At 35.6% G+C, this 57,671-nt stretch carries 63 protein-coding genes and 1 riboswitch; of the genes, 16 read left to right on the top strand and 47 right to left on the bottom strand.

Features of this window, described 5'->3' with window-relative positions; all coding sequences use genetic code 11:
• Positions 1-124: 124 nt before the first annotated feature.
• Entirely contained in the window at positions 125-688 is a 564-nt protein-coding gene (locus AO843_RS17600) for a hypothetical protein (RefSeq protein ID WP_054612397.1), read from the bottom strand.
• A 414-nt stretch (positions 689-1,102) separates the two neighbouring features.
• Here AO843_RS17600 and AO843_RS17605 point away from each other — a divergent pair, with 414 nt between their 5' ends.
• From AO843_RS17605 to AO843_RS17615, 3 genes are all read left to right on the top strand, one after another.
• Complete coding sequence (locus AO843_RS17605) at positions 1,103-1,492, top strand: hypothetical protein (protein WP_054612398.1); 390 nt, start codon at positions 1,103-1,105, stop codon at positions 1,490-1,492.
• 606 nt (positions 1,493-2,098) lie between these two features.
• Positions 2,099-2,410, top strand: a complete 312-nt coding sequence (locus AO843_RS17610) for an ArsR/SmtB family transcription factor (protein WP_054612455.1) — start codon at positions 2,099-2,101, stop codon at positions 2,408-2,410.
• Between the two features lie 174 nt (positions 2,411-2,584).
• A complete protein-coding gene (locus AO843_RS17615) occupies positions 2,585-3,760 on the top strand; it encodes an MFS transporter (RefSeq protein ID WP_054612399.1) in 1,176 nt (391 codons plus the stop codon).
• A gap of 377 nt (positions 3,761-4,137) precedes the next feature.
• Here AO843_RS17615 and AO843_RS17620 read toward each other — a convergent pair whose 3' ends face one another.
• The 7 genes from AO843_RS17620 to AO843_RS17650 all read right to left on the bottom strand — a co-directional run bounded on the left by AO843_RS17620 (position 4,138) and on the right by AO843_RS17650 (position 10,273).
• Positions 4,138-4,551, bottom strand: a complete 414-nt coding sequence (locus AO843_RS17620) for a DUF3888 domain-containing protein (RefSeq protein WP_054612400.1) — start codon at positions 4,549-4,551, stop codon at positions 4,138-4,140.
• A gap of 600 nt (positions 4,552-5,151) precedes the next feature.
• On the bottom strand, positions 5,152-5,370 hold the full coding sequence (locus tag AO843_RS17625; RefSeq protein WP_197278951.1) for a serine hydrolase: 219 nt from the start codon (positions 5,368-5,370) through the stop codon (positions 5,152-5,154).
• Positions 5,371-5,424: 54 nt separating this feature from the next.
• Positions 5,425-6,417 (bottom strand): DUF1835 domain-containing protein, encoded by a 993-nt coding sequence (locus tag AO843_RS17630; protein WP_054612402.1) that lies wholly within the window; start codon positions 6,415-6,417, stop codon positions 5,425-5,427.
• Between the two features lie 36 nt (positions 6,418-6,453).
• Positions 6,454-7,209: an SDR family oxidoreductase gene (locus AO843_RS17635; protein ID WP_054612403.1), complete on the bottom strand. Its 756-nt coding sequence runs from the start codon at positions 7,207-7,209 to the stop codon at positions 6,454-6,456.
• A 93-nt stretch (positions 7,210-7,302) separates the two neighbouring features.
• Positions 7,303-7,959, bottom strand: coding sequence for a hypothetical protein (locus AO843_RS17640; protein WP_054612404.1), 657 nt, complete (start codon positions 7,957-7,959; stop codon positions 7,303-7,305).
• A gap of 46 nt (positions 7,960-8,005) precedes the next feature.
• On the bottom strand, positions 8,006-8,479 hold the full coding sequence (locus tag AO843_RS17645; protein WP_054612405.1) for a GNAT family N-acetyltransferase: 474 nt from the start codon (positions 8,477-8,479) through the stop codon (positions 8,006-8,008).
• A gap of 318 nt (positions 8,480-8,797) precedes the next feature.
• The gene (locus tag AO843_RS17650; protein ID WP_054612406.1) at positions 8,798-10,273 is read right to left on the bottom strand and encodes a methyl-accepting chemotaxis protein; all 1,476 of its coding nucleotides are present in this window, start codon (positions 10,271-10,273) and stop codon (positions 8,798-8,800) included.
• A gap of 136 nt (positions 10,274-10,409) precedes the next feature.
• Between AO843_RS17650 and AO843_RS17655 the strand changes: the two genes are divergently transcribed.
• Positions 10,410-11,372: an MBL fold metallo-hydrolase gene (locus tag AO843_RS17655; RefSeq protein ID WP_054612407.1), complete on the top strand. Its 963-nt coding sequence runs from the start codon at positions 10,410-10,412 to the stop codon at positions 11,370-11,372.
• Positions 11,373-11,484: 112 nt separating this feature from the next.
• On the opposite strand, the gene AO843_RS17660 is transcribed toward AO843_RS17655, so the two are convergent.
• Positions 11,485-13,302 (bottom strand): DNA ligase D, encoded by a 1,818-nt coding sequence (locus AO843_RS17660; RefSeq protein ID WP_054612408.1) that lies wholly within the window; start codon positions 13,300-13,302, stop codon positions 11,485-11,487.
• Positions 13,303-13,410: 108 nt separating this feature from the next.
• Here AO843_RS17660 and AO843_RS17665 point away from each other — a divergent pair, with 108 nt between their 5' ends.
• Positions 13,411-14,232, top strand: a complete 822-nt coding sequence (locus tag AO843_RS17665) for a non-homologous end joining protein Ku (RefSeq protein ID WP_054612409.1) — start codon at positions 13,411-13,413, stop codon at positions 14,230-14,232.
• A 16-nt stretch (positions 14,233-14,248) separates the two neighbouring features.
• On the opposite strand, the gene AO843_RS17670 is transcribed toward AO843_RS17665, so the two are convergent.
• Positions 14,249-14,794: an AAA family ATPase gene (locus AO843_RS17670; protein WP_054612410.1), complete on the bottom strand. Its 546-nt coding sequence runs from the start codon at positions 14,792-14,794 to the stop codon at positions 14,249-14,251.
• Positions 14,795-14,881: 87 nt separating this feature from the next.
• On the opposite strand from AO843_RS17670, the gene AO843_RS17675 reads away from it, so the two are divergent.
• Both AO843_RS17675 and AO843_RS17680 read left to right on the top strand, forming a co-directional pair.
• Entirely contained in the window at positions 14,882-15,634 is a 753-nt protein-coding gene (locus AO843_RS17675) for a class I SAM-dependent methyltransferase (RefSeq protein ID WP_054612411.1), read from the top strand.
• A 58-nt stretch (positions 15,635-15,692) separates the two neighbouring features.
• Positions 15,693-16,709, top strand: a complete 1,017-nt coding sequence (locus AO843_RS17680; protein WP_197278952.1) for a serine hydrolase domain-containing protein — start codon at positions 15,693-15,695, stop codon at positions 16,707-16,709.
• 16 nt (positions 16,710-16,725) lie between these two features.
• Here the strand turns inward: AO843_RS17680 and AO843_RS17685 are convergent, their stop codons facing one another.
• Positions 16,726-17,256: a dihydrofolate reductase family protein gene (locus AO843_RS17685; RefSeq protein WP_054612457.1), complete on the bottom strand. Its 531-nt coding sequence runs from the start codon at positions 17,254-17,256 to the stop codon at positions 16,726-16,728.
• Between the two features lie 101 nt (positions 17,257-17,357).
• Here AO843_RS17685 and AO843_RS17690 point away from each other — a divergent pair, with 101 nt between their 5' ends.
• The 3 genes from AO843_RS17690 (at position 17,358) to AO843_RS17700 (ending at position 19,911) form a co-directional block, all read left to right on the top strand.
• Positions 17,358-18,302, top strand: coding sequence for a helix-turn-helix transcriptional regulator (locus AO843_RS17690; protein ID WP_054612412.1), 945 nt, complete (start codon positions 17,358-17,360; stop codon positions 18,300-18,302).
• An 89-nt stretch (positions 18,303-18,391) separates the two neighbouring features.
• Positions 18,392-19,435 carry a DUF418 domain-containing protein gene (locus tag AO843_RS17695; protein WP_054612413.1) on the top strand — a complete coding sequence of 348 codons (1,044 nt, stop codon included), beginning with the start codon at positions 18,392-18,394 and terminating at the stop codon, positions 19,433-19,435.
• 230 nt (positions 19,436-19,665) lie between these two features.
• Positions 19,666-19,911 (top strand): hypothetical protein, encoded by a 246-nt coding sequence (locus AO843_RS17700; RefSeq protein ID WP_054612414.1) that lies wholly within the window; start codon positions 19,666-19,668, stop codon positions 19,909-19,911.
• Positions 19,912-19,969: 58 nt separating this feature from the next.
• On the opposite strand, the gene AO843_RS17705 is transcribed toward AO843_RS17700, so the two are convergent.
• The 20 genes from AO843_RS17705 to AO843_RS17800 all read right to left on the bottom strand — a co-directional run bounded on the left by AO843_RS17705 (position 19,970) and on the right by AO843_RS17800 (position 37,669).
• Positions 19,970-20,362, bottom strand: a complete 393-nt coding sequence (locus AO843_RS17705) for a RidA family protein (RefSeq protein ID WP_054612415.1) — start codon at positions 20,360-20,362, stop codon at positions 19,970-19,972.
• 724 nt (positions 20,363-21,086) lie between these two features.
• Positions 21,087-22,481 (bottom strand): dihydrolipoyl dehydrogenase, encoded by a 1,395-nt coding sequence (gene lpdA, locus AO843_RS17710; RefSeq protein WP_054612416.1) that lies wholly within the window; start codon positions 22,479-22,481, stop codon positions 21,087-21,089.
• Positions 22,478-23,341, bottom strand: coding sequence for an alpha/beta hydrolase (locus AO843_RS17715; protein WP_082389517.1), 864 nt, complete (start codon positions 23,339-23,341; stop codon positions 22,478-22,480). The genes lpdA and AO843_RS17715 overlap by 4 nt, the downstream gene beginning before the upstream one ends.
• Before the next feature lie 60 nt (positions 23,342-23,401).
• Positions 23,402-24,004 carry a TetR/AcrR family transcriptional regulator gene (locus AO843_RS17720; RefSeq protein ID WP_054612418.1) on the bottom strand — a complete coding sequence of 201 codons (603 nt, stop codon included), beginning with the start codon at positions 24,002-24,004 and terminating at the stop codon, positions 23,402-23,404.
• Between the two features lie 445 nt (positions 24,005-24,449).
• On the bottom strand, positions 24,450-24,920 hold the full coding sequence (locus tag AO843_RS17725; protein ID WP_054612419.1) for a DinB family protein: 471 nt from the start codon (positions 24,918-24,920) through the stop codon (positions 24,450-24,452).
• 284 nt (positions 24,921-25,204) lie between these two features.
• A complete protein-coding gene (locus AO843_RS17730; RefSeq protein WP_054612420.1) occupies positions 25,205-25,462 on the bottom strand; it encodes a DUF1871 family protein in 258 nt (85 codons plus the stop codon).
• 124 nt (positions 25,463-25,586) lie between these two features.
• Positions 25,587-26,462, bottom strand: coding sequence for a phosphotransferase family protein (locus AO843_RS17735; protein ID WP_054612421.1), 876 nt, complete (start codon positions 26,460-26,462; stop codon positions 25,587-25,589).
• Positions 26,463-26,783: 321 nt separating this feature from the next.
• Positions 26,784-26,954 carry a hypothetical protein gene (locus tag AO843_RS17740; RefSeq protein ID WP_231630194.1) on the bottom strand — a complete coding sequence of 57 codons (171 nt, stop codon included), beginning with the start codon at positions 26,952-26,954 and terminating at the stop codon, positions 26,784-26,786.
• A gap of 390 nt (positions 26,955-27,344) precedes the next feature.
• Positions 27,345-27,884 carry a VUT family protein gene (locus tag AO843_RS17745; RefSeq protein WP_054612423.1) on the bottom strand — a complete coding sequence of 180 codons (540 nt, stop codon included), beginning with the start codon at positions 27,882-27,884 and terminating at the stop codon, positions 27,345-27,347.
• A gap of 47 nt (positions 27,885-27,931) precedes the next feature.
• Entirely contained in the window at positions 27,932-28,660 is a 729-nt protein-coding gene (gene queE / locus AO843_RS17750) for a 7-carboxy-7-deazaguanine synthase QueE (RefSeq protein ID WP_054612424.1), read from the bottom strand.
• The gene (queD, locus tag AO843_RS17755; protein ID WP_054612425.1) at positions 28,653-29,126 is read right to left on the bottom strand and encodes a 6-carboxytetrahydropterin synthase QueD; all 474 of its coding nucleotides are present in this window, start codon (positions 29,124-29,126) and stop codon (positions 28,653-28,655) included. The genes queE and queD overlap by 8 nt, the downstream gene beginning before the upstream one ends.
• Positions 29,127-29,129: 3 nt before the next feature.
• Complete coding sequence (gene queC, locus AO843_RS17760; protein ID WP_054612426.1) at positions 29,130-29,789, bottom strand: 7-cyano-7-deazaguanine synthase QueC; 660 nt, start codon at positions 29,787-29,789, stop codon at positions 29,130-29,132.
• Between the two features lie 121 nt (positions 29,790-29,910).
• A complete protein-coding gene (gene queF / locus AO843_RS17765) occupies positions 29,911-30,411 on the bottom strand; it encodes a preQ(1) synthase (protein ID WP_054612427.1) in 501 nt (166 codons plus the stop codon).
• Positions 30,412-30,536: 125 nt separating this feature from the next.
• A riboswitch (PreQ1 riboswitch) is annotated at positions 30,537-30,583 on the bottom strand.
• 136 nt (positions 30,584-30,719) lie between these two features.
• Positions 30,720-32,108 carry an MFS transporter gene (locus AO843_RS17770; protein WP_054612428.1) on the bottom strand — a complete coding sequence of 463 codons (1,389 nt, stop codon included), beginning with the start codon at positions 32,106-32,108 and terminating at the stop codon, positions 30,720-30,722.
• A gap of 207 nt (positions 32,109-32,315) precedes the next feature.
• Positions 32,316-32,741, bottom strand: a complete 426-nt coding sequence (locus AO843_RS17775) for a MarR family winged helix-turn-helix transcriptional regulator (protein ID WP_054612429.1) — start codon at positions 32,739-32,741, stop codon at positions 32,316-32,318.
• A 404-nt stretch (positions 32,742-33,145) separates the two neighbouring features.
• Positions 33,146-35,119 carry a S9 family peptidase gene (locus tag AO843_RS17780; RefSeq protein ID WP_054612430.1) on the bottom strand — a complete coding sequence of 658 codons (1,974 nt, stop codon included), beginning with the start codon at positions 35,117-35,119 and terminating at the stop codon, positions 33,146-33,148.
• On the bottom strand, positions 35,106-35,597 hold the full coding sequence (locus AO843_RS17785; RefSeq protein WP_054612431.1) for a DinB family protein: 492 nt from the start codon (positions 35,595-35,597) through the stop codon (positions 35,106-35,108). The genes AO843_RS17780 and AO843_RS17785 overlap by 14 nt, the downstream gene beginning before the upstream one ends.
• Before the next feature lie 159 nt (positions 35,598-35,756).
• Positions 35,757-36,047 (bottom strand): hypothetical protein, encoded by a 291-nt coding sequence (locus AO843_RS17790; protein WP_054612432.1) that lies wholly within the window; start codon positions 36,045-36,047, stop codon positions 35,757-35,759.
• Positions 36,048-36,213: 166 nt separating this feature from the next.
• Complete coding sequence (locus AO843_RS17795; RefSeq protein WP_054612433.1) at positions 36,214-36,891, bottom strand: serine/threonine protein kinase; 678 nt, start codon at positions 36,889-36,891, stop codon at positions 36,214-36,216.
• A gap of 445 nt (positions 36,892-37,336) precedes the next feature.
• On the bottom strand, positions 37,337-37,669 hold the full coding sequence (locus tag AO843_RS17800; protein WP_054612434.1) for a hypothetical protein: 333 nt from the start codon (positions 37,667-37,669) through the stop codon (positions 37,337-37,339).
• Between the two features lie 408 nt (positions 37,670-38,077).
• Between AO843_RS17800 and AO843_RS24900 the strand changes: the two genes are divergently transcribed.
• The gene (locus AO843_RS24900; RefSeq protein WP_197278953.1) at positions 38,078-38,227 is read left to right on the top strand and encodes a hypothetical protein; all 150 of its coding nucleotides are present in this window, start codon (positions 38,078-38,080) and stop codon (positions 38,225-38,227) included.
• 405 nt (positions 38,228-38,632) lie between these two features.
• Here the strand turns inward: AO843_RS24900 and AO843_RS17805 are convergent, their stop codons facing one another.
• From AO843_RS17805 to AO843_RS24610, 6 genes are all read right to left on the bottom strand, one after another.
• Positions 38,633-39,388 (bottom strand): class I SAM-dependent methyltransferase, encoded by a 756-nt coding sequence (locus AO843_RS17805; protein WP_054612435.1) that lies wholly within the window; start codon positions 39,386-39,388, stop codon positions 38,633-38,635.
• Between the two features lie 202 nt (positions 39,389-39,590).
• Positions 39,591-39,980, bottom strand: coding sequence for a VOC family protein (locus AO843_RS17810; protein WP_054612436.1), 390 nt, complete (start codon positions 39,978-39,980; stop codon positions 39,591-39,593).
• 244 nt (positions 39,981-40,224) lie between these two features.
• Positions 40,225-40,986 (bottom strand): glycosyltransferase, encoded by a 762-nt coding sequence (locus tag AO843_RS17815; protein ID WP_054612437.1) that lies wholly within the window; start codon positions 40,984-40,986, stop codon positions 40,225-40,227.
• Between the two features lie 341 nt (positions 40,987-41,327).
• Positions 41,328-41,567 carry a hypothetical protein gene (locus AO843_RS17820; RefSeq protein ID WP_054612438.1) on the bottom strand — a complete coding sequence of 80 codons (240 nt, stop codon included), beginning with the start codon at positions 41,565-41,567 and terminating at the stop codon, positions 41,328-41,330.
• Positions 41,568-42,948: 1,381 nt separating this feature from the next.
• The gene (locus tag AO843_RS17825) at positions 42,949-43,182 is read right to left on the bottom strand and encodes a hypothetical protein (protein ID WP_054612439.1); all 234 of its coding nucleotides are present in this window, start codon (positions 43,180-43,182) and stop codon (positions 42,949-42,951) included.
• Between the two features lie 230 nt (positions 43,183-43,412).
• Positions 43,413-43,550, bottom strand: a complete 138-nt coding sequence (locus AO843_RS24610; RefSeq protein WP_156313984.1) for a hypothetical protein — start codon at positions 43,548-43,550, stop codon at positions 43,413-43,415.
• 416 nt (positions 43,551-43,966) lie between these two features.
• Between AO843_RS24610 and AO843_RS17830 the strand changes: the two genes are divergently transcribed.
• Positions 43,967-44,476, top strand: a complete 510-nt coding sequence (locus AO843_RS17830; RefSeq protein WP_054612440.1) for a DUF3231 family protein — start codon at positions 43,967-43,969, stop codon at positions 44,474-44,476.
• 29 nt (positions 44,477-44,505) lie between these two features.
• A complete protein-coding gene (locus AO843_RS17835; protein ID WP_054612441.1) occupies positions 44,506-45,363 on the top strand; it encodes a manganese catalase family protein in 858 nt (285 codons plus the stop codon).
• Positions 45,364-45,435: 72 nt separating this feature from the next.
• Here the strand turns inward: AO843_RS17835 and AO843_RS17840 are convergent, their stop codons facing one another.
• From AO843_RS17840 to AO843_RS24615, 3 genes are all read right to left on the bottom strand, one after another.
• Positions 45,436-46,227, bottom strand: a complete 792-nt coding sequence (locus tag AO843_RS17840) for a cytochrome c oxidase assembly protein (RefSeq protein WP_054612442.1) — start codon at positions 46,225-46,227, stop codon at positions 45,436-45,438.
• Between the two features lie 21 nt (positions 46,228-46,248).
• A complete protein-coding gene (locus AO843_RS17845; protein ID WP_054612458.1) occupies positions 46,249-46,713 on the bottom strand; it encodes a DUF2243 domain-containing protein in 465 nt (154 codons plus the stop codon).
• 97 nt (positions 46,714-46,810) lie between these two features.
• On the bottom strand, positions 46,811-46,978 hold the full coding sequence (locus AO843_RS24615; RefSeq protein WP_156313985.1) for a hypothetical protein: 168 nt from the start codon (positions 46,976-46,978) through the stop codon (positions 46,811-46,813).
• Between the two features lie 273 nt (positions 46,979-47,251).
• On the opposite strand from AO843_RS24615, the gene AO843_RS25415 reads away from it, so the two are divergent.
• Entirely contained in the window at positions 47,252-47,566 is a 315-nt protein-coding gene (locus AO843_RS25415) for a tyrosine-type recombinase/integrase (protein ID WP_255350388.1), read from the top strand.
• Complete coding sequence (locus tag AO843_RS25420; RefSeq protein WP_197278954.1) at positions 47,533-47,751, top strand: tyrosine-type recombinase/integrase; 219 nt, start codon at positions 47,533-47,535, stop codon at positions 47,749-47,751. Before AO843_RS25415 ends, AO843_RS25420 begins: the two co-directional genes overlap by 34 nt.
• A gap of 471 nt (positions 47,752-48,222) precedes the next feature.
• On the opposite strand, the gene AO843_RS24155 is transcribed toward AO843_RS25420, so the two are convergent.
• The 7 genes from AO843_RS24155 to AO843_RS17880 form a co-directional block, all read right to left on the bottom strand.
• Entirely contained in the window at positions 48,223-48,357 is a 135-nt protein-coding gene (locus tag AO843_RS24155; RefSeq protein WP_082389523.1) for an S-layer homology domain-containing protein, read from the bottom strand.
• 4 nt (positions 48,358-48,361) lie between these two features.
• Positions 48,362-50,443 (bottom strand): serine hydrolase domain-containing protein, encoded by a 2,082-nt coding sequence (locus AO843_RS17855; protein WP_054612444.1) that lies wholly within the window; start codon positions 50,441-50,443, stop codon positions 48,362-48,364.
• A gap of 851 nt (positions 50,444-51,294) precedes the next feature.
• Positions 51,295-52,500: an EAL domain-containing protein gene (locus AO843_RS17860; protein WP_054612445.1), complete on the bottom strand. Its 1,206-nt coding sequence runs from the start codon at positions 52,498-52,500 to the stop codon at positions 51,295-51,297.
• 479 nt (positions 52,501-52,979) lie between these two features.
• Positions 52,980-54,083, bottom strand: coding sequence for a TFIIB-type zinc ribbon-containing protein (locus AO843_RS17865; RefSeq protein WP_054612446.1), 1,104 nt, complete (start codon positions 54,081-54,083; stop codon positions 52,980-52,982).
• 14 nt (positions 54,084-54,097) lie between these two features.
• Positions 54,098-55,429 (bottom strand): SPFH domain-containing protein, encoded by a 1,332-nt coding sequence (locus AO843_RS17870; RefSeq protein WP_054612447.1) that lies wholly within the window; start codon positions 55,427-55,429, stop codon positions 54,098-54,100.
• A 159-nt stretch (positions 55,430-55,588) separates the two neighbouring features.
• The gene (locus AO843_RS17875; protein WP_054612448.1) at positions 55,589-55,963 is read right to left on the bottom strand and encodes a DUF423 domain-containing protein; all 375 of its coding nucleotides are present in this window, start codon (positions 55,961-55,963) and stop codon (positions 55,589-55,591) included.
• A gap of 11 nt (positions 55,964-55,974) precedes the next feature.
• Positions 55,975-56,400: an acyl-CoA thioesterase gene (locus tag AO843_RS17880; protein WP_054612449.1), complete on the bottom strand. Its 426-nt coding sequence runs from the start codon at positions 56,398-56,400 to the stop codon at positions 55,975-55,977.
• Between the two features lie 488 nt (positions 56,401-56,888).
• Here AO843_RS17880 and AO843_RS17885 point away from each other — a divergent pair, with 488 nt between their 5' ends.
• Positions 56,889-57,671, top strand: coding sequence for a DUF2935 domain-containing protein (locus AO843_RS17885; RefSeq protein WP_054612450.1), 783 nt, complete (start codon positions 56,889-56,891; stop codon positions 57,669-57,671).

Here is a 57,671-nt window from a genome sequence, read left to right on the forward strand (position 1 = left end):
CCCGTAGTGGAAATCAACGGCTTTACTTTATTTCATTGTAAAAGAAAAAAGACTGTAGGCAAACTCTCAAATTTTTTGAGTTTGTCTACAGTCTGAAAGAACACCCATGTAGGTGTTCTTTAAATTACTTATTTTCATTTAAATCATCAGGATAAACAATTGTATTAATTACTTCTCCATTTGATTCATCTTTAAAAATTACTGTAACTTTATAATTATCAACACCTACACCATTAAATAATTGATAGTACATGCCTGTTAGTGCAAGCCCTAATGATGCCATTGTATCGAAACTATTTTCAAACTCTTTTTTGTCTACAGTTAGTGTGAATTCTGAAAAGGATTTGTTATAAGTAACATCTTTTACAGATTTGAATTCTTCACTAGCTTTAATATCATCTACACTCGCTAAAATTCCTTCTTTTAAACCTTTCATCATTTCTTGGTGCTCTGGTTTAGACATTTTATAAGTTAAAGAACCATCATCATTCTTAATGACTTCCTTAATCCCACTATTTTTTGCCTTAGAAATAACAGAGTCGATGTCCTGTCCTTCGAAAAATATAGCTGGAATCGTTACTTTAACATCTCCACCCTTGTTGCTATCTTTTTCCTGATCCTGACTACACGCTGACATCAAAACACCTAGTATTACTAAAAATAATGGTAAAATCAATTTTCTTGCCATTAAATCTCCTCCTCATACACAAATATACAGAATGTGAAGGGATTTCACTATAACTATTGCATAAAAAACACGTATTGATATCGTAAATACTTTTAAACAATTACTAAAAAGTGTTCTTCCGGAGCATTATCTTCCCTAATAGTTCACCATAAATAAATTTCTTCCCTATCGCCTGTTGTATGTTCAGAATGTGAGACATCAATTTCAAATTCTAGTTCAACATATTCAAAACCAAATAATTCAAACATTTTTTCGCTTCCACATTACAACTAGTTTCCGAGTTAGGGTTTTATAGTCCAATTTGAAACAACAATATGAATATCTTTTTAATTATTCTTCACTCTACCTTCCTTATAGTCCAAAGAATTGTATTCCATATGAATAACTTATTTATAGGAATGGAGGTGAAATAAAATGGCATCATTTGAAATTGGAGCAAGAGGTCTTTTCAATTTTCGAAACGAGCGCTTTTTTCTATTAGTTGAAGATGAAATTACAATTCCAGAAAAAGGTGTGGAGATTGATCCAGTCAATATCTATGAGATTGACCAACAAACTTTCAATTTTATCAGAGATGAAGGAGATACACCTGTAGTTGTACCACGTTTTAACCTTCCTACTGTACCACCTGGATTTGAATTAGAACGAAAATGTATTTTTACAGTCGATAATTCATACTTTGTAATCTATGAATTAGAAAATGGCACTGATAACTTTGTTCTTTTAAGAATCAGTGCAGCTTTATTTAACTCAATGAGAAATTCTGGTGTTCGTGAATGTATTCCTCAAAATTTCATTAATTAAGAATGCTATAAAAACAAGGTATCAGTTTATTTTTATTAAAAGCCAAGTTTTAAGCTGAAACTATTTTAAATAGTGAATTCTTATTTAAAGTCGCACATTTTATGTATAGAAATTAAGAGGATTGAAGAGCTTAAATAAAATTCGCTCTATCTATCCTCTTTTTTACCACAAATGACCCTATTTACTACAACAATTAAATCAATCTATTGCAGCTGAAACTGATGAAAAGATAAGAGATATAGCATTGTATTTATCAGCTAATACAATAAAGTTCAGAAAATAAGTTATTAAGCTAACTGGAGTTTTAGTACAACATAGATTTATAAATATATAAATTAAACCTAAATAACGTTCCCAAATTCAAGTTAGGAATACAGCAGAAAGATACGAATGTTGTTAAATCAGCGTTCGTGCCTTTTTGCGAGGATTATTATTTATACAGCTTTTATGCAAAAATATAAACATAGCTACGGTAGTACTTTTCAAGATTATGTAGAGTGTGATAGCTGAATAAAGACCTGTATATATAAAGACTTTCAGTAATTATGAGGGACCTTTACTTTGACTACATATTTACAAATCTATAAAAATAGATATAATGTTGTTATGGAACCTTTACTAATCTATAAAGCGTTATCAAATGATACAAGACAACAAATTCTATTATGGTTAAAAAATCCGGAAAATTATTTTGAAGAAGAGCCATATTTACAACAAGGGATTAGTTTTCAAGTTGGGGTATGTGTAGGAGAAATCCAATTGAAAACTGGACTGGCTCAGTCAGTTATTTCTAATTATTTATTAACGATGAAGAATGCAGGATTATTAGAATCCGAACGAATTGGAAGATGGACGTATTATCGTCGAAATGAAAAAACAATACAAGAGTTTGCTGAGTACGTTCAAAAGGAATTATAAATAGAGAGGAGGGTTTCTTTTTTTTGAATAACATATCTATTTATTTAGATATATGAATAAGTGTATATTTTTTTACATACTTAAAGAAAACATTTTTTAACAATGCCCGATTATTTCTTTGTCAGGCCTATTATTTAGACTTTTTAAATCAACATAAGAATGGAGATTTCATAAATGAAAAAAGTAAGTCCTCTGCTTATTATTATGCTAGCATTAGGTGTATTTGGAATTATTACAACAGAAATGAGTATTGTCGGGGTGTTACCACAAATAGCGCAAAAATTTGCAATTTCAACTTCACAAGCGGGCTTATTAGTAAGTGTATTTGCTCTTGTTGTAGCTATCTCTGGGCCATTTCTAATAATACTAGTATCTGGAATTAATCGTAAATTACTTTTACTAACTGCAATATTTATGTTCGTTATTTCTAATATTATTTATGCTTTTACAACACAGTTTGAAATTATGCTCATTTTCCGTATTCTACCTGCAGTGTTTCACCCTCTCTTCTTTTCAATAGCGCTTGTAACTGCAGCTTCACTTGTCCCGCTAGAGAAAAGTGGTCAAGCAGTCACTAAGGTTTTCATGGGAATTACAGTTGGATTTGCTTTAGGTGTACCATTTACTTCTTATCTTGCAGAACGGTTTTCATTAGAAGCAGCTTTCTTGTTTGGAGCGAGTGTAAATGTTTGTGCCTTTATAGGAATATTTATTTTACTTCCTTCTATGCCAGTTAAAGAAAAAATGTCCTTTGGAAAACAGATTGGTATATTACGTAACCCCGGAATATGGATAAATATCACAACAGTTGTATTTATTTTTGCAGCTATGTTTTCGGTTTATAGTTACTTTGCTGAGTACCTTGCAAGAGTAACCTACATGAATGGCTCTCTCATCAGTATCATGTTACTAATATTTGGTGTAATTATGATTGTAGGTAATCATTTGTTTGGAGTCTTTTTACAAAAAAACATTGTATATACCGTAATATCATTTCTCATTGCATATTTAATGATTTATTTATTGGTTTATTATTTAGGTTCTTATTTCGTTCCAATGATTTTTATGATATTTATTTGGGGAATCGTACATTCCGGTGGGTTAATAGTAAGTCAGGCATGGTTATTAAGTGAGGCAAAAGAAGCACCTGAATTTGGCAACAGTTTATTCGTCTCGTTTTCAAATCTTGGAATTACTTTAGGAACCTCTATCGGCGGCTGGTTTATTTCTCATTTAGGAATTCACCAACTTATCTGGAGTGGCTTCCTGTTCACGTTACTTTCTTTATTATTGATAATAATAAAAATAAAATTTTTCAAAACTAGTATTCATCTATCATCATTAAACTAAAATAACTTTATATCTGAGAAATTAAGGATTTTATTATTCTTTTAGTGAGTATGTTTTTAGCCAAAGGAATTCATAGCGGAAAATTGAATTGAAAAAAATGAGAGGAATTCATCAACTGAAAAATAATTATTAAGAGGTATACGTTTTATGGTTGTTTGTCTCAGGTTGTATACAAAAGATATCCAAACGAACCAATTTAGAAGGCTAATATAGAGGGTAATTTGAAGTTCTTTTTAAGCTTTTCGATTTTTACAATCGGGGGCAATTGTTGAACAACATAGATATTGCTTAATAAAACTCTATTTTGGTGAACCTATTTTCAGAAGAGAGTATTTTAATTTTTCATGGAATATGGATTTATGAGATTTTTCCACAATTTATTCTGGTGGATATTTATACGTCTTTAGGTGAGTGTGATTTATTAATTTAACCTCAGGTCCAGCAGATATTTCATAGGTCATTCGATCCTTCCCTACTGGAATATACTGGCCGCCATCTGTAGGTTCAATTTCAAATGTAATTTGCATTTTAAAGCCTCGGAAATGATTTCTTTTTGTTTCAATCAATTCAATTTTCCAAGGAGTAACATGAGGTGTAAAATCCTTTAAAATCTTCGGATAATAATAGTTAGCCAAATCAGTTTCAATATAAGGCGTAAGCATTAACATGAGCATATCCTGTAATCTAAGCTCATTAGAGTCCTGAGTAGATTCAGATAATGAAACGGTTCTTGTTTGAAAAGATGTAATTAGAGCAAGTGAGAGTATAAAAACGAGTAATATTTTTTTCATTTTCCTAAGTACACCTCTTTCAGGTCTTTACATAATTAATTGTATTATTACCTTTATGGAATAAAGTATGTACTTACTTGAACTTTAGTTAAACAAGAAATAGGCTTATGATCTACCACAATCTGGCGCAATTCTTGTACAAGGAATTGTGTCTTCTTCAGTTATCACCTTCAAAGTGGTATTGCTTACTTAACTTGAAGCAAAATGTCCAGTAAATCAAAATGAAGAGCTAATGAAATAATGCTTTTAATAAGCAATTACGGTAACAAGTCCAAGTCCGCAGATGATCTACTGGTATTCGTAGTATAAGATTAGGAGTAAAACTATAATGAATTTAATAAAACGTTAACATATGTAAATGAATTACTTTATGAACCTAATCATTTGAGTATAAAAAACATCCGAGAGGAAACTCAAAATTCTGATTACCGGGTTTGAATACTTCTTCATGGACAATGTCAGCAATCGTTCGCTTGGTGGCGAATTTTATTTTCGCTGAAATTAACTCAATATTTCTACCGCGGTAAGCCCAATTTGTACCTGGAGCAAAAGCTCGGATATCTTCGCCATTTATATAGGCTAAACCATGTGAGTGCGTTACTAAATGGCAAATGCCATATAGCTTTTACGACATGAAGCAAGATGAAACTTTGTATCAGCTTGAATAGAGCGTATATTTTTCTTATTTGAATGCTTCCCCCAATATTGTTCCACCTGCAATTCATTATTGTGAAATAAAACGATAGCAGCTCCTGTACAATCAAGGGTATGAAATGTATTTTTTACAGAATTACTTAATTTTCCAAATGATGTAGTCATTCTAAACAAACACATTTCATTTTTAAATGATGATTGTTCCCTAAATCTGATCATTTAAACCTCACGGAGTTTCACACTATAAAACCTCATGGCTTTTGGCACTCCTTCCATTTCAAAAACCCCTTTGAAGATTAAATGGATCAATCGATATTCAAAGTATTGATCACCAATGCTTTGATTCAAATTACCAATAATCTCCCCTATTAGTCTGGCAGATTTTAAAAAACGACGCTCAAGCTGTAATTTTTTTGCTGTCTGTAAGATATAGTCATCGTAGTAGTCATCATCAACAAGGCATAAAGCCTCATTTCCCCATACTCTGAGATTCCCTTTGCAATTAGATAGTGTTAACCATTCTTGTTCATAATTTTCCCTTTCCTCCTGCTTTAAATGCTGACCCGTTCTACTACGCTCATATATCATCTTTAACTGATTTGGTTCAATTTCGCTTGTATGTATAGGGGTATCACCTAAATTTGTTGTATGGATTAAAAAAATATTATTTGTTTTTCCTTTTAGTAAATACAAGACATATCGTAAAGCCGTTTGTTCATCAGCGTTTTCACCAAACCAAATAAAAATATTTACTTGTTCAGGGATAGACTTGATCTTAGCAATGGTTTCTTTAAATACATCCTGATAGTTAAATAAATAATCTTCGTCCATATTGAGATGATTCATTAACCATTTATGCCTTTGAGCAAGCCCCTTATCTTCCTCTAATTTCCATACAGGACCGATCGAAAAGTTATCCGAAAAGTGGATTATCTTTTCTTCTTCTAGTAACCTCATATCCCTAAGTGCTATTTTCAAACTACCTGAAGAAGAATCACCAAATACAACGTGAGCAGCTTTATAATCTTTTTCATCTTCCAGTTGTTTTTGCTCATCTTTATAGTTAAGAAAATTACTATAAGTTGATTTCAGGTCTTTTACAAGATCCTCATCATTCTGTTCCATACTTATTCTAAGTAGAATGTGAAATAATAACGACTTTACTTCTTCCTCGCTTGACTTTATCACTAGTTCTTTTATTTCCGTTATCAACTTGTTCGACTCCTTGTACAAATTTTAATCCAAGTTTTACCCTCGCAGAAAACCACCTTCTGAATGGATAATTTGTCCTGTCATCCATTCGGCTTCCTCACTCGCAAGAAAGCTTATCACTCTTACCACATCATCTGGCAATCCAATGCGTCCCATCGGAAATTTGGGTAGCAAATATTTTCTGATTTCGTCATTCATCCAAGTAGAATCGGTTGGCCCTGGGTTTACTGCATTCACAGTAATCCTTAAAGGGGCTAATTCTTGTGCTAATGTTCTTGTAAAGGCTGCAATTGCTCCTTTGGTTGCTACATAGGCTAGTTCTCCAACCATAGGACCTAAATCTTGACCTGATGTCATATTAATGATCCTGCCATACTTTACATGTGCATTTTGTAAAAGACGGGCAAATTCTACACAAAGAAGAAACGTTGATCTCATATTCACCGCGTAATGTTGATCAAGTATTTGGGCATCTAACAATAAATAGCCATCCTGTGTAGAGTGTGCAGCATTATTCACTAATATAGAAGGTACACCTAGTTTTTCAACGACAGTATGAAGTATAATTTTTGCTGCATGTGGATCAGATAAATCAATGTCCATATCTTCACAAGAGACGCCCTCTCTGAAAATCTCTTCCTTGAATTCTTTAATCCAATCCTGATCAACTTGCCAGTGAGTGAAAAAAATAGATACACCATCGGCTGCTAATTTTCTACAAATGGCGGTTCCAATATCCCTTGGGTGACTGGCTCCTGTAATAACTGCAATAGTATTTTGGACGTTACTCATAATTTCTCCCTTTCTTTTTATGAAAAAAGAGCAAAACCATAATTGTTTGCTCAGCATTTGAAAATGAGCGCTCGTTACCAGGCATCTCTTTACCTAATTAAAATTCACAATTTTATTTTGTACTTCAATATGGAAAAGTTGTAAATCAAATTGGTGCTGCTTAATGGTCTCTTCGGCTAATTGTTGAACTTCCTTTTGGATCACACCATTTTTCTCTTCTGTTAAATTGATGATGATTTGAACATATTCTGATGTGATGCTATGGTCAATGCTGAAGACACCATAATTTTGTGCCATCATCGCTTCAAATAGATCGGCCATAACATCATTATAGCTAAGCCGGGTCGAGTCTGTTGCTGCTGGTTCATCAAGATTTTTAAGCGATATTTGAAACGATATTGGATTTAAATCATTTTCTCGAATGCAATCAAGTATAATTTCTTCTATTTTTTGTTTTGACAACAGATCGACTTTGTCAGGTAATGACACAAGGAGCTCGATTTTCCCATTGGGCAGAACTCCATAATCTAAATGAAAGCTATAATTTTCTTTGTGAAGAGCATTGACAATATCACTGATTAGAAATTGATAGTGCTGAATATAACTCAATAATTCATTATTGCTAGGTTGCGCTAGAGAAACATTTGATTTTTCAGCATATTGAATAGGTGCATTTGCTAAAAAGAAAAAGGCACCACAAACAATAATCGAAAGTAGAAACCATAAGGTGAATAGTTTTTTGATAAACATCTATAGCCCCCTTAATCGGGACTATATGCAAGTTCAGTAAAGTAAATTACGGTAGAATTTTATAAAACAACACACGATCTTGATTTTCGCCGCCATAATGACTATGAACAGACATATTATCCATCATCTTGTCACCTTTCTCCATTCTAAAACCCAAATTCGTGTGAAAGGCAATGGACACTTCGTTAATAGGAGACGTAACACATCTGACAATATTTCGATGATATTGCTTCACCACGTGGAAGAATACATCATACAACCTTTTTGCAATATTCTGTTTTCTGTAATCAGGGTGAACCCCAACAAAATGGATGAACGCTTCATTTGTATTGGACTGAGATAAAAAGCCAACGAGAAAACCTATAATTTCGCCATCCTTTTCCATTATCAGGCTCGTGTTTGTAAAGTGGTCAAAAAATAATTTAGGCAACTTATCTGACATATTCCTTCCACCCCACCACTCATTAATCAATGGGGATAAAATATAATAATCTGCACTCTGCAAACTACGAATGTTCATAGTATCCTTCCTCCTTTTCAATTCTTATTTTAAATTGGCACGTTTATGAAGATCTGCATTTACCCACAGCTCCACCATTAAATAAATTGTAAAAATCACCATAGCAAACACGCTATCAATATGTGTGAGTTAAATTTGCAAATCGTAAATCACTGGCGTTCTTTTTTACGCCAGCGCTCAAAAAACAAAAACTTTCCTCTGGATTAAATCGGTATGGGTAAAACAATGCTGATGAATAACAACACTATACCCTCCATCTAAGATGTTTAATCATACTGTTATTTTACCCTACCAATTATTTCAATTCCAATATTTCCTTCAAATCTTTACCATTACCAAAGATTTTAACGTATTGCTTAAAGACTGAATGCGATTTGTTGTATCCGTCATCGTCACTAAGAGCTGATTTTCGTCCTCCACAGAATGCAAAATATCACCAGTGGATGTTGCATTTTGCTCTGTCATTTTATTGAGCTTTTCAATTTGTATTTGAATTGTCTCGAACTGGGAGATGGCACTGCTTAATTCATGCATGCCCCTTGTCAAATCGGTATTTGTTTGTGTAAATGAAGCCTTCAAAGTATTAAAGAAATAACTGACATCCTGTAAAAGCTGCTCCCCGTGTTGTAATGCTTTTTCACCATCATCAGAACGCTGATGTGCCTCTGTCGATTTCTCCAACAAGGTTTTCGTAACATTGGTGATACTGACTGTAATGGCGGCACTTTCCTCTGCTAGCTTTCGTACCTCTTCTGCTACAATAGCAAATCCCTTACCATGCTCCCCTGCCCTGGCGGCTTCAATCGCTGCATTTAGTGCCAATAAATTAGTCTGCTGTGCAATGTGTGTGATCCCTTGTAATAAGCTGTCCACCGTTTGTAAACTATACTGTAGCTCATTTACGGTTTCTGCGGTTGAACTCATCGCATGGCTCATCACGCTCATTTGAGCCATTGCATCTTGCATTTTATCCCACCCTGCCAAAACTTCCTGCTGAAGTTCGGTAGATTTCGCCACTGTATCCTTTGAAATCGTCAAAGTTTCATTTACAAAATGAACAGAATCACTCATAGTACCATGAATCATTTGCAAACTAGAAGCCTCTTGCTGAATACTTGCAGAAATATCCTCTGTCGCTAATAATATTTGTTTACTTGAACCTGAAATCCTCTGCATGGTTTGCTGAAATTGTGTCACATGCTCGTCCAATGCCTGACTACTTTTTTCGATTTCTTGAAATGTATCTTGTAATTGGTTGAAAGAAGCTTGGACTTCATTTTGCTGATTTTCTGCATGTTTAATCAACTCATTACCCCATTTTGCCAATAAATAAAAAGCAATAATCACGCCATTCATAATCGCTAGAAGTGTAACGAAGACAATGATGTCATCAAATGGCCCTAACAAAGAAGACGAGTTAACCAGATATAAAATGATAAAACTAATGTTTGTAAGGAGTCCAAAAAATACGATCAATTCTTTTTTGAAATAAAGAGCAATAATAGCAATTGTGCACAGTAAAATATAATGTTTATTCAATGAAAAACTATCAAGCAAAAATAATGTAAAGACTACACTTGACGGAATTAGCCCAAAGATAAAACCCTTCACATAGGTTTTAATCGGTAAGAAATAATTACCTACCGCCAAAGCAATGACAGCTAGTCCGATAAATAAAAATAGTATTCCTTTTGATAGAATCATAGGTCCACAAATTAGAATGGCTAATATGGATATAATAGCCAAATTGACACGGTGGACTTTTCGTGTATCATAACGAATTTTGTTCTCCATTGCGATCCCCCTAAAAATGAATGGACATTCAGTTTAATTTTCTATTATTATATAGTATAACTACTACTTTTTGTAGCTAAAAATTGTATGTAAGAGCAAATGTTTCACATTTTTGAAATAAGAGGGGGAATTTCACTTGAGTAGAGTCCAACAAATTGCTGAAAATTTTTATTGTATTGATACACATGATTTAAATCGGGAGCAACGTACAAGCTCCTATCTATTAATCGATGAAAAAATAGCCTTGATCGAAACTTCTGCTAGTCCTTCTGTTCCATATATTATGGAGGGATTGAAGGAGTTAAATATTGCTTTAGAGGATATTCACTATGTCATTGTGACACATATTCATTTAGACCATGCTGGTGGTGCAGGCTTATTTTTGCAGAGTTGCCCCAATGCAAAATTAGTTGTTCACCCTCGAGGTGCGGCCCATATGATTGATCCAAGCAGACTCATTTTTAGCGCTAAAGGAGTCTATGGTGCCGAATTTGACAATCTGTTTGATCCAATTGTGCCGATCGACGCGGTGCGAATACTCGAAGTGAGTCATAAACAACGGCTAAATTTAGGACAACATCATTTAACGTTTTATCATACAGAGGGCCACGCAAAGCATCATGTTTCCATGCTTTATTCAGCTACCAATGGCCTGTTTGTTGGGGATACAACAGGTGTACGTTATCCAGAAATGGACAGTGAAGCGATTGATTTAATCATTCCTTCTACTTCCCCAAATCAATACAATCCCGAAACAATGGAGCAATCCATTCAATTGTATGAAAAGCTACAGGCGAGTGAATTATATTTTGGCCACTATGGGGCTTACAAAAAACCAACAGAGGCTTATCATCAAGTGCGTTATTGGACGCCTCTCTTTTTAGAAGAAGGCAGAAAAGCACAGGCAGCATCCAGCCAGTTCCAAGAACAAGTTCAATTTTTAGACGCTCGTTTAAAGGAGCTTTTATTTAGCTTTTTACAAGCAAATGGTATTCCAGCAGATCACCCTGTCTATCAAACCATTCCATTCGATACGGTTGTATCATCGATGGGGATATTAGATTATTTAGAAAAAGTGAATGCACAGGTACCGCTTTAATCGAAAAAGGAGATGTCTCAGACATCTCCTTTTCTTGTAAGCTTTTTCATGATCATGACAGAGCTTGTTCAAATGGTTTACGTATGACCATGGATAAAAAATTGATGTAGCATTATTCTTGTAAACGTTCCAAAACTGCTTGAAAATCCTGTTGCTCCCCTACGTCTCGAAAGGACTTAAAGGGATTACTTACTTTCTTCATACGTTCCATAACAGCTGGAATTGTAAAATAATGAGGTTTTAAGTCGACATGGACCTCCTCCCATTCGAGAGGCGTTGCGACTAAACCCAGCTCATTACCACGAGTGGAGTACGGAGCAATAATAGTCTTGCCTTCAGCATGTTGTATATAATCTAAATATAATTTTTCATGGCGATTCTTTTTTAATCGCTCAATGGTATATAGATTTGGCTTTTGTTGGCATAAAAAACGACAAACGAATTCAGTAAACACACGAACCTCCTCATAGGTAAATTTATTTTGAGGTAAAGGGATATAGAGCTGCAAGCCTTTCCCGCCAGATGTTTTGACAAATGATTGTAGCTGAAAATAGTCAATTATGTCCTTTAAATCCAATGCTCCTGCAATCGCCAAGGAAAAATGTTCCGCTGAAGGGGGATCTAAATCGAAGACTATTTCTGTTGGATACATAGTTTGTCGTGTTTGAAAAGGAATGTGTAGCTCTAATGCCAATTGATTGCCTAACCATAACAACGTTTCGAGGTTATTACAGACAATATAGTCGATCTCATCCATCTTGGCTGTGGCCACAAAGTGAGGTAATTTGTCTGGCCTACTTTTTTGATAAAAGCTTTCACCTGGCACACCATGTGGATAGCGTATTAATGTTAAAGGTCGATCTTGAAGAAATGGTAATAAATATGGTGAGACACTTTGTAGATAGGACAAATAATGATCTTTTGTAATGCCTATTTCTGGCCATACAGGTTTATCAGGATGTGTAATAGGTACTGTTTCAGGAATCGGAAATAGCTGACGCTGCATGTGCTGCCATTGACAATCCTCTGGCGTTAATTCCAATCGAAAGGCATGGAATTTTGGCTCGCGGAGCTTACTACCATCAAAATCTATGCAGGCAATATCGACACAAATAGAGGGTTCTAGCAGCCACAGTTCCTTCTTACGCTGCCCATGTGCCTGAAAGAATGTGACTAGTGTTTGGTGATCTTCTTCTGTCATGCCATGTTTAAATGTAACGACCTCTCGTAAATGTTCTTTATCATAAACCGAACCCTGAAAATAGCCATTACTATGATCATATTGCGTCACAATCACCGTCACATAACGCCAATTTTTTATTTTTAACCATTGACTAGACCGTATGTTTTCCAACCATTTACTGGCTTTCTTCTTCGCAACCATTCCCTCCCCATTGTAAACCTTGATGGTCTGCCATAGGACCTCACTTTCCTCACTACCTTGTACAATTTGTATGGACATTACATCTTCATAATCTACGTTTGGAAATTTTAACTTTGTTGCTAGCTTCGCCAATTGCTCTTTACGCGTTTTTAAATGACGATTGCTTAGCGATTCCCCTTTGAACGTCAAAAGATCAAACACTAGAAAGCGCATAGGAAAGGTTTCTGCATGTTTTTCAATGACATCCTGATTTTGCATTCTCCCTCTTTGTTGAACAACGGAAAATTCGCTTTTGTAATGATTGCTTAAATAAACAAGCTCCCCATCAAAGGTTAGTGGTAAAAATGCTTTAACTGAGACTTGTATTTGATGACAAAATTCAATAATTTCAGGAAAAGAATGATTTAAATTGCGTCCATTTCGACTAATAAGCTTGGGCTGTTCATCCCACACTAAGAGGCATCGAAAGCCATCATATTTCGTTTCGTAAAGCCACTCATCCCCTATTGGAATATCGTTTGCTTCCGTTAAAAGCATTGGTTTCATCTAACAATACCTACCTTGCTTTTTATCTTCAGTGTTTGACGATTTTGATTTAAGATACATAAAAATCTGCAAAATATATCATAGTAAGAAAAACGAGGTGACAATAGTATGCATACAGTGTGGAAAGGGAGCATTTCCTTTGGACTTGTTAATATCCCAGTAAAGCTACATGCCGCTACGGAAAATAGAGATATTAAACTGCGACAGCTTCATAAGGAATGCCATACTCCGATTAGCTACAAAAAGGTTTGTGAGGGCTGCAATCAAGAAGTAAAAGACGAAGATATTGTAAAAGCTTATGAATATACAAAAAATAAATTTGTCGTACTGGATAAGGAGGATTTAGAAAACTTACAGAAAGAAAATGAAGAGAAAGCCGTAGAAATTATAGATTTTGTACAATTAACAGAAATCGATCCGATTTATTTTGAACGCACTTATTTCCTATCCCCTGATTCTACTGGGGCTAAAGCCTATTCTTTATTGCGTAAAACGTTAGAGCAATCAGGCAAAATTGGGATTGCAAAAATTATTATTCGTTCAAAAGAACAGCTTGCTGTTGTTCGAGTTTATCAAGATGCCCTCGTGATGGAGACTATTCATTATCCCGATGAAGTAAGAAGCGTTGGCGATGTCCCGAATATTCCAAGTGAGCAGAACGTTGTGCAAAAGGAGCTTGAAACAGCTCTCATGCTAGTGGACCAATTAACGACCAATTTTAATCCTGAGAAATATACGGATGATTATCGTAATGCGTTGCTCGAATTAATTGAAGAGAAAAAAGCAACCAATATGGTAGCTACAAATGATCAACAACGTCCGATTCCTGAAAATGTCACAGATTTAATGACAGCGCTACAAGCATCTTTAGATAAAACGAAAAAGCCTACTACAAGAAAGCGTACAACACGGACAAAGAAAAATGCATAAACTAGAAGCGTCTCCTTCATCGGGATACGCTTTTTCCATGTTGGAACTGATGAAAATAGTTTTGCAAATCCTTTTTGTGCTGAATCACCAACAGTTTATTCCATGCATCTTCCTGCATTGTAAAAAATTTAGGCTTTCCAATCTCTTCAAAATGTTTATTCCACCGAAACATTTTAAGAAAAATCGAAAAGGTTGGTTGATAATGAGCCTTTTCGATACCTATTTTTTGTTTGATGAATCTTTTAATAATTCGAGCAATGCGAATCTTATATGGCGTATCGAGAAAGATGATACAGTCAGCTTGTTGGAAGCTTTGGCTCACCCATTCCTCTTGATGAATCCCTTCAATAATCCACGTGTCCGCTTGAATAATGCTTTGTAAATACTCCTGCCTTTCTTGCTCCGTCCTTTTAATATCCCCCGAATCTTTACGAATCCAAACGACATTATCTAATTCATAAAAAGGGATCTGATAGGTTTTTGATAATGATCTCGCTAACGTTGTTTTCCCACTACCAACAGAGCCAATAATATGTATTTTTTGCGGAAGTCCGATTGTCATTACATCATCACCTTTCATGTATCTTTGTAGAAATATTCCCTTTATTATACAATAATATGAATAATAGAAAATAGAGGAGGACTATAAATGTATCAACACGATCCCAACAATAATCTACAAAAATATAATAATCCAAGCGAATATGATTCTCTCTATGCCCACTATCAAGACGATCTTCATTACATCCAATGCTATCTTGGTATGAAAAAAGACCCCATCATCGAATTAGCATGTGGCACTGGTCGCTTAGCCATTCCACTAGCTGCACAGGGGATTCCTGTTTATGGGGTAGACCTTCATGAAGGAATGATGCAGCATGCCATGGAAAAAGCACATAAACAAGGTGTGCAAGTGCAATTTTTGGTACAAGATTGTACACAGCTACACTTACCTATCACCACAAAGTTTATTTATATGACAGGCAATTCCTTTCAACATTTTTTAACAAATGAAAGTCAAAATGCATTATTGCAATCTGTCAAAAAGCATTTACAACCAGGTGGTGAATTTCTTTTTGATACAAGAAATGCTATTTTAAATGAGCTATCGGTCATTGATGAATATGAGGAACAAACGATCACAAGTAATGGTGAGAAACGACTCACCCTCCATCGTGAAGAATATAACCCCGTCACACAAATCTTAACGTGCAGTGCCGTTGATCAACAAGGGCAAAAATCATTTGAAGATTCCATTTTATTGCGCTATACATATCCTATGGAAATGACAAGACTATTACAGCAAAATGGCTTTGAGTTACTACATCTTTACGGTTCGTGGCAAAAAAATGACTTTCATGCACAGAGTCCCTCAATGATTGTCCATGTGCGTTCACGATAAACAAGAACACGTATTCCCCTTCTGTGCTATAATAAAAGAAAAACTAGGAGACCATTTTATGCTGCCCATTCATGAACATATGGCCAAACAGCAAATAGCAGGCCTTAGTCTTACCTATATTGAAGATGGAGCGATTCAAAAAACAGAGTGCTTCGGGGTTTTAGAACTCGGAACAACTAACAAAGTAAATGAAGAAACCATTTTTAATGCCTGTTCAATCAGTAAACTGCTCACAAGCATTTTAGTGCTAAAGCTGGTAGAGCAAGGTGAAGTCGACTTAGATGAGGATATTAATCATAAACTTATTTCTTGGAAGATGCCGGAGAGTGATTATACCCGTGCAAAAAAAGTGACGTTACGAAGCTTATTAAGTCATCAAGCTGGTATTGTTGATCCGGAAGATAGCTTTCCTCCCCTACATCCAGTGGTGCAATGGCCTTCCATGCAGGATTTATTGCAAGGGGCAACACCCTATTGTCCGAAACCAATCGAAAGCACATTTGAACCATTTCAGGAATTTCATTATTCTGATGCAGGCTATTGCATCGTTCAATTGCTAATTGAGGAATTCACAGGCACTACATTTCCAACGCTCATGACCAACCTAATCTTTCAACCACTAGCTATGAATCACAGTTTTTTCTCATCTACGCTTCCAACAGATCATTCAGCATGTGGTCATCATAAGAATGGCACCTTAACGACGCCAAGTCATCCACTATACCCTTACCATGCAGCATGTGGAATTTGGACGACACCATCAGATTTAGCTAACTTGTTAATAGAGATTATGCAGTCACTCAATGGGAAAGGGAAATTGGACCTGACAAGTACTACAATTCATGAACTAATGCATCCACAAGGCTGTAAGGAATGGGGAGGGCTTGGCGTATTTTTGGATGGCCAAGGTGAACAACTTGAAATTTCTTCCCTTGGCTGGGGTGTTGGCTATCAATGCATGCTAGTTGCTTACCCCTATTTAGAAAAAGGCTTTGTCATCATGTCGAACACAGATACAGGTGTCCATCAGATGCAAGGAATCATGGGTGACATCTACCGTTCCTTTGTCCAATAAAAAAAGAGGCTATTTCTTAAGCCTCTTTCCTCACTTGGTAATGCATTTGAACCATTTGCCCGTATCGCTTTGTCTCTAGCAACTTTAAATCTTCGAATGGACGAGGTTGTTTAAATAATGGAATACCTGATCCTAATAAATGTGGCGTAATCGTGATAATCCATTCATCAATTAACTGCTCCTGCAAAAATGCATCCAATAGATCAGCTCCCCCAACCATCCAAATTTTCGCACCTTGTTGTTGTTTTAATTTTTTAGTAAATGAGACAACATCCTCTTGGACAAACTCCACATGCTCATCTTCTTCTGTTTGAGATGTGGTAAACACATAACATTTCTTATCAGGATAAGGGAAAGAATCGATATGTTCTATGACGTAATCATATGTTCGTTTCCCCATTATAATGGTATCGATCGTTTGATACATATCGGTGTAACCATTATCCCCTTCTCCCTCTGTTTCTTCCAGCCACTGCAAGTCATCATTTTCCTTGGCAATAAACCCATCTAAACTCATTCCGATAAATACTACTATTTCTCGTGCCATCATGTCAGCTCCTCTTCTTTTGAAAATCTCTTGTACAAAGACTATACTAAACATAAAACATGACAACTATTGTCATAATTAAATAAAAAAGGTGAAAAAATATGTCCAAGGCGAAACGATTACTTGATATTTTGTTATTTGTCAGCGCTAAAAAGCAATTTACAGCCCAGGAAATTGCTGATACCTTCAATATTTCGGTGCGAACGGTGCATCGTTATCTTTTAGATTTAAGTGATATGGGGTTACCAATCTACGCGGAACAAGGAAGAAATGGTGGTTACACAGTGCTTTCAAGCACTATTCTTCCTCCCATTTTATTTACTGAGGACGAAGCAGTTGCTATTTTCTTTGCGTTTCAATCGCTGCAATATTATCGTGATTTACCATTTAACACAGAATTGAAGTCTGTGTCACAAAAACTTTATAATTCCTTACAGAATGAGGCACAAAAAAAGGTGGACAGTCTTCAATCATATATTGCCTTTTGGAAACCTAAGCGTACTATTTCTACACCTCTATTATCAGACGTTTTAGAAGCCGTTATGAACCATTCACAATTAGAAATCCAATATGAATCTAAATCAGGCATCACAACTAAGCTTGTCCATGCTATTGGTGTATATGCGCATGATGGCCTATGGTATATGCCTGCTATTCATTTAAAAACAGAAAAAACCCTTCTATTTCGAGTAGATCGTATTCATTCTATGATTGTAATTAATAACGGGTATAAGTCTTCTATTCATTTACAACAGTGGCTAGAAAATCCCCTTGAACCCCAGCAACCCATTCGTTTATATGTAGAATTAACAAGGGAAGGTGTTCGACAATGCACAAGTGAGCCGATTTTTGAGAAGACAGTTATTTGTCATAGTGATGGTACAGGCTATATCGATACCATAATCGACCAAGGAGAGATTCATTTTATTAGCGCCTTTTTTTATCGACTAGGCCAACATGCGATCGTCAAAGAACCTCCCGAATTAATTCAGCTTTTGCGTAAACATGCGCAGGACATACTAGCAACATATCCTAATGAGAGCTAATCCCAATATGACGATTTTGTAAGATTCACGTAACATACATCGTTACTAGTTTTTGGGAAAGTACCTTATACTTGGTCTTGAAGGAGGAGATGACGTTGCAACCAACCGATAACAACAAACGAATTGATACATTAGATTATTTAAGAGGTTTTGCCTTACTCGGCATTATTTTAGTGAATATCCCTGCTTTAATGTGGATTGCACCACCTCAATTTGCTAGCGATATTACCTATAGTCGCTTTCTCACACTTTTTATAGAAGGTAAATTTTTTATCATTTTTTCTTTTTTATTTGGGATAGGATTTTATCTCTTTCTTTCTCGTGCAATGGCTAGAAATGAAAAAGCCTATGCCTTATTTAGTCGCCGACTCTTAATCTTATTAGTTATGGGACTTATCCACTTCTATTTTCAACCAGGAGAAGCTTTGACTGTCTATGCCATCTTTGGCTTTTTAGCACTCCCTTTTTATAAAGTGCGGAAAGAATTTAATTTACTTATTGGGCTCGTTCTATTAGCACTTACAGCTTATTTTGGGATAAAAATCGCCATGCCTTTTCCACTAATCTTACTAGGATTAGCTGCTGGACAATATCATCTATTTGAAAACATCCCAATACATCGAAAAAAAATTACTTTAGTGACGATTGTCATGTTCTGTGTCAGCATTGGTAGCTGGCTGTATCAATGGCAGTATGTCCCTGATGCCAACGTCAATATCGATCAATTATCCAAAACTCAACTGGAAGAGCATATCACAAACATTGAGCAATTTGGGTTAATTGGACTTCAGTTTAGCCCGTTTGTTTCATTGTTTTACATGGGAACAATCATTCTTTGTCTGCAGAATTCACGATTCCAACGACTATTGTCTCCATTAAAAGCATATGGACGTATGGCCCTAACAAATTATTTAGGTCAAACTGCACTCATTTTAATCATTGGCCATTCATTCCAACTAATTGGTCAACTTCGATTCATCGAGTCGCTATGGATTTGTTTAGGTATTTATGTTTTCCAATTACTGTGTAGCAAGCTATGGTTAAGTTATTTCCGCTTCGGACCACTGGAATGGCTGTGGCGAATGGGGACCTATTGGGCAGTCCCTCCCCTTAGAAAAACAAAAGATTTTTAAGCCAAGGATATTTACCTATCAGCCTTGCGTTAAACCTCATATATTGGTAATGTACCCTACTCGCTTTCCATCTTTGCTCATATCTTCAGCAAGAAACACATCCCCATTTTATTTGGTCACTTATTGAAAAATAGGTGACCTTTTTTTGCTGTTAGTCAAAATTGTTCTGCACCTGTCCCCTATATCATGCATACTATGCAAATAATACCCTTTTTTGTAGGGAGGATTTTATGAAAAATAACAAGGGCTATCGGAATAGTGAAGGAACTGAAACAGTCGGTCAAGCGGCTAAGCTGGCAGTTATTGCCGGAGCCATTTCAACTCTTGGTGATGCATTAGCGACCATTGCAGCTGGTCTTGCTTTGGAGGATGAATTGAGGGAAAATGAAAGTAAAAATAATGATATTGACAAACTACAAAAGCAAATTGACGATTTAAATTATGAAATGAAGCAGTTAAAAAAGATGTTTCGTTAAATAAGCCATGTTCATAAAAAATCGACAATATCCCGATGATATTGTCGATTTTTTTATGTTATTTAGCAGCCCAAATATCAAGCTCTATTTTAATTTCTGGTAGACCTAGAGCCGACACATAGGCAATGGTCATAGATGGATAGGAATCACCAAACATCGCTTCCCATTGCAGGTAGAAATGATCCCAATCAATTTCCTCCGTAGCCCAAATATTGACCTTTACAATATGGTTGGCATCTATTCCCTCTGTCGCTAAAATTGTTTCAATGTTAGTAAATGTATTTGTAATTTGCTCCAATAATGTTTGTGGTAATTGATCGTCATAACCAATACCAATTTGTCCGGAAAGAGCATACATGGTAGCATCTTTTGGAATAATTGTTACATGACTATATTTCCCAACAGGTTTTGGTGCCTGCATTGGATTTTTACGCACTAGTTTTGATTTCATATAGAATCTCCTTTAGGTTCTTATTTTTCTAAAAAAGGGCAGACTTCTCCCTTGAAATCTATTTTAGAAAAAAACAGCAGTGGAGAATCCAATGCCCATGCTTAAAAAACGTATAGATCTTTTTTTCATAAGCCTTCTCCCCCTTTTACCTAAAGATATTTCAATTTTACCATTTCTATCCTACAATTTTCAATTGATTACTTAAACTATTTATGAGTTTCTTTTTATTATATCTCAGGCAATTAACTATATAACCCTATTGAATCCATCATATACTTAATAGTGTAAAGCTAAATTAGCCTTACACCTCCGAAATTGTTACGAGGGTTACTCCATCCCAAGTGGCCCTTCCTTTTTTCATTAAAAAACTAGGCTCCCCTCATTGGAGTACCTAGTTTTTTTTAGTATGCGTGTTCATTCATAGAATATCATGGCATCCTCTACAATTTCTGAACAAACTACCTAAAAATATTGTGTTCTTTAACGCTATGTTTTTTTTAAAAGTTTTAAGTTATACGTTATTTATAAAAAATATGATTTCTATGAATGTACCAATTTTAAATAAAAATTGCACTTTACAACAAAAGATATCAAAAATGACCAAGACAGCAATTATGTCTTGATCATTTTATTTCACTGCGTTGTTCAATGATGATTTTTTAGTCCTTCAAGAACGCTAAGAGGTTATAAAATTATTTAATAGTAGGTATTCGAAGTCTATCCATTATACTTTCATAACATGAACTGGCCTGCCCATAATTACCTCAGCAGCTTCCATTGCAATCTCACCTAAAGTTGGGTGAGCATGAATTGTTAATGCAATATCTTCTGCAGTCATACCCGCTTCGATCGCAAGACTCATTTCTGCAATCATATCAGATGCACCCGTTCCTACGATTTGAGCACCGATTAATACCCCATCTCTTTTTCGTACAATAAGTTTCATAAAACCTTCTGTTGCGTTTAAAGTTAATGAACGGCCATTTACTACGAATGGGAATCGCGCTACTTTCACATCAATACCTGCTGCTTTTGCTTGCTCCTCATTGTAACCAACAGTTGCGAGCTCTGGATCTGTGAAGCATACAGCTGGTATTGCTAAATAATCAACGATTGATTTTTCGCCAGCGATTGCTTCTGCAGCTACTTTGCCTTCGTAGGATGCTTTATGTGCAAGTTGTGGACCGGATACGATATCACCTATGGCATAGATGTTTGGTACTGAAGTACGACATTGTTTGTCCACTTTTAGCAAACCTCGTTCTGCAAAATCAATGCCCACCGCTTCAAGGCCCATTTCATCGGTATTAGGTTGACGACCTACAGTGACTAATACATAATTAGCTTCAACTGTTTTTTCTGCTCCGTCTGCTTCATACGTTACAATGACGCCGTTTTCATGTTCTTCCACGCCTTTAGCTGATGCGCCTACAACAACTTCCACGCCTTTTAATTTTAAGCCTTTTTTCACAACTTGTGTCATTTGCTTTTCAAATCCAGCTAAGATGTCTTTACCACCTTCAATGATTGTTACTTGTGAACCTAAGTTAGCGTAAGCAGATCCTAGCTCTGTTCCGATATAACCTCCACCAATAACAACTAATTTTTCTGGCACTGCTGGTAAAGAGAGAGCATCAGTGGAGTTGATTACACGTTCAGTGAATTTGAATGTTGGAATTTCAACTGGTCGAGAACCAGTCGCAAGAATAGCATTTTTGAATGTAAATGTTTGTGCGTTATCACCATCGATTACACGCACTGTGTTTGCATCTAAAAAGTATGCTTCACCTTTCACAATGTCGATCTTGTTCCCCTTTAGTAGTCCTTCCACACCGCCTACTAATTTAGAAACTACACCTTTTTTGAACTCTTGTACTTTTGTCCAGTCAAGTTTTACCTCTTGTGTAACAACACCCATATCTTCTGAATGCTTTGCTTGCTCAAAACGGTGGCCAACTGAAATCAGTACTTTTGATGGGATACAGCCAACATTTGAGCAAACTCCTCCTATAAACTCTCTCTCTACAATTGTAACGCTTTGCTTCATTTGAGTAGCTCGAATAGCCGCTACATATCCTCCTGGACCTGCACCAATCACAAGCGTATCAATATTCTTCATCTATCATTTCCCCTCTCAATACTTGTTATAAAACGCAAAACATTTTCCCAAAAAAATTTATCTTTTACACAATTATGGTGACCTTTTGTTGCAACTTTAATTACCTGTTTAAAGTTACTATCATTTATGAGGACTTCCACATTTGAAATCGGCACTTTTTTATCTTGAATAGAGTGTATGGCAAGAGCTGGGGACACTTGGTTTTTTAATATTGTTTCTAGACACCACTCTCTTCTAGCTCTTAGAAAAACACCTCCTCGTAATAAAAACCAACTAATAAATAGCCAACCAAAAGGAATATAAGGTATTGTTACTTTTCCAGCCATTGAATTGCTAATACTTTTTAATGATGTAGGCATTGAATCGGTAATAAGCGCCCGTAACCTCAAATCAAAGGAATTTACAATACTTGCAGCAATTCCACCCATTGAATGTCCTAGAACATAGATTGCATTACTATTAATATCAGGTCTCTCCCATACATAATCAATCGTTGCTGTTATACTTTGCACAAATGATGCAATACTTACTTGTTTTTGTATGGACTCACTTTGCCCATGACCAAGAACATCCACAATTAATACGTCATAACCGCTAGCTAATAAGGGATCGACATACCGTAACATATCTGATTTATTAGAGTTCCACCCATGAATCAGTAGAAAGCAACCTCTTGCCTGTTCACTTTTTATAAGCCATCCTCGAATTATCCCAGTGTCAAGTTCTATTTCAACGTTTTCATAAGTGGTATTCGGGTACTTTTTATCCTCTTTCATTTTCGGTGTAAAGATATGAAGAATGATATATCTCCTTAGAAATAAAATAATAGCTATGCACACAACGAATAAGAAATATTTCATAATAACTCCCTTCAAAAAAGATACCAATCAGTCTCTTTTTGATGTTAAAAAAAGACGGCTTTATTGCCGCTCGGTAGCAATCATTGAAATATATTGCCTCAAATTATTTAATAGGATTTTTGTTAATTGCCCATCATTCTTTAATCGATCTAATACAAGTCCACCTTCAAGTGTTGACACAATATATATCGCAGTATCATATGGCTGAATCGACTGCTTCAACTCCAGATGCTTAATGCCATCTTCTATAATTTTCTTTATCCACATTATCATCATATCCATTGCTTCATTAATCGCTGGCAGTAACGTACTCCCTTCTAAATCATCCATTTCGATAGCTGCGTTAAAAATAGGGCATCCACCTACTATCGGTTTTCCTGCACTTAATTGTAAAAAGGCCTCCACAAATGCGATTAATTTGTCCTTTGCATTTTCGTGTTGTGAAATACTCGTCTTTAAATGATTTTGCATGATTTCAGTAGAAAAATGAAATGACTCAACCATCAGCTGCTCTTTATCCTTAAAATGTCGATATATCCCCCCTTTTTGAATATTTGTTTCCTGAATAATGTCACTCATTGTTGTTGTCATGTAACCTTTTTTGTTAAAAATCGAAGCAGATATTCGAATAATATTACGCCTTGTTAATTCACCTTTTTTCATTTAAACCTCCAAAAAGATACCTTTCAGTCTCTTTTAATATAATGGAATTGGAAAACAAATTCAAGAACTATTTAACAAAATTTAAAAACAAAGTTCTATCTTCTTTTGTATGACGAAATCCTAGTTTTTTTCTAAAAGAATTTATATGTATTTCATATTTCAAATGATGATTGACTAAGTAAGCAATATAAAATAAGTCCAGTACAATTCCTACCTTAATCCTTACAAGATACTTGTACAGTGAAGATGAGAGGATGAGGATAGTAGTCATAGGGATGTTTTAGCCTACTAACAGTAAGAATTGAAACACACCCTCCAACAATCATCTAATTACAGATCTATTCCTGGAAGAATATAGAAAGCAGCTCTTCTTCACCTAACTGACCCGATAGTTCGATAAAGAAAAAAGCTGCATATGTAACGCAAAAGCACCCTGTTTGTGTATTTAGATTTGATTCTCTTGATATGAATTCTTTACCCGTTCAATTTGATCAAGGTGGTCGCGGACATGTTTCACTCGAAATTCCAGCAATTGCTTAAATGTGAACTGGGCCTGATCGATATACACCCCCACTCGCTTACTTTGTTCACTAGTGAGATTGTCTAGAATAGGCTGTATACTGGAACGTAGCAATTTAAAAAGAAGCAAATGCTGCTCACGGTCCAACAAATCATAACTCAAGTTATTAGCCCATGCATTTTGGTCAAATGAAATCAGAAGTGGCTCATCCTCCGCCAAGACTTTTTTTAACCTAGATGTGGACGAGATCTCAGAATCCGTTACATGTATGAGGATTTGATGAATGCTCCATTTGTCTGGCGCAGGCTTAAAACGAAGCTCCTCCTCGGTTAGTCCTTCGATGGCTTCCCGTAGCATTGTGTATCCTAAGGCGTACTCCTTTTTTAATTCTTCCAATTTAATCCCCCCTATTTTCAAGTAATACCTAGTAAACTTCCAATAAATATATATTCTTTTTTTGGTCTAGGAATCCTTTTAATTTTTCTTCGACTATTGCCATCACTAGTTTAAGCATTTTCGCTAAGCCTATGAATAAGCGATCCTTCATCATGTAGATCTTGTTCCACTAAACTGTTGCGGTAGCTCAATAAAAAAGCAAACATTAACTTCGGAAGCCGATTTTAAACTCTTGCAATCTGTTGCCTTTATATTATTATTTGGTTCAATACATTTTTTGTAAATTAACTGTTATTGATTTTGTCCCAAATTTTTAACGCACTTGGATAACAATTATTTATCGAATATACTTCATCAATCGAAAACATTTTTACAAAGACCTCATGTATCACAACAGCTAATTTTTCAACGGAAGTTGCTGTTGGTAATAGGTCTACAATCAGCCTTATTTCTGGGTCATATTCATCGTCAGGTGTATAATGTAAAAATTGCTTTGGATCCCAATCATCAATTACTTCTTTTACAATTTGAAAGTGTTTCATATTATTCCTCTTTATATTGTTTAATTGATTTATTCAAAGTCCTTCTTCAACTATCCTGTTTGTTTAACTCTATAATTCATACCAGCTTTAACGTACAATTGCCCTCGCTAGTTGAACAAAAAATCTATCTGTAATCTTTAATTCCATCTTCAAAAGCCTGTCTATCTTCATTCTCAATCCCATGCAATGCTTCTTGTAAAGCAAATGTACTTTTATAAAATTTAACTCGTTCTGATATTTCATTACCGTTAGGGTATAGATTAATACACATATCAAAAAAATCTTGACCATAGCTAGAAAGTATACCAGCAAAGTCATATGCCGGATCTCCTAAACCCGAACCACCAAAGTCTATTATTCCTGAAATCATACTTGTTTCTGGGTTCCACAAGATATTAGATGCTCCGAAATCTCCGTGTATAAGTGTTAGTTCTAAATTTGAGAATGCCTCCCCTTTTAGGAACGTTTCAAAAGATTGCGATATTTCCTTTTGTGCTTCTTTCCTGATAAAAGGAAATAATTTATTTTGAATCTTATCATACAGGTTATACATCTCTTCACGAGGGTTACAAACCTTTAGATTCAAATCTCGTCTTGCCTTTTCACCTGAAATAGAATGAAGTTCTATAAGAAAAGAAACAAGTTGTTTTGTCAATCCTTTAACCAATTCAACACTCTTAACACCTGCTAAACTTTCCTTCCACAAAGGAACACCTTCTATTAGGTTATAGCCAGTGAAGACCTTACCTGGTTCTACCTCTTCAAACGACTGATAAATTGGATTTGGAATAGGAATGGAGATGATACCTTTAATGTATTTCAAAATTTCTGTCTCTCTTCTTAATTGAATTATTCCATTTTTATATTTTGGGAATCTAAAAACCAAAGTTTTATTTACAATTAATACATCATTATTCTGTCCAATTTCATTAGGATACAAGTCTTCAATGGAAAGGTCAGAATAACACGATTGAATGTTTTCAATAAAGTTATGATTCATTTAGTAATAACCCCTTTCAATCTCTTTCTAATGTTTTGATTCCCGAACTTTTGTTGAACTAACCTGCCGTTAGCTGAATAGATAATCAGTTTTTGGGGATTATTTTTTCTATTTATAAATGCTGAAATATGAACCATCAAACCGTTACAAGCTCTTAGTTGGAGTACCGACTTGGGATTGTTGAAAAAGAGTAAAGTTCACAGTTATCTAATCTGAGCTACAAAGGTAATGGAGAAAACAAAAGGACTTGGTGTAAATTTTCGCACAAGTCCCTTTGTTGATACATGATTGGCTAATTAATAGAAGTGATAGTAGCCATTGTTATTGTTTTAATCTTTCTTTGATGTCTTCTAATAATTTCGTTTGCATTTTTAAGTGCTTAGTAGTAGTAATAGCAAACCAAATGACAAAAATAATCGGAACTATGTAAAATAACAACCCGAAAATTGAAAATAAACTAAAAATAATATCCCCATTATTAAACTTACTCACAACGTGAATCCTCCTGTCTTTTCTTACTAACCTAAAATGCTATCTAAAGAAATCATAACATAGTAGCATTTAAATTGGTGAAAAAATGGAAAATACACAGCAGAGAGAAGCAATATTTTATACAGATTTTGCTAACAACAACCGTATCAAGCATATAGATGCCATTAACAAGCCTGTAAGAGACTATTAATACAGCAGGCTACTCGCTTTTCCCATAGGAGTCGAGTAGCCATCTACAACAATCTAAAAAAATAACCTAAATTGAACTTTTATAGGAAGTCTAATAAATATCGATAAAACCATACAGATTCTCCCTAATCAACATATTTGAAATATTACCTCATACATAAAAATGGTCTTCATCATTGGAAGGATGGCTATTTCACAGAATTATCCTGTAACAAGACGTTTTTCTTTCATTGCTAAAACTTGACTTAAAATTAGTGCACCGAACATTTGAATAATCGTCTTCACAATTATTTGTCCAAAAATGGCGGCTGGTACCGCTTCCCAAGGCAATATATTGGCTCCAAGTGGACTCAAGCCAATTACTACGAAAATCGCAGAATCCAGAAATCCTCCAACAATTCCACTGTAGAGTACACGCCAAGCCATTGGTAATTTCAATCGCGTATAGATTTCTGTATCAGCCGTTTCAGCAACAACAAATGATAATGCCGACGCTACCACAATCAAAAGTGTATCTCCCAGTATGAATGACACCACCGCTGATATAATTAAAGCTGTAACAATAAATACATACGTCTTTGCTCTACCATATTTATTTTGCACAAGGTCCCGAAAAATAAAGGTCGCCCCAATTAAAAGAGTCCCCATCGGAACTATAAACATACCAAACTGTAATGGCGCAAATGCTGCTGTAACCACATTAGCGATGACAATAGATAATAAATAAAATAATATTCTCATACAATTACTCCTCATATAAATTTAAAGACAATATTTGTAATGGCACACTAGACACCTCTTTTATTTCCCCAAACAAGAGCATGCAACTGTGGCAGTACTTTGACATCTCTTAATTCCTCATCCTCAATCACTCTAGCAATCAGCTCATGATATTTATCTAATAAATATTTAATTAATCGTGAATTATCAATCGTCGTGAGCTCATCATTACCGACTTGGAGATAAAAAGGAATCATTGGATATCGATGGTGAATTTGTTTAGCATAATCGTAATCCTCTTGATTAAAAACGACTATTTTAAGCGATATATGCTGTTTACTATTTCGATTTTTAAGTTTTTCGAAAATAGCAGAGAGCACCGAATAGTCTGTGGTCATTCCAGAACTAGGGGGCTTGGGTGAAATTGTCAGTTCATCAATCTCATACATCCATTTTTGCCACCTACTTCCCTGTGTTTCCACCCCGATCTTTATGTCGTTTTCTTTTAAAATTGCAATGAGCTCTTCCAAATTTGGATAGAGTGCAGGATTGCCGCCTGAAATCGTGACAAATGAAAAGCCACTGCCTCCAAGACGTTTCAACTCAGACCAAATCTCTTCCGCTGTCATTTGGACAATAAGGTGCTTTCCACTGCCATCCCATGTAAACGATGAATCACACCAAGAACAGGAATAATCGCAGCCAGCAGTTCTCACAAACATCGTCTTCTGTCCAACTACCATTCCCTCTCCTTGAATCGTTGGACCAAAAATCTCGATAATGGGTACCTTACTCAACTTCCATCCACTCCCGTCTTGCTTCTGCATAGCTTGTCGGAGTTTCATATAGCCTGATAAACTCAACACACGCACCGTTATAACTTGGTTCATCGAGCAAGGCCTCTGTCAACTTTTCGTATATCCAAACAACAATATTCTCTGCAGTCGTATTCATGGGTGGAAGCGTTTCATTTAAATAACGGTGATCCAAATGAATCTCTAATTTTTGTTTCCATATTCCTTTTATATCGCCAAAATCAATCATCAAACCGCGTTCATCTGTGTATCCACTCAGTCCTAAGACTACTCGATAGGTATGACCGTGTAGGTTTTTACATTTCCCCTCATAATTATGTAAATGATGGGCAGCATCGAAGGTAAATTCTTTGCTTACGAGAACACGCTTTGCATGATAGTTCAATTGATTTCTTTGAATATCTTCATCTATTTTTTGGAGCTTATCGACGATTCTAAAATCAGACATGCCTTAAGACTCCTTCCTGTAACTCATATACTCATCAAGTCCTTTTTTTCGCAGTTTACAAGCTGGGCATTCACCACAGCCATCTGCAATTACACCGTTATAGCAAGTCAATGTTCTTTCCCGAACAAATTCAAGTGCCCTAAATTGATCAGCAAGCTCCCATGTTTGTGCCTTATTCAGCCACATCAACGGTGTGTCAATCACAAAGGAATCATCCATCGATAAATTTAACGTTACATTCAAGGATTTAATAAAAACATCTCGGCAATCTGGATATCCACTAAAATCCGTTTCACAAACGCCAGTAACAATATGCTTAGCGCCTACTTGGCTCGCTAAAACGCCCGCAAATGAAAGAAAGAGAAGATTTCGGCCAGGTACAAAAGTTGAAGGAAGCTCACCATTTTCTCCGTCTTCTACCTCAATGTCTTGTCGTGTCAATGCATTCGGAGCAAGCTGATTCAGGAGTGACATATCAAGAATGTGATGCTTGATACCAAGCTCCCCTGCTATCACCTTCGCACATTCAATTTCAAGATGATGCCTTTGACCATAATCAAAGGTTACTGCCTCAATCTCTTCAAAACGTTCTTTTGCCCAGAACAAACAGGTTGTACTGTCTTGACCTCCACTAAACACAACAATTGCTTTTTCCTGCTTCATTTATAAAAACTCCCTTATATTGAAAAAAACAGCACTCTAAGAAAAAGTGCTGCTTTCTTCTTAGTTTTTTTAAGAGGGTAGCTAAAAACCTCTTTCTTGATAGGACGATTCAATTCCACATTTATCGATTATCAATTTTTTCTGGATTCAGATCGTGGTTCATTAAACGATAGTTTGCTATTTCTTCGTATTTAGTTCCTGGCTTCCCATAGTTACACCATGGATCGATCGAGATACCCCCACGTGGAGTAAATTTCCCCCAAACCTCAATATATCTTGGGTCAAGTAATGTGATTAAATCATTCATAATGATATTAACGCAATCTTCATGGAAATCGCCGTGATTTCTAAAACTGAATAAATACAATTTTAGTGATTTACTCTCAACAATTTTTTTATCCGGGATATATGAGATATACATCGTTGCAAAATCAGGCTGATTTGTAAGCGGGCATAAACTAGTGAACTCTGGACAATTAAACTTAACGAAATAATCTCGATTGGAATGAAGATTATCTACTGCCTCCAATACTTCAGGTGCATAATCATATGAATACTTCGTACCTTGGTTACCTAATAATGTTAAATCCTTCAATCCTTCTTCATGGCTTCGACCAGACATAAAAAAACCTCCTTGTAGAATGTTTCCCAACACTTCTCAAGAGAGGCTTCACCAATTAATCTATTAAAACATACGTATAAACATAAAAAAAAGCCACGTCCGATATGGACATGGCATATTGTCATGTTTCCATAGTTTTTTATAGAGGGTATCAGCTATGAACCTCTCCCGTTCAAGTCCGGGCATTCTTTTCTTCAATTATAATACGAAAAATAGTACGAAACGTCAAATGTATTTTTTTATAAAATCTTCCCACCAATGCTTTTCTGGAAAAATCACTATATACTGCCCATAATGTAACCTGAAGATTAATTCCCCTCAGAAAATCTGGCTTGTTTGATGCGGAAGGATATAATAAAGCTTATCAATACGAAAAGCAATTGAAGAAACAATGCCAAAAGAATCCCCGTCAACAACCCAAAATTCAACGACTGACTAACACCAATGAGCGCTCCGCCAAGCCCTATGCTTAAACTAGGACCAAATGCATCAGTAAACTGGAGGCTGGCAGATATATCTCCTTCTTCACCGGCTTTAGCGTTTTTCAACGCAATCGCTCCAGTGGTAGGATGTGCCAAACCGATACCAAATCCAGTAAAAAGCTGTGACATTACAGCAAATATGATTCCTCCCTCTGGAAGACCCACAGCAAGCATTACCATAGCAACTCCAATGATCATAAACCCAATACCGACCGATACCCTGTTCTTTCGGCCATTTCCATTGTCTTTCACATCAAGCTTTGATTGTAGCCAAGCAGCAGTTGACCAGCTTATTGCACCTGCGGCAACAATTAAGCCCGCCAAATCTGCAGGAAGCATTTTCACATCTGTCAAAGCCAAGACTACATAACTTTCGGTCGCATTATACGAAGCAACAAAGAAACCTCTAGAGGCAATCGTAGCAGGCAATCCTCTCCTAGCACTTAGGGTACCTTCCGGCAGCAGCTTTCGTATAGGCTGAATCATGATAATCAATCCTGTTACCGAAAGTATCATTCCTTTCCATTGGGTTATAAAGCTTAGCCCTACAAGCAACAGCCCTGTTCCTATAGCCAAGAGTACAGCATAGCCTTCTTTTCGGCTATTTTTAGAGGCAGTATCCCTCCTAACTGTTAATCTGCGGAATGCAGGAAGCGTCAGCACTACAGCCAAAGCAATGAAAGGCAGCACCAGCCAAAAAACAATTCTCCAGGATAGATGCTCTGCAATAAATCCAGCAATATATGGACCAATTAATGCAGGCAATATATATGCGCTGGAAAACAAAGCAAGAATTTTCGTTCTCAGGTTATCAGGATAACCTAAAGTAATACTGTAATACACGCACGTAATGACCGCCCCTGCACCAAACCCTTGAAACACTCTCCCTATAATTAGCATAAACATGTTCAAGGCAGTAGCAGCAATCACGATGCCGATCACAAAAAATAAAATCGATAGGCCAAACGATGCAAAAACACCATGTTTGTTGATTCGCTGCCCCATAATCATCGTTCCTAGAATTTGTGCCAACAAAAATGAGCTAAATATCCAACCATATAAGTGAAGCCCATTCAATTTTTGAGCCAAGCTCGGAGCAATTGTGACAATTGCTAATCCTTCAAACGCAACAATAGTTACGGCAAGAATGATTCCTATCGTCAAAGCTCTATATTTGGCATCAAATACCCCTTCTTCTTTTTGGGAAATTTTCATCATGAAGCACTCCTTTTTTTATAATAGTCATAACAATAATTGCCGCAGCAAGTATATGACCCGTTAATCTTAACTGTGGCTTCCAATTTTGATTCTCCCCATTAATTTGAGGAGAATCACTTGAATCGGATCCAAGACATGTGTAAAAAGCGTTCGTTCTCAGAGGATTCTTTATAGAAAAAATGTGTAGAAATGTTCTTCTTTTGCTTATAAATCTTTTACGTTGTTATACATTACAGTAAGAATTCTTCTAAAGGTTTCAACTTCCTCTTCTGATAAACCTTTGATGGTATTATTATATGCTTCGATAGACGGAGCAAGTATTTCATCTTTAATACCTCGTCCTTTAGGCGTAATATAAACACGCAATGACCTTCTATCCGTTTCATGGACTACGCGATAAATAAATCCTTTTTTCTCCAGTTTGAATAGCATTCGTGCAACATTTGTTTGGTCCTTGTGCAGTCTATCAGCAAGTTCCTTTTGAGTAATTCCTTCTTTTTCCCACAAGACAACTAGAATTTCCCACTGATCCACTGTTATATCAAACGGATTCACTACCTTTTGATAGTAGTTATTCAGTTTAAGCGCAGCTCGCTGCACATTAACACCAATATATTTTTCTAATTCCAATTTTCTGCCTCCATCTTATAATCGTCGTGATTATAGTTGTCATGACAATTATATTTTTATTTTTTTGGGGTGTCAAATCATCAAGTTTTAGCAACCCTTACTATTTAAATACAACGTAAGATTCCTTGCATTAATGTTCTCTTAAAATTTGTGAAAGTGCGTACCAATTTTTTGTAGTTGTAATTCTTCACAAACTATTTGCAGATTTAGTTAAAAATCTTTTTATGTAAATAAAAGAAAGAACCGAGTGGGAAATAATGCTCAGTTCTTTTGCCTAGATCCAGTTTCATAACGCTACGACTACACCTATATAGGTAAAGGGAGCTTAATACCATAACGTAGCTATAAATTTGTAAGCCAATGCAGTTACTAGAGTATTATAGAAACAAGATTCATATAGTAATTCATAAAACCCTAAAATCCTTCATACTTTCTCCAAGAATATAGTGTGAAAACCACATCAAATTCTGCTTCATAATAACCGCATTAATTCCTGGGTGGTCAGAACTATAGGCCATTCCATTAAATATAATTAATTCTGTATCAACTTCCATATCCCTTAATCCTTGATATAGCTCATATGCATTTGGAATAGGAACTCTTGCATCCATTTCGCCATGTTGGATTAGAGTGGGCGTACAAGCCGATTTAATATATGTCATTGGTGATGTTTTAGTATATATATCTGGATCATTCCACGGATCATTTCCTAAATACATCCTAATAAAGTAAGGGATATCCGTATTTACATAATGGGTACGCCAATTAGTAATTCCACCTCCAACTGAAATAGCTTTAAATCTACTACTATATGTAGAACAAAAAGCTGCTAGATATCCCCCATTGCTCCATCCCATAACCCCCACCCTATCCTTATCTGCAATCCCTTTGTCAACTAGTTTATCCACTCCAGTTATAACATCATCATAGTTAGCAATCCCTAGTTTTCTATAGTTTGCTCTTAAGAATTCATTCCCATAACCAGAACTTCCCCTGTAGTTTGGTTCTAAAACAATAAAACCTTTTTCGATAAACTGTTCAATAGGATATTTCTCATTAAAACAGTCTGAAAATATCGGAAAGGATGCCCAAGCAGGTCCACCATGGATTACTACTAATAAGGGATATTTTTTATTTGCGTCAAACTCAATTGGGGTTGATAAAACTCCCTCTATTTCAAGACCATCACTACTTAGCCATGAGATTATTTCCCTGTTACTTTTAAGCTTTCCTTCGAAAAAGCTATTTTCATTCGTTATTTTTTTATCGTCTAAATAGATCTCAAAGGTTTCATTTGCAATTGCCTTAATATAGGATATATATTTTCCATCCCTTGTTATAGAAGCATCCATTATAAAGCTATCTTCATTTTCGCTTAATATTTTCACAATGCCATTCTCAGTTAACAACCCAATAAGATAACTGGTTTTATTCTGCCATCTAATTAAAATTCCTTTAGCTGTCCACTGTAATGGAATAACCGTACTATCAAAATCTATTAAAGGTTGAATTTGCTCTCCTTTATTAATATCATAGATCTCTAGTGTACTTTCTTGTATATGGTTCTTATAGAAATCCTTCTCCATTATGCTTGCTGAGTAACATATTTTGTTGCCTTTAGGAGAAAAACAAACGCTCCCTCCCAACAACTTAGCTATATTTATCTTTTGTAGATTTCCAGCTTTGATATTCAGTAAGTATAGATCTCCTTTAATATAATCTCCCATATTTGGACTTGGTGTAGCCATAAATACAACCTTTTTCCCATCATTTGAAATATCAAATTCATGGATATGGTAATACTCACCATCAGTTAATTGATAAACAACGCTCTTTTCGTGTTCATCTGTATCATTCTGTATCACTGTTTCTATTTCAATGTAATATAAACAATGATTCTGGTATTCCTTACCTATATGATGGAATTCACCATATAGTTCCGTCCGTTTCTTTATCGCCTCAGACTTTTTTGACTGTGCAACATAATAAAAACCCTTGCCAGAAGGCTCCCATTTGAATTTACTGACTCCTTCTTTCTCATTAGTTATTTGAATCTCACTATTACCATCGAGCGACTTAACAAAGATTTGATTTCTCTTAATATCCCCTTCACCAATTGGGCTAAGGTATGCGATAACGCTAGAATCTGGGGACCATAATGGGTATGTACTATCAATATCCCTAGTTATTAATGGATAACACTGCCCCTTATCTTTTTCATATATCCATACTCGATTCCTATATGTATTGTCTTTCCAGTTAGCTGTTTTCTTGACAAATGCTACGTTTTTGCCATCATCACTTATATTTGTACCTGATAAGGTTGGTAATGAAAGTATCTCTTCTATACTTAGATATGTTTTTTCACTCATTTTCATTAATATTCCCTTTTATTTTCATTAACTCTCTTCCAATAAAGTTAGCAGGTACAGGACTTAAATCTAATTCTCTTGCCCAAACAGAAAGTTGACCTATGTGGTGTATTTCATGAGTAATTATATGGTGTATTATTTCATCAAAAGTATATGGTTCTTCATCCCAAGGAACACTGACTAGTTTTTCATTTAAACCTCCTACATTCGCTTTTATAAATTCTGCTATTTCACTTCTTGATTTAACTGAAAGTGATTTAACCTTTTCAAGTGTGTTATAATCAGCAAACTGAAATACTAGATCTTCTTTACCCTGAATACCACGAATCCAACTATATTCCACATCAATTATGTGAAAAAGTGTGTTTAATATATTTCCTACTCCACCCCTGCGTTCTTTTAACAACTCTTTCATTGTTAGTTGATTGCACCAGACAAACCATTCATCTCTTACCTGCCAGTTGTATGCAAAGAATTTAATCATTGTAAGCACTCCAATCTTATTTATACCGTTATATTTCGATGTAAATGTAACTATTTCCTTCCTCAACTATCCTACCTGTTCGGTCAATAATGAAAAAGAGCTGCATCCGCAACTCAATGATTTTCAATTATTGCAATATGCTATTGTATGTATATTCATTTAAAAACTACTATTATATTTTTTAATTAAAGTAACTAAAATGGCGAGAAGAAATACGATAAGACTATTTATGAGTAAATAGTAGGCAATATTTAACCCGTAGAATACCGCAAATGCATCACGAATAATAAATAGTGCTAATACGCTTCCTAGTCCACCAAATACACCTGCTAGTAGTAATATTATGAAAGCAGCAAAATATAGACTTTTCTTTTTTTGGAAAAATACAAACCCCATAACATTTGCTAAAACGATAAAAAAGCCTATAAGTATTAAGAAAAAACTATTCATTGAACTACCTCATTTCAATTCCAATATTCATCCATTATATACAATAAATACAATTAAATCTTTATATAATAAAAAAACTAAACTACCATCAATTGTTATGGAGCTAAACTCCACATTTAGTTTAAGTAGAAAAAGACTCTACTCTATACTTGAAGTAAAGCCCTGATTAGTTCCATTTTTTATACAGAAGTTTTAAAATATTTTTTGTAAATTCTTCATATGAAGAATTCTTTCCCTGCTGGTTATACCACTTTCGAATCGTTTCTACTAACCAAAATGGCACAGAATTTCCATCTATTAAATGATAGTATTGCTCATATCCTTTTTTTAAATGCTCCCATCGAAAATCATTACCTTGTAGTGTGTATTCAGAGACATCAATTATTTTTGCTCTTCCATTTTGTAGTAATATATTTTTCAAATGGATATCACGAGGATTAAGCCCCTTATTCCGAACATATTCTCTTGCATCCTCCACTTCATTTACAACCTGTTCTGGAATGTGAATACCTTGTAGAATGCAGTCAAAGAGAGTTTTTCCTTTTTCGTAACTTAAAACGAGGTATTCGTCGTATGAAGCAAAACATGTTGAAAAGAAAGGTGAATCTTCTAATATTTGATAAACATTTGCCTCAACTTGTACTTTGTGTACTTTGTCCTCGGCATATATTTTAATTGCATAAGCTGGAGCAGAAAGAGACTGAAAAACAGCCGCATCTGTCCCGACACCTATACACCTCAAATCATTTGCTTCACCACTTATAGTTACTGGCTCGTTATTTGGATTTGAAAAAACTTTAATTTTAGAAAGTGAACCTAGAGCTTTGTCCCAGTCGTTTTCCATATAACCCCTCTTTTCATTAGTATTGATTCTTCTGGTGTTTCCACATTTTCTATTCCACCACCAAAATATATTAAACAGAGCCATCTCTAATTCTTTGAATTACCCACCCTATCATTTTCTACTATTACTACCGAACCTCTATTTCACAAGTAGGGAGTGAATAGTTTAGTTGACGGGATCAATGACCTACGCCCCATACGTTCTACCGTGGATACTGATAGATTAAATTTAAATAAAAAAAGTTCAATCAGAAAGTTCTGGCTGAACTTTATAATACAAATGCCCCCGTTAGTTGAAGTCCAATACCTTCACAATATTCTTACAAAGAACACTCCCGTTTATCGCTCTAATACATATGACTAAACTGCTTCGTTCATTCAAACTACGCAACTCAATGAACTTTCAGTAAAGCTACTTTACTTCAATAAGAAAGGAAAGCTTTTATTTACTCACTTAAATCAATTTTCCATAAAAACTCATTTGAAATTTTCTGTGCAATTTTCAATATTTCTTCTTCCATTGCACCACCAGAGTTATCTGGAAAGTCAATCTCAATTAAATTTATCTCCGCAAATTCATCTGCGGAATCATACGCATAATTACCTTGTAAATTAGCTTTAATTCCTCTAATTATGATACTGGAACCACTTAACTCCTTAGTAAACACTAATGTACTTAGTTTAGTGCAATTCATATTTAATAGTAAGAAATTTTCAATGACATCAGTTTTAATAAATGAAGAAAATTTATCTGAATGTATACTTATGTAATCGTACATATACTTCCCCCGAATCTAAGATACTTAGGTATTCGATAATCAGCTTTCTTATTCCTGCATCTTATTGAATTATCCTGGTCTGTTAGTTTAAATACAGTTTTTCACAAGGTAAACATCATTTATTACAAATTTCCAGTCTTTACAATAAAACTACATCTAATGTTAAATAACAAAAAATTGTATACTTCTATTCCCCCAACCAAGTGTTTTGAGGTTCTTTTCAGTACGGTAGAACACGCACAATTAGATGTTCTAATCTTGTTAGAAAGACCTTTGCACAGATAAAGATTTTTCCTTTAAGTAAGCACAGCGTGTTATGGAGGTGAAAATGTTACTAAATCTTTAATTGTAAGTTAGGCGAATAAAAAATCAGCTTTCACTCACACTAATGGTGGAGGTGAGATGATAATGGGCAATAATAAACATAAAAATAATAAAACTCAAGACAACAAAAAACAGCAAAATCAAAATCAAAATGCTAACAGAGAGCGTGCAAACAGAGAAGAGTTCGCTGAGGAAGTAGACTTCAGTCGTATTCAAAATGAAAATAAACGTTAGTGATGAACTAACCCCCAATATTCACTTTAGAAAAAGAGTGTATTGGGGGCTTTTTATTCTATAAACAATCGACCTTGACCCATGATTTTCGATTTCTTAAAGCACAAAAAAACCCGGAAATAATTCCGGGCTAATTACACTTACTTTTCCTCCATGACACACTGTCTCGCTTTCGCATTCGATCTTAAGAATAACCTAAGACAACCGTGCTTTAGCTTTTCAGTTGATGGTTATTCAGAGTAAACGATCAATCGTACTCATCGGGTTAACCCTCCTAGTCATATTGGTTGAAGTGAAATCTTTATTAGTATAGTTTAATTTTTATTTTTCATACGTTATTTTGAAATGTTCTTTTAGGTCTCCATGTAAATGCAAAACTCGTTTAGCCCCTTTATGTTCGGCTGTTTAAACATTGCCTAGATAGCTTCTCGTTATGTTTTGGAGAACAACTTTTCCATTTTCACTGTATTTTTCGAATAACTCTGACAAGAGAAAAACAAACCTTTTATACTCTTCGTCATTTTTTTTCGGCGCATAGGAAGCTGACAAATTTCTTCCCAAAAAACCTTCATAATCAAAAATCAAATCATTTTGGTATTTTTTAAACTCATACTTTCCATTCTTAAAAAAGCTGTTAAAAACTTCTGGAGTTTCTTCCATGCCACCGCTAAACCCTTTGAAATTTGAACAGGTCTTTTGGCAAATTTCTGCATTCTCTTTAATTATAGGACTAGTTAAATCTCTGCTGTTCCAAACAAGAGCAACATTTGCCTTTTGTTTTAAAATTCTTTGACATTCTATTTTAAATGCTTTTTTATCAAACCAATGAAATGCCTGGGCAACAGTTACTAAATCCACACTATTCTCTTTTAGAGTGGTATTTTCAGCAGTTGCTTTTATTGATTTAAAACAGGGATATAGCTTTAACGATTGCTCGGCCGTCTTTCTCATGTCATTATTTGGCTCAACTCCAACAACATTAAGATCCCTTTCAAGTAGCTGGCGGCTAAATATCCCTGTACCTGAACCAATATCGGCCACAATCCGCTCTCCTTCTAGGTGGTTAGCTAAAAACAAATAATCTATATATTCATTCGGATAACTAGGGCGATATTTCGCATATATATCGGCTTTGTCTGTAAAATTTTCTGTTATTTTCACAGTATTACCCTCCTTCCCACGATATTATGGTCAGCAATAGGGACCAACTAATTTATTCCTGCTTCAATAACTAAGTCTAGAAACTAAGCATACAGCCAAATGGATTTGCCTCATGAATTCCGTTAATATACCGTAAAATTCTTTATTAAGAAATTGTGCTTGTTCGTTTCTCTAAAAACGCGTCCTTTAGCGGCCTATGCAATTAAGACACTTCTTTACAAATCATTAATAAATTGCCGTCTGGATCTTTGAACACAAAATAAAAATCATCCTGAATCTCTGTAACAAGTTCAACATTATTTTCTTTCATAAATTGATAAGCTGTTTGAATATCATCCGTTAAAAGTTGGATTGATGGAACTTCGTAAGTGGAAATATCACCATCTTCTTTTCTCCATTTTGGCATGGCATCTAAAATTAATCCAGCTGTACCTTTCATGGGCGCCACGAAAATATGCCCAAAATGTTCTTCCCCTCCCTCCAAACCGAGTATTTTACTGTACCATTCTTTTGCTGTTTCTAGGTTACGAACTGGAATAAACACACCACCGATTCGGTTTTTAATGGGGGTTCTGTAGTCAGGTGTAGTCACAAATACATTCTCCTTTCATAAATCATTTAATATATATACTAAGAATTCTATAATATCTAATATTCACCTCTATAATTTTTAAAAAAGTAAATGTTTTTTCTATATTGAGAAGAGAGATTTTCCCCATAATTGAAGTGTATAAGGACTACCATAATTTAGAGAATTTTAAAAGACGTTAATCCTTCTTCGATTAACGTCTTTTTATTAAAGTATATTTTTTCTTCTCATCTTGAATCTACTATTTTTATCTATCATGATTTTCATAATATGCTTCATCTGCATATTTCTCGTCTGTTCCTTTAAGATATGCTAGAATCATTTTCGGACGTTTAAGTAAAATCCAATCTCCATGTTTATCAAATTTTCTGCTTGAAGTGATCATCCCATTTTTAATTGTCCCGTATTTTTTCCCTTTCTTTTTTCCCCACACTTTTAATCGTTTGGCAAAATCTGCATCTTCTGCCATAAGCATATTTTCATTAAAACCATTAATCGATTCAAAATCCTTTTTGTAACACCAAAAGATTCCCACAGAAATTGCTCCATATTTAAAGAATAGTGGCCCAATTAATAGCAAGGCTGAAACAAAAATGCCTAAAGACATTCTTTCAAACTTTCCTGTCACTCCTCCGCCAATGTACTTTCCAGTGATTAAGTTCTCCTCTGCCTTAGACAACACATGTTCGTTCATCTGTGTATCTGCATCAATTGTAACGATGATTTCACCTCTTGCTATTTCAACACCAGCGTTTCTAATTTTAGAAAGGTTCTTGTCGTTATTCTTTAAGACGATGCAATTAAACGATTTTGCAATTTCCTCCGTTCTGTCCGTACATCGATTTAATACAACAATGATTTCAACTTGATTTTCAAATGGATTGGAAGCTTTTAATATGGATTCTAAGCATTTTCCAATGTACTGTTCTTCATTATGCGCAGGTATTACAATTGAAAATTTTATATCCCCTTTATTTTTTTCTTTTAAAGCGTTCTCCTTTTCGTTCATACAATATTTCTCCCTTCACATGAAACAATTTTTATTACTGTAATTGGACTTGAAACAAACAAGAGTGAATGATGTGAAAATTAAAACAAAATGGTTTCTCTATACTTTTTAATTGCCAAATGGAATCAAAATATTTATTAAAATTATCCTTATAAGTAATATTATCTCATTAATTAATTGTATGAACTATTGATATTTAATATTTTTTTAAAATGACATTGTGTAAAGCGGTTATTTGACGGTAAGAAGTCTTTATCGATATCGAACTTTTTCGATCAATAGTTGTTGGGTACTATTGGGGTCAAATAAACTACTACTTACACCAGCATTGGAATACCAATTTATATAAACAAAGTAATTATTTTAAATTTTCTTTTATAATATTCTCTGGCAATTACATTAAAGACCGAAGTCATTATCATCCAATACAACGGTACTCCTATATTTCCTGTCGTAAAGCTATCATATAACCCCAAAATTAATACAGAAAAAAGCAAGAAAGCGGCAGTCAGTCTTTCAACATTTTGGAAAAACATCATCGATTTTATCTCTACCATCATCTTCTTTATATTGTTATTCATTTTTTCTTCACCACTATTTATATTTATTCTTTATGTAGAACAGAAAATACACTTTTATAGCCAAAAATGGTACATTATAATGACTTACAATAAAGCTGCTATGAATGTTCTTTTGAGCCCAAGTTTTACAGCAAACAGCTAAGCCATCAAAGGACATAAACTAATTAAAGCCGTAACGTGCGATGACGCTGCGGCTTTATCGTAAAAAAGGAATGATGCTATGAATCAATTAATTTGTTATATCAGCTACATACCAATGATGTGGCTTACATAATATCATCGCTACACATGTTATTTCAAAAATTCCCTTAGTCCCCCTACGTAAATTACTAATCGGTCTAATCTCTCCAACACAGTAGTTCCCTTTTAGGTTCTCCGTTTCGGAATGTAAAAGCAACTTGGGATGCTCTACGCTTTGTCAGCAAATACAAGATAAAGCCCTTGTCCACTGCTGTTTTCCCCAAACCACAAAAGGATTGTTCCCAAGAGTTGTATAGACGTTTCTGAATATAGCCTTCGCTTCTCCCTGTTACGTCAAACAAATCATTAGAGAAACCTCTGGATGATTTTATTTCCTTACAAAATGACCTCGTTTGGAAATAAGAAATAATTTCCCGGGTAAGCGCAAGAAATGACAAGTTTAGTCTTCCGTTCTAGCACCAAGCGACTGATTTCATCATTATTCTTTACCTGCACCAATATTCAAGCAGGCAGAAGTATTTTATTTATTTCCTCTAGAGCTGGTACACGTATAGGAGAAATAGTCGTTCTTACCGTTTACAAGATGAGCGAGGAATAATCTGCACATATAAAAACTTAATGCATGATGTTTAGAAATTATAAAACTAATTGGGGAATAATGAGGGTATGTGTTTATTGTCTTGCTGAGGAAGAATGAAAGGTAACGAAGGTTCTTTCTTCTTTCATTAATTTGGGTAAATCACTTTAAACTGCAAATTTTTGGGACAATCATTTGTTTTACCTCATAACCCTTGATATATAAGCATTAGAAATTAAAAGTCTCAGACAAACCCTTTCAGTTTATCGTTAATCGTATGATGCCAAACGGTAACTTACTCTTTGATACCAATAAGTCCGTATCAATTGAAGAATATGAAATTATGGAATCGGCTGAGAATGGCTTTGATGTCATTGTACAAATCCGGTTAAAACAGTATCGAAGCGTATGGGAATAAAAAGATCAATTTGAAAGCTGCTACAAAAGCAAATAATAGTACAGCAACATCTAAGTCGGCATTTAAAGCTGTTGTAGAGTCCTTTACCTGTCCAACCTCCCCTTTAGTTTACATCGCAACTTACCCAAAATGATAAGTTTCGAACATTTGACATCTGACACATTTAGAACATTTCATAAATTTAACTACATCGGACATCTTAATTTAATAAAGGAATTACATTTGATCTTGATTACACGGACCTCACGCAAAGCTTTTGCCATTGTTGCCTCAATTCCGTATTTTGCTGTAGACGTAGCAGCTGTTAATGAATCAAGCTCATCCTTCATTCTTATATACTTACACATGTGGTCGTGATACTTCTTGATTGTCTCATCCAACTGATAACGATTTAATTTTATTTGCCCTTGTTTGCCCATTAGGTTTGCCCACTTAAGTTGTGGTGTAAAGACTTATCTGACAAGCCAAAGGGCATAACCCTTTCGAGCTGTAGCGTGTGACGACGCTGCGGTTTTTTTATGTTTAAAAAGATTATTTAAAATAAATAATGAACCTTGTTGTGATGTCTCGCTATATCAGAAAGCTGTAACGGCCAGTTAGGGCTTTTTTTATGTACCACAACCAGAAGTTTGTGGCGATCCTAAATATTTTACTTTTGTTTCTTATTTGGTTGTTGTTGTTGTTGTTCTTTCTTTTGCTCTTTTTCTTCATTTACTTCTAATTCTTCAGGCGTAAATTCAATAGCAATTTCTTCTTGTTCAATTTCATTCTTTCTTTCTTTTTTCAAAACTTTCACCTCCAATAAGCTTTAAATTATCCTCATTGGGATGATCTATACATTTAAACCTTTATCCATATAAATCCGATGTAAAAAACTTAATAAAAAGCCAAAATAAAAATTCGTAGTGACCCACTACTTAAAGGAGCTGCAGAGATTTCACTCGCTGTGGCTTTTTTATCTAAACGCCTATCTTGTTCGGTTTTGGATACATAAATAAAAAGAACTCAAAGCATCATAATCCGAGGTTGTTCTCCTGTTATTTTTTCATCTTGATCACTTTCTGAAAAGATGGTGGTCCTTTTTAATTTTCTAATTACACTTTTATACCTCAAACCTTAAAAAATATTAAAAAGTGAATGGTAATTCTTTTTTCATCCATACTAACCATGCTTTAGCCACAAATAAGAAAAGGATGTGTAAGTATGAGTATTCTTGGTGGAAATCCAAAAGATGAACCGTTACATTATGGTGAAGTATTTGCTGTTTGGTCAAGCCTAATTGCAGACTATGGTATGATTTCTGGCTATCAAACATTTTATAATCACGCTGGTGATGAAGATCTAAAAAATATCATTGAAGATATCATCGAGCTTTGTAGGGATGAAGTAAAGCAATTAGAAAAAATTCTTAAAACGAATGGTATTGCTTTACCCCCTGCTTCTCCTGAGAGACCTGTAGCAAGAATGGAAGATATTCCTCCTGGTGCTAAGTTTAATGACCCTGAAATAAGCGCTGCTCTTACTGCTGACATAGGTGCTGGATTAGTCGCATGTAGCCAAGCGATGGGTACTTCTACTCGCGAAGATATCGCTTTAATGTATGGTCAATTCCATGCAGCAAAGGCTTTAATCGGGGGTAAACTACTGCGTCTTAACAAAAATAAAGGCTGGTTAGTTCCACCGCCATTACATGTAGATTATCCTGAAAAGTAAAACCAATTTCCCCGAATCGAGGAATGTAAATGTATTATTACAAAGAAGAATTAATTAATATTATTAAACCTGACAAACCGGATCCACAAGCAGCACGTGTCATGCAGGAAATACTAGGTGGTCATTATGGTGAAATGAGAACCATGATGCAATACTTTTTCCAAAGCTCAAATTTTAGAGGCAAAGAAACGCAATATCGTGACTTACTTCGTGGCGTATTCTTAGAAGAGATTGCCCATGTAGAACTTGTACAAAACACAATCAACCAATTACTAAATGACTCTGGAGAATCTTCTGCACCAGGCAATAACGGTATGGACCAAGCTCCTTTAGATGATGCGGTTAGACATGCAAATCCACACCATTATATTGTGGGAGCACAATCATCTTTACCTGTTGATGCTGCAGGTAATCCTTGGAATGGCTCGTGGGTATATGCACATGGTAACCTGATTGCTGACTTATTAGATAATTTGGTGCTTGAGTCAACGGGTGTACTTCAAAAAACACGTATTTATGAAATGAGTTCTAATCAGACATTTAGGGAAACACTTGCCTTTCTAATAGTTCGTGACAATGCTCATCAAAATGCATTTGCCAAAGCACTAGAAACTTTAGGTGTAGATTGGGGAAAACTATTCCCTGTACCGAACTACGATATCAACAAATATCCTGAATGTAGAAAGTTCGTTGAAATGGGCTATCATAATGCTCAGTTTAACTTTAGATTAGATCCAACACGTATCGGTGAAGTCTTCCAAGGTCAAACTCCAAGTAGAAATGGTGGAGATTTGAATGTGACTCCTCCTCCTGAAGGATTCCCAGTACCTGTTATGCCAGAGATGCCAAATGAGCATAGTCCAGGTCTCAAAGATATGAATCATTAAATCATTTAGAATTAGCTTTCAGTGCATATACTGGAGCTTTTTCTTTTTCTCATAAATGGTGATCAGTTATTTCTAAGTAATTGCCTTTGCAAAAACAGTATTTCTTGTCCTTTTAAACCATTGGTAAAATAGTATAAAAACGAGTGCGATTTCAATTAGATCTCCGCCGTAGTACATAATCATAGCACCTTGTTCTGCTTGTTCTGCAGATACTTGGCTAGGAGGATACGCATATATATATTTAGACAATATCGAATGAGCTGTTAAAGCTACCAATAAAACGATTGAACGAAAAACAAAAGAGAGTTGATGTGGAGTTGGATCGATATAGATAAATGAAATAGTAAACAAATAACCTGCTAAAAAAATATGGAAGTGTATCAAAATATATAAAACAGAGTTTTCGTGCATCATGTTAAATAACGGGGTAGTATAGAGCAACCATAAACCACCTACATTCAAAATAGATGCTATGATGGGATTGGACACAAATCTAAAGTAAGAGTTACGTAGTATACATGAAATAAAACGAGCCATTTTTACAGGGATAGCTCTTAAGAATAGGGTAATAGGTGCCGATAGTGCTATTAAAAGTGGTGCTAGCATTCCAAGCAATAGATGGCCAACCATATGTGCTGAAAAATTAATATGTGCAAGCTCTGCTAATGGACCGATTAATGATAACATGGCACATACATGCCCAAGAATCCAAAATAATGTACGAAAGTAAGGCCATTGTTTTTTATGCTGATTTGAGAGCACGACTCCAACGAAATAGGAGATAAAAGAAATTATAAACGGGAAAACTAATATTAACTGTACAATAAAATAGAAATTTTGGGTGTGAGCTTCATGTGAATGCAAAGTTGGTACCTCCTAACAATTTTATTGATTAGTTTTAAATAATAGGACAATACCTATGATGATTAAAATAGCAGCCAGCACGTTCCAAACAATATCATAGGGTACAATATCGACATTATAACGAATCTGATGTAGCTTCATGAACTTGTGTTGAATGATACCATCGTAAAGTTGAAAAGCTCCTGCACCTAGAAAAATACCCCCAAGCCATCTTTTTAACCAGAATCCATGTTTTCGATGAAGATCAGCAAGTAAAAAGGAAGAGCCAATCGTGGCAAAAAAGCTAAATGCATGAAATAATCCATCAGAGACTAATCCAATATTAGCAGTAGATTTATCATAGAAATGATGCCAATGTAATAATTGATGAAAAATTGCCTCGTCTATAAATGCCACTACGCCAAAACCAAATAATATACCCGTCCACATATTACGTTGCCCATACTGAAAACGGTTTTCGTGTTTATGATTTTTCTCCTCATACATATTTGATATGCCCAACCCAATCACCTCAATTTAGATTTTTATTAGTTTAACCATAATGTAAAAAGATTTAAACAATTGAAGTTCTTAAGGGTATATTTTATCCAATCACCCCCTCTATCTTTGCTATGTAATAAACTCTTGGCTCATATTGATGATAAAAACCTATCGGATCAGCATGCATTGCTAGTGAACTTGCTCTCCAGTTCGTCAAAACAAATGGTTTTCCACTCAGCCTCATCTCCGTCACGCCAGATATTGACGGCATATGGTGTAACTCCAAAGCCTAATTAAGTTGGAATCATTTTGCTTCACCCCCTATTGCTTTACGGGACTCATCTTTTTTTAGCAAAGCATTTAAGGATATTTCAGGGAAAGCTTTTTTTGAACTTGATTTTGTGCCTGTGCTTTTAATTCATTTGTAGTAGCCATTTATTAAGCCTCATTAGGACCAATTTTAAATGATGCTGTGTCAGAAGAAATATTAGATCGTTAGATATACTAAATTAGTTTTAGTCACACAAAGCCTACTCGCAAAAAAGTGGCGTTAACTGTAACAAAACTTGAAGAGATTTTAGCAACTACCATGGCTACCGAAAACGTAACACACTATGCAATTCTTTTAACTTTAGGGATTACAGGAATGCGTAAAGGAGAGCTAGCAGCTCTAACATGGAAGGATAATATTGATTTTGAAGGCAAAACAATTTCCATTTCAATATGGGGTATGGGGGTTCGAAACCCCAAACACGAAATAGCATTCGCACTATCAATAGGAGTTCGGAACTCGCAGAACACTTGGAAAGTTTTAAATCATGGTATGTGGAATCGAAGAAAATATATGGTAACGATTTAAATGATGAAGATTATATTTTTATTACTGCTAATCTTGATCCAATTAGTAGCAGCTATCTAATGAAAATGTTCAATGCATTAAAAAATAAGCATCAAATAGAAAGATTTTCTGCCCATATATTGAGACATACTTATGTAAGTATTTTAATTGCAGAAGGTGTTGCTATTACAACAACAATTGAATGATAGGAGACACACATGAAATGGTTGAAAGCATATGCATATTCTCTCGATGATAAAGAATTAAAAGCTACTAATATTATTTCGCCTTTAACAAAATTTAAATAGCTCTCTTTTTTCCTTCATTTGGGGTACAAATGCAGTTTGTACCCCTAAAACGTTGATATATAAGTATTTGTAGTACTACCAAAAAATATTGTGTTTCATAAATGGCAATGTTGTTATTAGGGTCAAATGATTTTAAGATCTTTGATACTATAGCCTTTTTCAATAAAACAAAATATTCTATGATACTCATTTAGGGTATTAAAGGAAAATGAATTGAGGTACAGTATTTTTTGCTGTTTTGTACCCCACTAAAATCAACCAAATCCGTGAAGGCATATGTTTCTTCACCTTAAGTAATCATTATATTTAACACTTAAATTATTAAAGTGAAAGTCACTCATTATTTTTCAAATGAGTGACTTTTGTGTATTATTTATTTTTTTCTACATATTTCATTGCACGAGATAAGAATGCTGCCATGTGAGCACGAGTTAATGCGTTATGTGGTTTAAATTTTTCATCAGAATATCCTTTTGCGATACCAGCTTTTACATTACTTTGAATTGAGCTAGTTCAACGTGATTGCAATTTCCGAGTTCGGCGCGCCAGCAAATACAATCGTTCCGTTCTTCGGCAGCTTTACTTTGTTATTGCCGCTCACAACAGTAAAATTGATGCATACTCCCTCCTCATCATACACTGCGAACGAACTCTTCGCTGGCAACGCCACGTTCATCGTTTTCCCTGCTGCCGCTTGCGGGATCGTAAACCATTCCGCATGCCCATTAGCTTGCAGCGTAACTTTGGATGATTGGCCTGCATCAAGCGATTTTAAGTTAGATCCACTTACGTATAACATGCCGGCCATCTCCATATATTCATTACCGTCTTCTGTATAGAAACGAGATTCCGTCGTATCACGGCCTGCCATCACAGGGATCTGGAGCTGATGCGCAGCCGTGTTTGGGCCTGTAATTTTTCTGCCGTTCCAATAGCCCTCTAGACCTTCACTGCGATTAATTTGTGTTGTAAGCAACATTGGTAAGAGATATTGAGCGGAACTATATTTCTCGTTTACGAGATAGAACTTAACGCCTTCCCGCTTCGCCCATGCGGCAGTGGTTTCATTCGATAGCACATTGTCTTCTAGTTTCTCAGCTAAATAGTGCGTCACCGCAACTTGCCCAAAACCTGGCGTTGATTGATAAGTACTCTCCTTCAAATAAGTTCGCCCATTCTTCTCAGTAACGAAGTTTAGCTTGGAGGTACCTGTCTCATTAATAAAGCTTTCATTCTCAGTATATACATATTTTTCATCTGGATTAACTGGTAAGATCAGTTCTCCATTCTTCGTAATTTCTAATTTGAAATGACTGAAGCTATTGCCGTAAAAACCCGCTTTCTTTGCTATGTCTTGAGGCATCTTGGCCTTGACCGGCTTGCCAAAGGATTTGTTCGGCTTGATATCTTTAATTGTGCCCTTCTCTTTAAGCGCAGCGAGCAGTATTTCTGTCGCCATCAGTTGATTTGTAGAGCTGCTACCACCGGATGACAACACAGCCACTGCCATCTTCTGTTCAGGAAGTACGACTAGTGAAGCATGTTGCAGTCCCGTGTCACCACCTTTAGCCAAGCCCTTTATCCCATACTCACTGAACGGATATAGTTTTACACTATCCCACCCAAGACCATAGTTGATAATATTATCTCCATCCCCTGGCCACATTCCTTTTTTAAATTCCTCTTGCTCCATCGCCTTGACTGCCTTATCAGAGAGAATTTCTTTTCCCTGTCCCATAAATATTTGAGAGAATCGTACCATATCTTCTGCTGTGGAAGAGATCCCTCCCGTACCAATCACATTCACCGATTCAGTAGGAAGCTGCCCTTGGTACGTTGGAAAATAAAGTCCAGCCCGCTTATCACTTTCCCATTTGTCCTGAGGCGTTTTCGTATGATTTAGCTTTAAGGGTTCTGTAAACCTGTGATGTATAAATTCTGTAAAGCTCATACCGCTTACTTTTTCCACCATAATCTCAGCCAGCGTAAAGCCATCGTTGCAGTATACCGAGAACGCTCCAGGGTCCGCCTTCAAGCTCTGGTTGGACAATTGACGCAACAAGTTATCATGGCCATAGGTATCATTATCATTAAATAAAAAATTATTGCCATACCCAGTACCTTGCAAGCCTGAGGAGTGGTTCAACAGCATACGCGGCGTAATGCGTTTGTAACGCTCGTCTTTCATCTGGAAATCAGGAACATAGTGGACGACAGGAGCATCCAAATCGACTTTTCCTTCGTCGACCAATTTCATCACAGCCGCAGCTGCATACATTTTACTGACTGAACCAATCCCATATAGGGTATCTTTGGTCAGCGGCTGTTTCCCTTTCATATCGTTCTTGCCCGTCTGACCCGACAAAATAAGTTTGCCATTAGCAATTAGCGCATACTGCACACTAGTCGTATCATAGGACTTAGTGAGTAGAGTAGCCTTTTCTGCCGCAATCTTTTTCAGTTCTTGGCTAGCAACTTCTTGGCTAACTACCACAGTAGTCTGACTGTCTGAAAACGCCATCGCTCCTGTTGGTAGGCTCATCGTTAACGCTAATGTAGCAGCTAACACCCCAGATAATTTATTTTTCATGAAAAAATTGCCTCCTTAGATAAGTACTTGATTCCAAGATATTTCCTAAAAACAAGAAATATTTCCTATAAATAGAATATCAAAGTTTTATTTTTCAAGTAAATACAGTGATAGACTGATACCATATCAGGCTTAAGACTTATATTTGATTATGACTAAGTAAATTAAAAAGACCGGCTTGGCTAAATTAACTTTGCTGGTCATCTTCTATTATGTAGCTACGATATTTGTTACTTGTACTATTTAGTTTTATTTTACCTGTTCCAGCTTCTACTTATAAAAACAATAAAATCAGGTAGATGCAAAATAAGCTGTATCTTTATATACAGCTGCCCGTGTAGTAAAGGAGATTAATATGGCTAGACAAAAATTAATGAAAACAAAAAGAGACAGTATCAATAGTTACACCGATACTGATAAAAAGACTATAAATTTTATGATGCAGCAAATAAAAGGATAGAAAAGACAAAACAAGGTTTCAAAACAATGCAGTATGTGCTACATCAGGTTCTATTTTAAATGATGCTGTTTCAGAAGAAATATTAGATCGGAGACGATATACTAAATTAGATTTTAGTCAAACACTGCCCATATATTTAGAGATACTTATGTAAGTGTTTTAATTGTAGAAGGTGTTGCTATTACAACAACAATTGAATGATAGGAGACGCACATGAAATGGTATTGAAAGCATATGCATATTCTCACGATGATGAAGATTAAAAGCTACTAATATTCTTTCGTCTTTAAAAAAATTTAAGTAGCTCTCTTTTTAGCTTCATTTGGGGTACAAATAGGGGTACAATTGCAGTTTGTACCCCTAAAACGTTGATATATTAGTATTTGTAGTACTACCTAAAAATACTGTGTTCATAAAGATAGTCATAGGAAAGGTCAACAAACAAGTATTCATGCTCGTTGATGGCAATTGAAAAGGTTCTAGTAATTTCTCCTGTTTCAATATCTCGATATAGTTCAGATATTTCCCCACTTTGATCATTGCGCATTTTAATAATCGTTTGTAAGAAATACGGGCGCCAGCTCCAATTTTTGTTAATGGCACGGGGCTGTAATTCCCAATTTCCGTCTATTCGCATGACGTTAGGCGTTAATTGGAAGCCATCTTCATTACAAATGTATAGTCTGAAAGAATAGTTATCCAGTAATTCAGCTAAATACTCTAAGTGTGAGGCATTATCACTCGTTGGTTTTACACGGTGAACAATCGCCTCCAATTCTTCTCTTAATTTCTTTAGTTGCAAGAACTGTGCCTCTAGCATTTTCTTTTCAGACGTAATAAATTGCTGGCATTCTTTTTTAAATCGTTCCTTTAACACATCTTTATCGACAAGGTTTATAGCTGGGTTTGCTAAATAAGGACCTTGATAGTAGCGTCCTCCGTTTTTCCAAGCAAATTGTAGCTGATAAACAGTCTCAATATCTTCAAATAAAAGATTGGCACCTATTTTATAGGCAAGACTGCCAATGGCTGAAATCATATCGGATTGAGCAGACCAAGAATCATAATTTAAATCACGTGTGTTGACTTTTAAAATATGAGGCGCCAATAACGCAATATGCTCTAAATGACTTTCTGCCCCTACTTCCTGGACAGCAATTTTCACCCCAAAAGTCGTAAAATAGCGCAGGGCATGGTGTAATTTATTAATATCTCCTAAAAACCGATGCTCGGATACGACAAATACGATTCGGTGTAAATCTTCTTCTCCAATATATTGTTGGATGATATTAAAATGACTTTCACCAAAATCTTGCATCAATAAATTGGGGTTACTAGGAATGTAAATATCAATATCTGATGCAATTTCATCAATTTGGGCTAAGGCTGCATGTAAAATTTTATGTTCCATATCTATTCGATATTCTTCTGGAATATCTTCATTATTGACGAAATCCTTTAAATTAATTTGTTGACCTTCAATTTGTAGATGTCCGGAAATTTCGTAGGCTATCACCGTATGCGCATCTGCGCTAAATATCGGCTGATAATACCCATGTATTTGATCTAAATTCGTTAACACTTCAATTGCGTCCATCATCGAAACCTCCATTATGAATAACTTATCAATTGTTATTCAAAAATAACATTACGTCGTCCATAGATAGCTAAAAAAATGCTCTCTGACTGTATAATAAGTTGTTTATTGTAAAATCGCAACTTCACTTATCAACATTTATGGCGTATTAGCCTAAAATTTTCAGATCCTCATCGTTGTCTTACGAACGATTTTTCATCATTTCTACCTGTCTCTCTACTGAATAGGTTGCTTTTTGCGTCATCTTGTCATTTTATGCTTTGGTCCTAACTTACATGTCATTCGTTCAAGGCTGTTCGCTCATTTTCTTATTCATTATAATTTATGCAGCAGGCTTCTCTCTCAGCTGGGATAATGGATGATAATGATCCTTGCTATTCGAAATAAATCAGTCATTTACCCAGCATATATGGACAATTTAATGAAAAAAGCAGTATTCCAAATGGTCAACAAAGCCCCAGAAGGAATACCGCTAGTCATTATTCAGACATGAAGAAATACCAAATGATTGCTATCACCATTAATGATAAGATAACAGCTATCGTTACGCGAAGTGGCGAAATAGGAGCATCTCCCCCTACTCGACCCGTTTGTCCATTCACCATGAAGCGGAAAATCTTCTCTTTATAACGGAAGGAGGACAACCAAATCGGTAACATTAAATATTTGTATGTAATATCATCATGATTTGTGGAAAAGCGTAGATTTGAAACGACGTCAGCGCTTTGTTCCCAACGAATTTTTGAAGTGATTTGTGCATGAAGATGATCATGGATGTCACTCTTTGCTTGATTCCAGCCATCCTGTAAACCAATACTATAGCGCTCTGACAAAAAGCCAGATACGTATTCTGGTTTATAGGCTTTATTATTTAAGAGATTAAAAGGCTCGATTTTCCGCATCATATTTTGGTCATAGCGGGTAGTTGCACTTATTAAGTGATCGTCGATAAATTCCTGATAAAAGCCACTTGTTGAATACCAATCTGTTTCTGTATGTGTTTTACCATCTTTATCTGTAACCGTCCGATGTCGTCCATATCTGGCAGAATATCTGGAGCTTGTTTTCGTATCAAACGTCCAATATGGAAGATATACCCCTTTAAAGGCATCGGGCTTTGCACTCATTTTGGCTGCTTTCGGTGTAAACCATCTACCTTTAATCCACTTTTGAAAATGTTCCCCAGCTTGCTTATCTGTTACTTCAAAAGCACAAACGCCATTTGGTGCTAGTGTATTTTCAGCACTCGCTTCCATAACTTGATTGGAACCACAGTAAGGGCAACTGTCAGCCACTTGCAGAGCATCGTATATCGTTTCAGCCGCACAAGCTTCACAAATCACTGTTTTCTTCTCCACACCCCAATTGAAATTGCCTCGTTCCTCCGCTTTTAAAAAGTCCATTTCCTGGGCAACTTTTTCTTCTTCTTGCTCGGGTGTAGCAATTTCTGTCTCAAAGCCACAGTATGGGCAAGTTAACATACCTGTGGCAGGATTAAATTCAATCGATGCACTACATGATGGACATTCAGCGTCAAAATCAAGCTTCACTTGTTTGACATTTTCAACTTCTTGCGTTGACATGAATCATCCTCTCCTTACTTCACGTCATTTTCATCAAACACATCGCCACATTCTGGACAGAACTTAGGGGGATTGGAAGGATCCTCTGGCGTCCATCCACATTTATCACATGTATATAATAACGCTCCTGAAGGCTTTTTTGTCCCACATTCACTACAGAATTTTCCTTTATTCACCGCTCCACATGCACATGACCAACCTTCTTCTGCCGGTTTTACTGTCCCACAATTTGAACAGAATTTCCCAGTGTTTTCTTGACCACATATACATGCCCACGTATTAACATTTTTTGCAGTTTGGTCTTGCATAGCCGCTTGCGCCATTTGAGCTTGCTTATTTTGCTCATTCATTTGAAAGAGCTGACCAGCATTGACGCCACCAGCTTGTGTAGCCATATTCATGCCCATAAATCCTGACATGGCTCCCCCATCATTATTGGCAGCTGCAATCATCGCATCTGCCTGAGCACCAGTTAAATGAGCAGCCGCCATACCTGGATCGCGCATCACAGCATTGCGTTGTAGTTGCTTAATCATAGCCTCGTCTTCTTCAGATGCTTTCAGTGTACTAATGCCAAATGACACAACTGCTAATCCACGTGTTGCAAGCCATTTCTCCGATAATACTTTGTTGAGTGCGTCTGCTAATGCAACTGTATGGGCAGGTATTTCACTATACCGAACGCCACTCGCTGAAATATGTGCGAAGGCTGGCTGTAGGGCTGTCATTAATTCTGATTTTAACTGGCTATCAATGGCATCCCGTGTATATTCACGCTCTACATTGCCACAAACATTTGTATAGAATAATAGTGGGTCAATAATTTTATAAGAATATTCTCCATGACAGCGAATCGCAATGTCAATATCTAAGCCAATATTACGATCAACCACACGGAAAGGAACAGGTGCAGGGGTTCCATACTTATTGCCAACAATTTCTTTCTTATTAAAATAATAAACTCGCTGATCTTTCGCAGGCTCTCCCCCAAATGTGAAACGTTTGCCTATTTGCTTGAAGGTCTCCATAATGCCCTGAGACAGGTCTGAACCATACATAATCGAAGGTTCAGTTGATGTATCATAAACATACTCTCCTGCTTCAGAAGAAAATTCTACGACTTTCCCCTGTTCAACGATCATCATACACTGCCCTTCGTTTATGGCAATAATAGAACCATTACTAATAATATTGTCATTGCCTTTATTAGATCCTCGTTTGGATGTACGTTTCCCCCCTTTTGTTACCAGCACTTCTGCAGATAGTGCCTCACAATAGAAATATTCGCGCCATTGATCCTCCAAAACGCCTGTTAACGCGCCAACTCCCGCTTTTAATAAACCCATATTATTTCCCACCTTTACATTAATGTTTAGCCTATTTTATCATCTATAAACAATATGTAATACGCATAATCAGACAAATTGTTTCATTTTTCTTTTTTCACGCATAAAAAAACGAGAAGCTCTTATGAATTTCATCATAGAGAACCGTCTCGTTTTTATTTAAGAGAATGCCGCAATTGCTACAAGCACCCAAGCTACGATAAATAACATTCCACCAATGGGTGTAATCGCCCCAAGTTTTTTCACACCTGTCACTGCCAGTACATATAAGCTACCAGAGAAGAAAACAATCCCTGTAAACATTAGATATCCTGCCCAAGAAAGCAGACTAGAACTTCCTAAAAGCGCCTCATTCGAAAGAATACCGAGCCCGATGATCCCTAAAGCATGGTACATCTGATACTGCACAGCTGTTTCCCAAATGGCTGCATAATGAGGTGATGCAAATTTATCCTTTAAAGCATGTGCCCCAAAAGCACCTAAAATAACACCAAGACATGCCAAAATCGCGCCTAACGCTAAAAACATTTCCATCCATTGCTCTCCTATTTTGCCACAACGGCAATTTCTTTATATTTAGCATCCCAAGCTGGATCAACTTTACTTAAAGCAACAGGACGCAATGTATCCTTATGCGCTAAAATATGTACAGATTGAGCAGTAGCAGCCACCGTGCCATCTTCATGTAAAATTTCATAGCCATAAGTTGTTCGTAAACGGTCATGCTTTTCTACCCAAGTGCGAACCGTTGCCACCTGTCCGTAATGCATCGCCGCTTTATAAGAAATCGATAAATCCATGACTGGTGATACATATCCTTCTTCTTCTAATGCTGCATACTTAAAGCCCACATCACTCACAAGCTGCGTACGCCCAATTTCCATCCAAATGATATAGTTCGCATGATACACCACGCCCATTTGGTCAGTCTCAGCATATCGAATTTCAATTTGTTTCTCACTCACAAACATTTTCTTCACCTCGTCCTACATTATATCTTAAAAGTGTTGATTTGGTGGGGTTTTTGCTCTAAGGAAATTAGAACGTTGAAAAATAGAGGGTTGCTTTTCTTGATTTTTAAAATAAATATGGATAAAATTTAATTCCATATAAACTCATATAAATACTTTTAAGTGGGGTACTAACTGGGGTTCCTTGGGATACCACTTTATCAATTATTAAATAAACATGCACGAGTAGTTACACTAATCTATATTTACACACAACGGGTCACTCATTTTATTCATATGAGTGACCCATTTATTATATATAACGTACTGACACCACTTACCAGTATTGTTACAGTTAATCGCATAATCAAAAATTAATGAAATTTATTCCATGTATATTTAAATTGCATAGATAATAAGAATAAAAGGATTGTACTATTTACTAGGGAGGTATTAAAATCAGAGGAGATGAATCCTTTTTACATGCTGATACAGGTGTTACATCTGAAATGTTTGTTGAGCGATCATTAAATGAAATTCTTTTTTGGTCTAGAATTATGAAAGAACATTCACTATTTCTAAGATTAGGATTTAGAGCAGAAGATACTCAACTAATTCAAGAAGCTAATCAATTTTATAAATTATTTGAGCAAATTGAACAAACTGCACATCTATACACCAATCAAACTGATCCTGAACAAATTAGAAAATTTAATTCTGAAGTCCAACAAGCTGCAACCAGTATCTTTATGTTTAAACGCAAAGTATTAGGTCTCATCTTGACTTGTAAAATGCCAGGAGCTAATAATTTCCCTCTGCTAGTTGATCATGTAAGTAGGGAAGCTAATTATTTTAGAAAACGATTGCTTGAATTAAATGAAGGTAAATTGAACGCACTCCCAGACGCTATTATTAAGGAAAATGTATTTTTCTTAAGGATCATGGCAGACCATGCAAAATTTATTGGTCATTTGCTGGATCCATCCGAAAGAAAATTGGTTGATATAGCACGTAGTTTTAGTAATGATTTTGATCAATTATTGTATCAAGCTAAGGATTTAGAATCTATGAGACCACAATCACAAACAGTTCCACTTTTGGATCAATTTCTGGATCAAAACCGAGTATCGGTCTCATCTCTTAGAGACTTTAAGAAAACTGCACGTGATTTAATTGAACAGTGTAAAATAAAGAGCATTATTCATCCACTTTTAGCAGATCACGTGTTTAGAGAAGCTGACAGATTTCTTGAAATAATTGATATGTTTGATGCTCATCTTACTAGCCAGTAA

Source organism: Lysinibacillus sp. ZYM-1, from assembly GCF_001308875.1.
Lineage (GTDB): Bacteria > Bacillota > Bacilli > Bacillales_A > Planococcaceae > Lysinibacillus.

Coding starts and splice junctions, on each gene's coding strand:
- AO843_RS17600 (WP_054612397.1), bottom strand. CDS start 688: ATGGCAAGAAAATTGATTTTACCATTATTTTTAGTAATACTAGGTGTT.
- AO843_RS17605 (WP_054612398.1), top strand. CDS start 1,103: ATGGCATCATTTGAAATTGGAGCAAGAGGTCTTTTCAATTTTCGAAAC.
- AO843_RS17610 (WP_054612455.1), top strand. CDS start 2,099: ATGGAACCTTTACTAATCTATAAAGCGTTATCAAATGATACAAGACAA.
- AO843_RS17615 (WP_054612399.1), top strand. CDS start 2,585: ATGAAAAAAGTAAGTCCTCTGCTTATTATTATGCTAGCATTAGGTGTA.
- AO843_RS17620 (WP_054612400.1), bottom strand. CDS start 4,551: ATGAAAAAAATATTACTCGTTTTTATACTCTCACTTGCTCTAATTACA.
- AO843_RS17625 (WP_197278951.1), bottom strand. CDS start 5,370: ATGACTACATCATTTGGAAAATTAAGTAATTCTGTAAAAAATACATTT.
- AO843_RS17635 (WP_054612403.1), bottom strand. CDS start 7,209: ATGAGTAACGTCCAAAATACTATTGCAGTTATTACAGGAGCCAGTCAC.
- AO843_RS17640 (WP_054612404.1), bottom strand. CDS start 7,959: ATGTTTATCAAAAAACTATTCACCTTATGGTTTCTACTTTCGATTATT.
- AO843_RS17645 (WP_054612405.1), bottom strand. CDS start 8,479: ATGAACATTCGTAGTTTGCAGAGTGCAGATTATTATATTTTATCCCCA.
- AO843_RS17650 (WP_054612406.1), bottom strand. CDS start 10,273: ATGGAGAACAAAATTCGTTATGATACACGAAAAGTCCACCGTGTCAAT.
- AO843_RS17660 (WP_054612408.1), bottom strand. CDS start 13,302: ATGAAACCAATGCTTTTAACGGAAGCAAACGATATTCCAATAGGGGAT.
- AO843_RS17665 (WP_054612409.1), top strand. CDS start 13,411: ATGCATACAGTGTGGAAAGGGAGCATTTCCTTTGGACTTGTTAATATC.
- AO843_RS17670 (WP_054612410.1), bottom strand. CDS start 14,794: ATGACAATCGGACTTCCGCAAAAAATACATATTATTGGCTCTGTTGGT.
- AO843_RS17675 (WP_054612411.1), top strand. CDS start 14,882: ATGTATCAACACGATCCCAACAATAATCTACAAAAATATAATAATCCA.
- AO843_RS17680 (WP_197278952.1), top strand. CDS start 15,693: ATGCTGCCCATTCATGAACATATGGCCAAACAGCAAATAGCAGGCCTT.
- AO843_RS17685 (WP_054612457.1), bottom strand. CDS start 17,256: ATGGCACGAGAAATAGTAGTATTTATCGGAATGAGTTTAGATGGGTTT.
- AO843_RS17690 (WP_054612412.1), top strand. CDS start 17,358: ATGTCCAAGGCGAAACGATTACTTGATATTTTGTTATTTGTCAGCGCT.
- AO843_RS17695 (WP_054612413.1), top strand. CDS start 18,392: ATGACGTTGCAACCAACCGATAACAACAAACGAATTGATACATTAGAT.
- AO843_RS17700 (WP_054612414.1), top strand. CDS start 19,666: ATGAAAAATAACAAGGGCTATCGGAATAGTGAAGGAACTGAAACAGTC.
- AO843_RS17705 (WP_054612415.1), bottom strand. CDS start 20,362: ATGAAATCAAAACTAGTGCGTAAAAATCCAATGCAGGCACCAAAACCT.
- lpdA (WP_054612416.1), bottom strand. CDS start 22,481: ATGAAGAATATTGATACGCTTGTGATTGGTGCAGGTCCAGGAGGATAT.
- AO843_RS17715 (WP_082389517.1), bottom strand. CDS start 23,341: ATGAAATATTTCTTATTCGTTGTGTGCATAGCTATTATTTTATTTCTA.
- AO843_RS17720 (WP_054612418.1), bottom strand. CDS start 24,004: ATGAAAAAAGGTGAATTAACAAGGCGTAATATTATTCGAATATCTGCT.
- AO843_RS17730 (WP_054612420.1), bottom strand. CDS start 25,462: ATGAAACACTTTCAAATTGTAAAAGAAGTAATTGATGATTGGGATCCA.
- AO843_RS17735 (WP_054612421.1), bottom strand. CDS start 26,462: ATGAATCATAACTTTATTGAAAACATTCAATCGTGTTATTCTGACCTT.
- AO843_RS17745 (WP_054612423.1), bottom strand. CDS start 27,884: ATGAGAATATTATTTTATTTATTATCTATTGTCATCGCTAATGTGGTT.
- queD (WP_054612425.1), bottom strand. CDS start 29,126: ATGTCTGATTTTAGAATCGTCGATAAGCTCCAAAAAATAGATGAAGAT.
- queC (WP_054612426.1), bottom strand. CDS start 29,789: ATGAAGCAGGAAAAAGCAATTGTTGTGTTTAGTGGAGGTCAAGACAGT.
- queF (WP_054612427.1), bottom strand. CDS start 30,411: ATGTCTGGTCGAAGCCATGAAGAAGGATTGAAGGATTTAACATTATTA.
- AO843_RS17770 (WP_054612428.1), bottom strand. CDS start 32,108: ATGAAAATTTCCCAAAAAGAAGAAGGGGTATTTGATGCCAAATATAGA.
- AO843_RS17780 (WP_054612430.1), bottom strand. CDS start 35,119: ATGAAAATGAGTGAAAAAACATATCTAAGTATAGAAGAGATACTTTCA.
- AO843_RS17785 (WP_054612431.1), bottom strand. CDS start 35,597: ATGATTAAATTCTTTGCATACAACTGGCAGGTAAGAGATGAATGGTTT.
- AO843_RS17790 (WP_054612432.1), bottom strand. CDS start 36,047: ATGAATAGTTTTTTCTTAATACTTATAGGCTTTTTTATCGTTTTAGCA.
- AO843_RS17795 (WP_054612433.1), bottom strand. CDS start 36,891: ATGGAAAACGACTGGGACAAAGCTCTAGGTTCACTTTCTAAAATTAAA.
- AO843_RS17800 (WP_054612434.1), bottom strand. CDS start 37,669: ATGTACGATTACATAAGTATACATTCAGATAAATTTTCTTCATTTATT.
- AO843_RS24900 (WP_197278953.1), top strand. CDS start 38,078: ATGGGCAATAATAAACATAAAAATAATAAAACTCAAGACAACAAAAAA.
- AO843_RS17815 (WP_054612437.1), bottom strand. CDS start 40,986: ATGAACGAAAAGGAGAACGCTTTAAAAGAAAAAAATAAAGGGGATATA.
- AO843_RS17820 (WP_054612438.1), bottom strand. CDS start 41,567: ATGAATAACAATATAAAGAAGATGATGGTAGAGATAAAATCGATGATG.
- AO843_RS17825 (WP_054612439.1), bottom strand. CDS start 43,182: ATGGGCAAACAAGGGCAAATAAAATTAAATCGTTATCAGTTGGATGAG.
- AO843_RS17830 (WP_054612440.1), top strand. CDS start 43,967: ATGAGTATTCTTGGTGGAAATCCAAAAGATGAACCGTTACATTATGGT.
- AO843_RS17835 (WP_054612441.1), top strand. CDS start 44,506: ATGTATTATTACAAAGAAGAATTAATTAATATTATTAAACCTGACAAA.
- AO843_RS17845 (WP_054612458.1), bottom strand. CDS start 46,713: ATGTATGAGGAGAAAAATCATAAACACGAAAACCGTTTTCAGTATGGG.
- AO843_RS24615 (WP_156313985.1), bottom strand. CDS start 46,978: ATGCCGTCAATATCTGGCGTGACGGAGATGAGGCTGAGTGGAAAACCA.
- AO843_RS17855 (WP_054612444.1), bottom strand. CDS start 50,443: ATGAAAAATAAATTATCTGGGGTGTTAGCTGCTACATTAGCGTTAACG.
- AO843_RS17860 (WP_054612445.1), bottom strand. CDS start 52,500: ATGGACGCAATTGAAGTGTTAACGAATTTAGATCAAATACATGGGTAT.
- AO843_RS17865 (WP_054612446.1), bottom strand. CDS start 54,083: ATGTCAACGCAAGAAGTTGAAAATGTCAAACAAGTGAAGCTTGATTTT.
- AO843_RS17870 (WP_054612447.1), bottom strand. CDS start 55,429: ATGGGTTTATTAAAAGCGGGAGTTGGCGCGTTAACAGGCGTTTTGGAG.
- AO843_RS17875 (WP_054612448.1), bottom strand. CDS start 55,963: ATGGAAATGTTTTTAGCGTTAGGCGCGATTTTGGCATGTCTTGGTGTT.
- AO843_RS17880 (WP_054612449.1), bottom strand. CDS start 56,400: ATGTTTGTGAGTGAGAAACAAATTGAAATTCGATATGCTGAGACTGAC.
- AO843_RS17885 (WP_054612450.1), top strand. CDS start 56,889: ATGTTTGTTGAGCGATCATTAAATGAAATTCTTTTTTGGTCTAGAATT.